This is a genomic window from Leptospira mayottensis 200901116 (genome assembly GCF_000306675.2).
Lineage (GTDB): Bacteria > Spirochaetota > Leptospiria > Leptospirales > Leptospiraceae > Leptospira > Leptospira mayottensis.
The window spans coordinates 2,012,501-2,070,000 of the sequence record NZ_CP024871.1 but is presented as its reverse complement, the minus strand read 5'-3'; the positions used below and the strand labels follow the sequence as shown (position 1 = coordinate 2,070,000).

Below are 57,500 nucleotides of genomic sequence, written 5' to 3'. Positions count from 1 at the left end.
AACTTTTTTCCAAAGAAAGAAAGATCGGATCCGTAATACTTTTGGAATTCGCATATTTTCTCGCGAACTTAAACGCTCCTTCTATGGCTTCGGTTCCGGAATTGGTTAAAAATACTTTTCCCGGAAAAGAGTTTAAGATTAAAAGTTCAGCGAGTTTTGCCGCTTCTTCGGAATAAAAAAGATTAGAGGTATGAAATAGTTTATCCGCTTGAGAACGAACAGCTTCAATGATATCCGGGTCCGCATGTCCTAGATTTGTGACGGCGACTCCGCAATGGAAATCAATGTATTGTTTATTATCAAAGTCGAATAGAAGCTCGTTGACCCCGTAACGAAACGCTACGTCGTATCTGGCGTAAGTGTTGAGTAAATAATGGTCCGCTAATTCCTTAGTATGTTGGAAAAGTTCTTTATGGATGTCTGTGTCGTTCATGAGAGTCCCGCCAGTTGTAAAAATATTTCTTCGGATGCTTTGATTTCGGAAATAAGGTCTTTCGTGAGGGTTGGAATTTCTTCTTTAGAATTAGGAGTTTTTGAACTCTGAAAAGAAGAATAGATCTTAATTTTCGGTTCCGTGCCCGAAGGACGGATCGTGAGTTTTGCATTTCCTTCCAAAATGACTTGGATTACATCCGAAGAAGGGCAACCCGAAAATGCGGATTTCGATGCATTTCCCTTCGGGGTCTGGGTCTTATAATCTAAAATCCCGATGATCTTTCTTTGGTGAATTTTTTTCCCTAACAGATCCGCAGTCCTAAGAGATTCCAAAGATTCACGGATTTTTTCCTTACCTGCACTTCCTTCCAATGTAAGTGACTTGAGACTTTCTTGAAAGAGACCGTATTTGAGATAAATCTCGTCCATGTAGTTTAAAAGATCTTTTTTTTCCGTGAGAATTTCCAAAAGCAACAGCGCGGAAGAAAGGGAATCTTTGTCCCTCACAAAAGAAACGGGAAGATAACCGAAGGATTCTTCTCCTCCAAATAAAAAGAAGTCGGTTTTACTCTTATCGATTTTTGCCATCACTTGCGCGATGAACTTAAATCCGGTGAGAACGTTTTTATACTTTACCTTGTTCTTTTTAGCGATGATTTCTTGAAGATCGGTGGTGACGATCGTTTTTACGAGAACTGCTTTTTTCTTTTTTTTGCTCGTTGTATAATTTTCACAGAGATAAGCCGCCATGATGGAACCAATCTGATTTCCGTTTAATAAAACATATTCTCCCTTGGCATTTTTGACTCCGATTCCGAGTCTGTCCGCGTCTGGGTCGGTTGCGATAAAAGCGTGAGCGTTTTTTTGGATCGCGAATTTTTTGGAAAGTTCCATAGCTTCCGGTTCTTCCGGATTCGGATATTTTACGGTGGGGAATTCTCCGTTTGGATCTTTTTGTTCTGGGACTAAGAAGACGTTTTTGTATCCAAATCCGTTTAAGAGGTCCTTCATACTTTTGGCGCCCGTTCCGTGTAACGGAGAATAGACGACTTTCATCGCGGCCCTGTCTTTTGGTTTTAGAGTAACGGAAAGAATTCCCGCTTTAGAAAGCTCTTTTTTGTAGGAGGAAAAACAATCCTTTCCGGCGGGTTTTACCATCTTTTTATAAATAGAATCTTTGGGAGAAAGAATAGATATGATACTCCAGTCCCGGATTGATTCTATTTTCGAAATGATTTTTTGATCATCCGGGGGTACGAGTTGTCCTCCGTCGGAAAGATACGCCTTAAAGCCGTTATATTCGGGAGGATTATGGGAAGCAGTGATGACGACTCCTCCCGTCGCTTTGTAGTAACGAATTGCATAAGAAAGAAGAGGTGTGGGGGTTACTTCTTGGAATAAAATCACTTTGACTCCGAGAGATGCCGCAATCCCTGCAGTAACTTCCGCAAATTCTTTGGATCTCCTTCTGGAATCGTAGGCGATTACAATGGAAGCCTTTTTATTTTTTTTGGATAGATAGCCTACGAATCCGAGCGCGGCGCGACTTACGGTAAATTCGTTCATTCTTCCGATTCCGTTGCCGAGTTTTCCTCGCATTCCACCGGTTCCGAATTCAAGGGGAACTGAAAAAGCTTCCACGTCAGGACCGGATTCTCCCTTGGAAAATTTTTCAAGTACTCGATTGGCCTCTTCACGAACCGCGCTTGGAAAAGGGGCTTGTGTCCAGGGATGGATAAGGGATTCGGGATGATGATTCATAGGATTCCGATTTAGTTTTTTAAGAGGATTAAATTCATAAAAATCGGCTTTCTTTTGAGGTTCAACCCTAATTTTGGCCGATTCCTAAAGTATGGAATCTTATGAATTTGGTCAGGGTGAAAACAGGGAATTTCTAAGGTTGAGTCGAGTCTTGAAGCTTGTGTCTTTCTCCTTTTTTTGTCTTTCGGGTGTGTCTTTTTTTTCCGCATTCATTTCAAGCGATACGGACAAACTCGTTTTGTTTCTTGTACCAGGAATTCTTTTTTTACTCACGGGGATTTGGAGTTACAGCGCGGCGATTTCCTTTAAAAGGATCACGGATACAAAAGGAGAGGACTTGGATTTTTTACGGATCGGTCTTCGTAGTTTACGAATTCATTTTTGGATTCAGATTTCCTTCGGATTTTTTGCAATTCTATTTCTCTTGGGAGGGGCAGTTCTTACTCTTGTCTCTTAATGGAACCCGGAGAATTCTGGATCGAAGAGAGACTTGAAAGATATAGAAAAATTTCTCCTTGCAATCTAGGGGAAAGCGGAATTCGAAATATCACGCTTGGTGAATTGTTTTCTCGTTTGAATCTTTCCACTGAGGTTTTGAATTCTATTTCTTTGGAGGACTCTCCCAATCGAGGTGATCTCGTCTTAAGAGAAGAAATTGCAAGACTTTATCCCGGTTTAAATGCAGATCGAGTATTAGTCACGACGGGAACTGGAGAAGCGCTTTACATTCTTTTTCACCTCCTTTGCAAGAAAGACTCCATTGTTTCTTATTTGGATCCTGCCTTTCAAGCGTTATACGAAATACCCAAGATGATCGGTTCTGTACTCGAACCGGTTTCCTTGTTACGGAATTTAGAGAAAAATTCGAATTTCTTTTTGCCGGAATATTCTGTGCGTGAATTGTTCGAAAGAGGAAAGGATCTCGTAATTTTCAATCATCCCCACAATCCTAGCGGATTATCCTTGGATAAAAGTTCAATTGAGGCTATTCAAGAAGCGGCTTTTCGGTATAAAGGTTGGATCTTGTTCGACGAACACTACCGCTTTTTGGACTTTCGAAACGATCTCAGTTGGACCGGCGCAGGACTTACAGAGCGTACGGTGAGTACCGGTTCGATTACAAAATGTTTCGGAGTGATGGGACTTCGAATCGGATGGATGACGGGCCCGAAAGAACTGATTGAAAGGGCCAGGTCGTTTAAAGATTACTTAACCCACACGGTTTCTCCGATTTCCGAATTTTTGACTCTTCGAATTCTGCAAAATCGAGAACGTTTAATAGCCCCAGTCAAAACGTCTATTTTAAATAACATTCAATTTTTTGAAAGTATTTGGAAAAAACTTCCCGGTTTGAAAAGTTTTATAAAACCTGGGGGAGGAGTCGTTTCTTTTGTGAAACTAAAAGAAGGAATTGATTCTTCTCGTTACGCAGATCTTTTGTTGGATCAATGCGGGGTTTTTGTACTTCCGGGACGCGATTTTGAATGTGAGGGCTGGATTCGTATCGGTTTTGGAGAAACAAACGAACGTTTTCAAGCCGGTGTAGAAAAATGGAAAAATTTGAGTTTATGATAAATCGAATATTTTCAAATAGGAATATATTTTTCTTTTATAAAACTTAAGTTTTATATTTAAAACGTATAACATTCGCGGTGTATGACTATCATATTTGTTGTAAAATTTATTGTCGTTTTAAAATTTGAAGCTTAAATCGATTCTTTTGTTGGAATTTTAAATTCCCAGAATAGACGTTGATATCGTTTTGGTGAATTGACAGGAAGCAAAAGTACATTTTTGGTCCATTTTATAAATTCCGGAATGATTTTGAATTTCATTATTTTTCGTGCAACGTGCGCTGATTCTGTTGGAACAGCTCCTATGTCGATGTTAAGTCGTTCATGATTTATATTTATATTTATATTTATATTTGGATTTGGAGGCCAAAACTCAACTCTAAAGTATGGAGGCTTGAAATTGTAGTTAAGAAACGTTTCAATATTAATTTCTGCAGAATCGTATGCAGAAATTAATTCGGAAGTTTTCAGAGGATGACTAAAACCTCTAGGAATTTTGTCTCTTTGAATTATTAAAAAATTTGGAATTGAATCCATGTTATATTTTTTTGCTCAATTTAGAGAATGTCAAACTTAGAATTTTTGAAGGATATTTCTATAAGCTGTTATGATGATTTTATTTTTACATATAGACTGCGGATATTTACAACATTGGACACAATACCTGATTTTTTATTTTAAGGTGAGCTAAAAAAATTAAAATTAATAAACTCTCGCAATTTTCTGGAATGTTAAAATAATTACAAATGTTTTTGTGCTGAGTGATTTTTAATAAAATTCTTATAAAAGGAATTCTAATTTGTTTAAAATTTCTGCAGAATCTTATTTTGGATTTTATAACTTCATTTTTTAAATGAAGTTTGATATACTAATACTTTCATTTAAAGTCCTTTTGAAAGTAATTAGAACCTATCTATATAATACTTTATCTTTGTATAAAATGCAGGTTTCAATTGTTCTAAGACATTTTTGAGATAACTTCTGGAAATGTATTAACTTCCGCAAATCAAGATATTACAATTAAATCTTTAAAATCCTTTCAAAACTCGATTTGCCAAAATAGTTGGATGATAAGTTAAGATTGCTCTTTGGAAAAATAGTCCGTTCAAAAATTGACTTTTTAAATTAAATTTTTTCCCACCTACTTGAATAAGTTCAGAATCGAAGGATTCTTGGATTTCTGTTTCGATTTTAAAGCGAATTTCCTTATTTAAAATTTTAAAAACTTGTTCTTTAGAAGAACTCTTCCATTGAAATTCACTTGGAAATAAATTTCTCTCTTTCAACCAAAGTGGAAGATTGATTTTTTCTAATTTAGAAGGAAGGAATGTGCCTAAATAACACAATTCAGGGTTTTCCAAATCTATGTTTTTATCTGAGGTTTCTCTTAAGTATCCCAGTGCGTAAAGATCGCAGAAAGCAAGTTCCGGAGAATAGGACTCCTCATAAAACTCTTGTTTGGAAAAAGATGCCGCTTTTGCCGCCACAAATCTGAGTTTGATTTTTTTGGAACCGCCGAACGGAATCCAGGAAATCGGAAGTAACGACTTCCATTCTTCCCAAGGAAACGTTTCCTCCCAATAAATTAAAGAATGTAGATATAAACGATATGGCTTTGGAGATGCTGCACTCAGTAAATCCGGAGAACTTTGTGATTGCTTCGAATCCGATTTTTTCTTGAGGGGAAAAAAATTCCAAGATTTCTCTTGGAAAGTATAAAGAGATTTTTTAAGAAGTTGCCATAGTCGGTATTTTATCTGTTTCGAAAAACTCGAATGAAGTTTCTGATTCATCTTGAGTTTTTTCTTTCCTCCCGCAAATGAACTGGCATCGATTTGTAATGTCGATGCGAATTCGGAAGGGATTCCATTTTCTAAAGGAAGATTAGTATCGTATAGAATATGATGAAATTGTCTCGGATCCACGATTTGTTCCTTGGTAAATTCTTCGTTTAAAATTGGTTGAAGTTTTCGTTCAATTTGGACCCTTTTACTTTGAAAAAAAGGAAGAACGTTGATATTCCAAATTCGATCCAACCGAAATTGAAAGTTTGTAAGAAAGATATTGAACATCGAGACAAGTTTGTTTGGCAGTCTTTTTAGGAGCGGTAAGATTCTCCACTGAAAAAAGAAAAAGTCATTTAAAATTCAGCAGAAATGCCAGAAAATCGGCAGAAAGGTTGACTAAGGAGAGGTATGGACCGATCCTGTCCTTACTATGGCCAGAAGATGTGAAGTAACCGGAAGAGGCACTGTCTCTGGGAACAATGTTTCCCATTCCCATATCAAAACAAGAAGAACCTGGAAGGTAAATCTGATCAAAAAAAGAATCTTTTTGGAAGATGAAAACCGCTGGGTTACGATCCGTCTTTCTACCAGAGCTCTTCGAACTCTGAGAAAAAAAGGAATTAAGGCCGCCATTAAAGATAACGGCGGATCCTTGGGTGTTCTTGCTCCGAAAAAGTACGCAGGAATCACAAAACAGGCTCCTAAAAAAGCCTGATCCTGCGTTTTTAAAGTGGTTTTCCCGGATTTTTTCTCTTTTAAGAAAAGAATTCGGGGAGGTACAAACCCCTCTTCATTTTAAGCATAATTACGAACTTGCCATTGCCGTCATTTTGAGTGCTCAATGCACGGACGAGCGAGTTAATCAAGTTACTCCCGCTCTTTTTAAAACCTTTCCCAGCCTGGAATCCTTTGCCAACGCGGATTTAAAAGATATTGAAGCTTTGATTTTTTCCACGGGATTTTATCATAATAAAGCGAAATCCATTCAGGGATTTGCTAAAAAATTGTTAAGCGACTTTGACGGTAAAATTCCGAAGACGATTGCGGAACTTACCACACTTCCCGGATTCGGTCGTAAAACCGCAAACGTGGTTTTGTCTGAGGTTCACGGACTTGTGGAAGGAATCGTAGTCGATACACATGTAAATCGAATTTCGAAGGTGCTCGGACTGACGACTAAAAACGATCCGATTCAGGTAGAGAAAGATCTTATGTCAATTCTTCCCAAAAAATATTGGAGAGATATTTCCTTGTATTTGATCTTTTTAGGAAGAAAAAGTTGTAAGGCACATCGCCGATTTTGTGGAGAATGTATCCTTAAAAAGGACTGTCCGTCATCTTCGGTTGTTCAAGGAGTTTAATTCTTATGGAAGTTTTTATAGATCAGAAGTTGGAAGGAATGGAACTTGCCACCCAACATATCGTAATGTCCAGGGATCTCAATCAACACGGATTTCTTTTTGGAGGTCAGATGCTTGCTTGGATCGACGAAGGTTGCGCCATGTATGTCATGGAGAAAATCCGCTATTCGAATATTGTTACCGTGAGTATGGCAGACGTTGTGTTTAAAAGTCCAGGTCTTTTGGGAGATATCATTCAGATCTTTTCTAAGATTGAAAGAGTGGGAAACAGTTCCGTCACGATTCGAAACACTTCCATCGGAAAAAGCCAGAGTAGAAAAGAACTCAAAGAGATCATCGATTGCAAGATTACTTATGTTTGTCTGGATGAAAATGGAAGACCATTTCCTTATTTCAAAGATCATTTTGAATTTCAGGATCTGAAATAATTTTCTTTATGGCTTCTCGTTTTCCCGTTTCGGTTGAAAAGGAATCTAAACTTTTGGAACTCATGGAGTCCCTGGAAGTAAAAGAAACCGAATTGGAGGAAAGTTTTACGAGGAGTGGGGGGAAGGGTGGACAAAATGTAAATAAGGTTTCCACTGCGGTTCATCTCAAGCATAAACCCACCGGAATCGAAGTCAAATGTTCTCTCTACAGAACCCAAGGTCTCAATCGTTATAAGGCAAGAACGATTCTCTGTGAAAAAATTCGGGAGTTAAATCGCAAAAATCAGGGCATCCTGAGTGATGATCTAAAGAAGTCGATTCGTAATAAACAAAAAGATAAAAAACGTAAGAAAGAAAAGTATTCCAGAAAGGATCAGAACTTTTCTTCCATTCTTTTGGAGCCGGATGAAAGTTTAGAAGTCGAATCTAAGGATTCCCATTACGGTGATACGTAAAAAATGAGTCCTAAAAAGAATCTTATATGCCTGAAATTTTAAATCATACTCTGATTCTGGAAAAAATCAAAAACTTAGGTGTTTCTCCGGGCTGTTATCTTTGGAAATCCAGAAAAGGAGAGGTTTTATACGTAGGTAAAGCTAAAAATTTGGACAAAAGAGTCCGCAATTATCTCAAAGAAAATCATCCCGATATAAAAACACGAGCGCTTCAAAAGGAAATCTTCGATCTTGATTGGATTGCAACCGGAACCGAAAAAGAGGCTCTGATTTTAGAGGCAACTCTCATCAAAAAACACAATCCTCGTTTTAATGTTCGCCTAAAAGACGATAAGAAATATCCGTACATCTGCGTTTCTCTTTCGGAGTCTTTTCCGATGGTTTATATCACAAGAAAACTCAAAGACAACGGAGACCGTTATTTCGGTCCTTATTCGGACGTAAAATCTACAAGAGAAACATTAGATATCATATTAAGAATTTTTCCAGTTCGTAAAACGAGACAGGTGCTTCCGTTGCCGAAACCCAGAAGACCCTGTTTAAACTTCGATATGGGGCGTTGTCTAGGCCCTTGCCAAGGAAATATTCTTGTAGAAGATTATAAAGTTATAATAGACCAAGTGATTCAGTTCTTAGAAGGTAAAAAAGAATCTCTCGTGGGGGATCTTAGTATCAAAATGAGTGCGTCGTCGGATCGGATGGATTTTGAAAAAGCAGCTCGTTATCGGGATATGCTCCAGCGAATTCAGAACTTCCGAGAGAAACAGACTGTGGTTAGTGCGGAAGGTGGGGACGAGGATGTGATCGGATTTGCCAGAAAGAAGGACGAAGGTCAGGTTATTCTTTTGGAAGTCCGAGGAGGAAGATTGGAAACCAAAAAATCTTTTCCGATTCAAGGAGTTTTGGATGCGAAAGATTCGGAAATTCTAGGAGCTTTTTTTAGAGACTATTATTTAAATGCGGTTCTGGTTCCACCTTTGATTTTTGTTCCTGCAGACATTCAGGAAGAAACAGCCGCGGTTATAGAAGTTCTTCAGGAAAAAACGGGATTCAGACCCAAACTCAAATTTCCTCGTGGTGGAGATAAACGTTCCCTTTTAAAAATTGCGGAGAAGAATGCGGAACTTGGATTGACCGAAAGACTACTTGCGACTCACTACAGGGATCAAACCGCTTCTTTGAAAGAAATCCAAGAGATGTTTTCTCTGGAACATCCTCCTCATATCATCGAATGCTATGATATCAGTCACTTTCAAGGTTCGGAGCCGGTTGCAAGTGGTGTAATGTTTGTGGAAGGAAAACCTTTCAAACAAGGATATAGAAAGTATAATATAAGAGGTTATAAGGGAATCAACGATCCAGGAATGATCCACGAAGTGATTTCGAGGCGTCTACAAAGAATTGCCAACGAGGAAAACGTCTTCCCGGATCTCATCGTGATCGACGGAGGACCGACCCAGTTGGCCAAGGCTTGCGAAGCCGCAGTGGAAGCAGGGGCGGAAAGAATTCCTATGGTCGGTCTTGCAAAGAAGAGGGAAGAGATCTATTTTCCAGGAGACAACGAACCTTTTATCTTTGATATGAATTCATCCGGAATGAAACTGCTTCGTCATCTTCGAGACGAGGCACATCGGTTCGGAGTTTCACATCATAGATCGCGTAGAAACAAAGAAACGATGCGTACTCTCATTCAAGATGTTCCGGATATCGGTTTCAAAAGAAGTAAACTCCTCCTCCGACACTTTTCGGGAGAAAAGAAAATTGAAGACGCAACCAAAGAGGAACTTCTTGCCGTTTCTGGAATCGGGGAAAATCTCGCCGAAAAAATTCTGAGACAACTTGGAAAAAAAGAATAAAAAATTCTAAAATTCAAAACGAGTCTATTGTTTTCAAAACCGTACCGGACGGAGGAAAACATGAAACTCAAATCCGTGTTTACAACGATTTTTCTTCTTTTCGGGCTCGACTCTTGTCGCGGAAAAGGGAACTCCGCTTTTCTTTTTCCAATTACAAATGCGGGAGAATTCAAACTTTTTTATGAACCGATAAACACCGTTGTTTCGGATATCCCGAAAGAAATCCTCGAAGAATGGAAGTATCCAGGTGTTAAAATTAAAACGGCTCCCGGAATTGTTTGTTTATTTAGCGGAACGGTTTCTGTATTCGGAATTTCGATTTGTTTTCCAGATCAAAATGGAGACATTGAATTAGAATTACAAAATATTCTAAAATTATGGAATACAAACTCGGATTCCAGGACGGAGGCGGAGTTTTTCGAATTTTCATCCAATGGACAGGCGAGTGTAAGGATCCAACAAGATCGAGATCTTCTTGAAGATATAAACGAAGATTGGTTGGTTCTTTCCGGTTCAAAGGAGCTGGATAGAATGCTCCAAAAGGAAAAATTTCCGGAATTAAATTGGGTCAGTGTTTTTTCTGAAAATCCGATTTTAAAACCGCATTCTACGAACGCGTTTGTCGGTTTTAGCGTTTTGGCTACAAAGGAAAAGATTCGGATCTTGTTTTCTTCCGAAGATTTTATTTCTTCTAGAAGTACGCTCGTTGTGGATATTCCGGGTGACGTTTCGATTCTCTCCGAGTTTCTTCTGGAAATTCAAAAACAAAATCTTCAAATTACGAGTTTATGCAAAACGGACCTTCCAGTTTTAAGCGAGATTTTCGGAGGAACGGAATCTCCCATCGGAAGATTTTTGGAATTCAACAATTCCCGGAAAGATCCGATTTGTTTTCAAGATCTGGAGTTGGAAACGAGTTCGGGAAAGTATTCACTTTTTGCCGGGCCGCAATTTTTGATTCCTGGGGAAGCAATTCTTAAAGTGGAAACGGGTAGTATTCTTCCCGGGGTCGAGTTTGCTTCTTTTCCTTGGTCGGATTTGAAGAAAAAGGGGGATTGGGTCTTAAAATCTAAGGATACGGAGAGTGTTTATAAAAATTCCGAAAAAACTTTTTTGGAGGGAGGAAAATATTATTCTTCTCATGAAAATTTCTATTCCATCTGTTCCAATTTTTTCCTCTCTAATGTCTTAGAAAGATTTTGTATGGATCCCGGCTTCGGAGTTTCGAAACAAAGTCGAGAATGGAATGATCCTCCTTTTTGTGATTCAAGTGCGTTTCAAATTGAAGAGGCGAATTTTACAGGATTGCATCTGGATGGAAAGGTGGATCAGAAGCAAAAGTTTATAGATTTAGAATATTCAGGAAATAGTATGTGTAATCCGAATTCCTTGTCTTTGGAAAGCGACGGAAGGGAGATTCCTGTTTGGCTGGAGTCGAGAGTTATACGACCGGGGGACATTCTCACATTAGGGAAATTGGATTTTTTGGAGAAAGATGTTTTTATTTCCTTGTCCGAGCTAAAAGATTTTGAATTCGGAAAATCCATTTTTTTAAAGGATCGAATCTCAAAAAAGAGCAGTATTCTCTCGAACGATTTTTCGGAAATCCCGGTTTTGACAAGAACGGACGGTTCCGTAGTTTCTCTTTTATGGAGGGAGAATGTTTGGATTCCACATCCTATATCTTCTTCGGATACCCTTTCAATTGAAATTCAAAACTCCCATTTCATGAGCCCGGGAAGAAAAACGAGTCTTACAGATTCTTATTGGAAAGCTTTTGCAGATGTCTCCGAAATTTCCTGGATGGGATCGTACGACGGAAACACATCCGTAAGTGCGGATCGTTTCATTGAGATCGATTCGGCTTTCCTAACGTCTAGGATTTTGGAAATTCTTTCGGGAAATAAAAGTTATCGGTTTATTTTACCTTTGAAGCCGGGAAAAAACGTGTTATCGATCGGCAAGTTGATCTGTTTTCCCGAAGTTGAAACTTGGATCGCTCCCGAATTAAGTTTAGGAAGTAAGGGAAAAATCAGACTTCTTTCCGTGAATGGAAATATAGAGAATGATTGGGTAAGTTGGGACTCTCTGGGGATCAATTCCACCTCCCAAAAGCTGAGGAAATCCGCGTCCAAAATCCGAACTTTGTCCGGCGCAAGCGTTTGGAAAAACAGCGCACTTTCAAACGTTTCTTCGAGGAAAACAAGTTGTATCGGAACGGAAGCAAGTCCGGAACTTGAAAATAGGAGTCTTCCATTTTTTCAAAAAGAATATTCGGAAACTCTAAATTCTATCTTAGATCCTTGGATCAGCTTTAATTTGGGCCTTAATAGTCCGAGTGACGGATCTATCCAGGTTTTTACGTTTCAATCCAACGGCTCTGTTAGATTATCGACGTCTCGATTCTTAAATTTATGGAGCGATCTTCGATCTGGAATTTTAGGATCCTTGAATATTCGAAAAGAGGTTCTTAACTATCTTGTACCTGTCGGAGGCGAAGAACTCGTCGGAATTCCTGGTTCTTCCGGGATTTTGATTTCGGCTGTATACCCGAATCCCACTGTATCTACGAATGAATGGTTGTCGATTTGCAATTGGGGTCTTGAGTCTGTGGACGTTCGCAGTTTGGAAATTCGGGATAGTTCCTCTTCCGATCGTCTGGTGGAATATTCCTTTCGTTTCGGAGTTAATCCTCCGCTTGGTTGGATAAATTATAATCCGACTTCATTCGGCTGGATTTTTGCGGATAGATTTTTAAATTCGGGAGAATGTGGTTACGTTCTTTCTCCCAATTTTAAGAGTGAATCTGTTCCCTTTCATTCCTCGACATTTCGAAAAGTTTTTACGATTGATAAGACGACTACGATCGGAAATGGAATCGGTAAAAACGAAGGTCTGGATCTTTTTCAGGAAATTCAAGGGAACCTTGTTCACATTCACAGCTACGGAAATCAATTTTCTCCATTTCCATTTTCCATCGATGCTGATACGGATGATTTGATCCTTCTCAAAGAAAGTCGTTCCGGCGACTCTTCCTCCGACTATGAAATCAAAAAGAAGGGGAATTTATGAAAAAGCTTTTCGTATATTCCTATTTTATAATATCTTTTCAGATTTCCGCGTCCGAGAAAAGTAAAGGTTGGACTCAGATTTCTTGGATGGGATGGGGATTGGCAGGAAATCAAAAGGCTTCCGATCTTTCTCAAGCGAAAGAGGATCGGATTTATAAGGAACTGCGGATCAATTCTTCTTTAATTCACGGTGGAATCGACCGAAGCCTGGAAATCTCTCGTGTAAATATAAAGTTACAGGCGGATCTAACCGCCTCTGGCGAGTCCCAACTAGCCTTCTTTGCGGGAAAAAATCTGTTTTTCGAATTTAGGAAAAAGAACGTTTCTCTCATCGTAGGTAGGATTCAAGAGGAGATGAAGGGATCTGCATTTACGGATTGGATAGATGGAACGGACGGGATTGTAATCAAAGCAAATTTTGGCGAATTGGGTCGTATTCGTTTCGATCTCTTTGATTTTTATTCCGGTTATTCCTTATTTGAAAAGAACGGACTTAGGAATACGATTCTAAATACAAAAAAGACTCAGTTTGATTCGGCCGGTGAGATTGAAATTAAGGATTCCATTTCAAACACATTCAAAAACCGTTATAGAGGAGGTGTGGGTTATCATTATGATTTGCCTTATTTGGAAACTGGGTTTCGTTTCCAATATTTCAATCTCCAAAATTGGGGAAGATATACGAATGATTTAATTTCGGAGACGGGAAACGTTTCCTCTGGCGATCGAGATTATCTTACACATTCCACGATAGAGCTGAATTTGAAATATTCTGGGTTTCATTGTTTTCTTTCCGGAATTTTGACGAGAGGGCAGGATAGAACCGGTTGGAATCGAATCCGACAAGCGAGTGCAATTCCAATTACGGGGGAGGCCGTTTTAATTTCCACCGGAGTCGCTTGGAATTTCTGGAAGTTTGATGTCTTCGGTTTTCTTCCCGATCGGGATAAAAGAAATGAGAACGGAGAAGTTTTGGAACTCGGTTTTATCGGAGTTGGCTCCTCGCCTTCTCCAGTGTTCAGCACGAATCAGAGTTTGGATTTTAAACCTTCCACTTGGATTACGGATCGAGGTTTAGAAAAACAATCCGGGATTCAAAGTGGAAAACTTCAATCCGCTTGGACAGGGCTCAATTTAGAATATCAAGAATCTCTTATCCGATTTCGTTTGTATATTGCTTCTTACTTTTTTCTTTCTGACACGAAAGGAAATGAAGGTGCACTTACGATGTCCAAGGACAGTTTTCGAAAGGATTTTCTCAGGGAGGCTTTGATTGAAACTCTGATTTATTTTCCTTCCGAAAATACGAAGTTTGATTTTTTGTACTTAAAAACTTCCTTGGGAGGTTCTTGGAGCGATCCGGAAAGTGCAAGAAAGGAAATATTCTTTCAAATCGTTTCAGGTGTCGTTTTATGAGAAAAATTTCGAACGCTTTCGTTTTAATTTTTCTTTATATCTGGTTTTTTCTTTTTTTGGCAACTTGTTCCAGTCGTCACGATTCAGATTTTTTTTGGCTGGAATGGGGAAGAACGCGTAATGTGGAAGCTCGTTTTTCGTATCCTGGACGTTACGTTCATACTTTTAAAAAGAGGAATGTACGGGATAAAATTTTACAATTGATCGAAAGCGCCGAGTTTGCGATCGATCTTTGGGTCTATTCTTTCGAAGATTCGGAAATTTTAGACACTTTGAAGAAAGCAAATGCAAGAGGAGTTAAGATTAGAATCGTGGCCGATCCGGAAAAGGAATATATGGACGAATTCAAAAGTCTCGGTATGTTTCGAAAATGGGAAAGATCAGGTTTACAACATTCTAAAATACTCATTGTAGATCGTAAAAAGATATTTCTGGGTTCCGGGAATTTCACTTGGTACGGTCTTGAGAATGATCTGAATGGTTACGTTTCTTTCGATCTATTTGATTCCGAAATAGAAGACTTTTATGCCTTTTTGGAGGAAGATTCAGGAATTACTTCGCTTAACATTCCGCCGTTCCAATTTTATATTTCTCCGGAAAAAGGAAGATCAATTCAAAATCTGGTCTTAAGGGAAGTTGATCGCGCGCAAAGAGACATTCGATATTTGATTTTCGATCATTTCGATTCCGTCCTGACATCTAGATTGACTTTGGCGGATCGTAGAGGGGTGAATGTCAAAGGTATTTACGATTCCCCCGTGGACGAAGAAGGCAAGTATCTCGCCGATGTATTTGAGAATCCCGGTTCCGAGATTGCGGGTGATGGAAATGAAGAGGTAATCGAATCGGGTTCCTTTGGTAAGGGCGGGCTTTTGCACCATAAAACGATGATCGTGGATGATAAGACTTTGATTTCCGGTTCGTATAATTTTTCGATCAGTGCCAGGGATAATAATCGAGAAATTCTTTTCAAAACCACTGACCCGTATTTGATCAATGCTTACCTAGAGGAGTGGGAACGAGTTCGCGTAAGTGCGATCGTTTATAGAGCAACTTCGTTTGGAACAGAAAATGGATCAAATGGTGTTTACTTCGGCTATTCCGAAAATTCAATTCCGATCGGAGTCGAACAAACCATTTGTAGAACCGATACAACCAAAGAAGAGTCTTTTTATTTAGAATCTGGAAAAACGTTTCTGATGTCAATTTTGGAATATAGTTTTCTTCCTACAGAATCTTGCAAAGAAGTTTCGGATTTTACGTCTTCCAGCAGCGGTTTTACTGGAAAAAGAACCAATCATCCGGTTAAGACAAAAAGTTTTAGGGAAAAAGGAATTCTACTGGCGAAACAGGGAAAGCCTTTTTTCGTATCGGTGGCGAACGATTTTCAAGCGGACTTCGAACATAAACCAGTATATTTATTTGTTCCTACGTTTTATTCCATTCAATCGGGGAGTTTGTTTTTTCCGCAAGACCTAATCGAATTTAAAAATCCAATTTCTATTTTCTTCTACCAAAAGGGCAACGGTCCGGTCACAATTCCTTGGAATACGTCGGGAAATACTTTTTACGTCGTTTCTCATTCGACTGAGGGAATGTTTTTTTTGGAATACGAATCTTCGTTTCTTGCTTTTTGTTTTCACGAATATTCAAAAAAAGGAATGGAGTATACGGAATTGATCCAGGAGATTCTTTCGTACCGAGAAGATGCTTTTTTGCCTGGTATAAGTTTTTCAGCGGAAAAGGTTTCAATCGACGCCAGAAAAAGATTTGGAACGTATTGTTATCGGTACTAACATATATTCATTTGAGATGATGGAAATCGAATGATAAAAGAATCGAGATTTGCTTAAATTGCAACAATTGAATCGGATTTTTCTTTGGATAATCTTAGAAAGAGTCCGCAGAGAATCCAAAATAAAATCACTACTTCATCGTCTTGAAAATAACACTGAAAAAGTCCGGAAAAGAAAAAACCAGATAAACCGAAAAAATACAAGGAATGTTCGTAGGGAAGTTTTGTAGTAATCAATCTGCGATATAACTCGGTTCCCAAGGAAAGAAAAAGAAAGATTCCCGGAAAACCGAAAACTGCAAAAAGATGAAAATAATCGTTATGGGCGTGTCCTCTCTGAGTCGTTTCGTAAAAATAGTAGAGTTCCCTATACCTCTCGGAGTGCTCTTTTCGTGATTTTTCGATTTCCCGATCGTAATTTCCTGGGCCAACTCCTGTGAAAAAGTTGTCCTTAATCAAAGGAAATGTGGAATCCCAGATAAAAGTTCTTCCAGAGTCTGTGTGTTTTTCTTTTCCAAAGAGAGGGTCTATAATTTTTTGGCCGGCTTGTGTAAACGAAAGTGCGATTCCTAAAACAAGTAGAAGTATGAGAGTTCCACTGGTGAAGAGCAAAATTTTTGCAGAGGGTAGTTCTTTACGAACGATTCCTAAAACAAGAAATGCGGTGATTGAGGAAAAAATCGCGCCTAACATAGAGGAACGGGCGTTGTTTAAAAAAACTACGTAAAGAAAAGTTAAGAGTATAATTCCTTGAATTCCGGCTCTTTTGAAATTCTGATCAAAAAAGGATCTCAAAAAAAGAAAAACGGGCACGGGAAAAAAAAACTGTAAAAGTCCCCCAAACGTTAGATGAGTGTTCATCAGACCGATTGGAAGGTAAAGAGACAATCCTCCAACATGACCCATGGGATGGGTGAACTTCCAGTTAGAAGATTCCCTATATAAGTCACTGACAAGTCGAGAGAGACGGATCGGAGAAAAACTAGAAACAAAGCCGGTTATGAGTAGAATCCAAAAGAGAGCGTTTAAGGATTTTAAGATTGCCGGAAATTCCTCCTTTTTTAGGTTCCAAGATAGAATTAATCCTATGAAAAGAAAAATGTCTTTGAGCTCTGCATTGAATGCGGTTTTAGAGTAAGTTCGAAAATTTTCCTCCCGGAAGGAATGAATGACAAAATCGCTTAGATACCAACCAAAAAATAAAATTCCAATGAGGATCACGGGTTCTTTCCAAAAACCAGAAGTTTTCGAAGAGAATAAAGATGTTAAGAATGCAAGAACTAAGAATCCTTGGCTAAGGGATACGGATAAACCGATTGTCACAATACTTGCACAAAATAAAAAAAGAGTGATTTTTCTAAGACGTTCGGGCATCTTCTCTAATCGATTGAAACCCAGGTTCTATAAAACCTGGGAATTGTAAATTCGATATTTTCTTTCAATTGTATTTGAAACATAAATCTGTGAATGAGGAGATCTTTGATGAGGGTTCTTTACTTTTCCGATACCTTCCTTCCTAAGGTAGACGGAGTTGCGATCTCCATGAAAAATTTCGCGGATCTTCTTGCAAAAAGAGGCCATACATTTACGATCTGCTGTCCGAAATATGGCGAGGAGGATTTCTATCACATAGGTGATTCTATACGAATTGAAAGATTCAGGAGCGGATATCTTCCGAGTTATCCTGATATTAAAGTTGTCCTTCCTTCTCCGACCAAAATCAAAAGAGTCATCAAAGAATTCGAACCTGACTTGGTTCATATTCACACTCCGGGCTTGTTAGGGCTTTATGGAATTAATGCGACTGAAAAATACGGAATCCCTACGATAGGAACTTATCATACATTGATGTCTGAGCAGGACATGTATCTCTCTTTTTACAGACTTCTCAAACTGGACAAACTCTTTTTGAAAGTGAGTAAATCCGACAAGAAATTGAAAATGAAGGATTTAAGTAAGATCGAAAAATTCGATAAATTCAACATTCGTAAAAAGGTCATTCTTAAAATTTCAAACAACATCTACGAACGTTGTGATCTTATCATTTCCCCATCTCATCTGATCGAAAAACAACTTCGTGAATTTGGATTAAAAACCAAAATTGCGGTCATATCGAATGGACTTGATCTTACGAGTTTTAAAGGAAGCATCAAACAATTAACTTCTGCTCCGAAACTTCTACATGTGGGGAGAATTTCCTATGAGAAGAATTGTGATGTGATATTGAATGCATTCAAGTTGATTCACGATGAAATTCCGGATTCCACTCTTACGATCATTGGGGATGGTCCGGCTCTTCCATCTTTGAAGGTTCAAGCTCAGAATTTAGGTGTGGGAGATGCTGTTACTTTTACCGGATTTATGAAGAGGGAACAGCTTCCGGAAGAATATCCGAAGTACGATTTGTTTCTGACCGCATCCACGATGGAAACCCAAGGGCTCGTGATTTTGGAATCCATTGCTTGTGGACTTCCCGCCGTTGGGGTGGATTCTTTTGCGATTCCGGAACTCATACACGACGGTAGAAACGGATATATCGCAAAACCTTTCGACATAAAAGGGATCGCTGAAAAAGCTGTGGCAATTTTGAAAGATCTTCCTCTTTACGAAAAGTTTTCGAAGGAATCCATTAAAATTTCCAAAGCACATGAAATGATGGCCTGTGTTGATAAAATGGAAGAGGTTTATCAAACGGTTGCGAGCGTTAAGAATAAGAAGAAAAGAAATACGTTGATCAATATGCTTTTTTCTCTCCCTGATCCGTTGGATCAGTTCTTAAGATATTTTGAATAGAACGACGTTTTTACATTGATTTTTTCGATTGAAATTGTTTCTCCAAATTGGTAGGGATAAAAATTTCTTACTATGTCCTTCTTCTAGCTGACTTCAAGTTCGATTGGTTTTAAAACAAATTCTGAATCATTCGGACTAATATTTAAGTCTGTCCTTAAAACTTTGGGATGTGGGAACTCCTATAAGAATAAGTTTTTATAGGGCTTTAAACTAAAACAGAGTGTTGATATTGTAAACCACCTGAATTCTTTTAATAACATCCTCTGGTTGAATCCATTCCATACAGGCGAAATCTTTGCGATAACAAGTGGTGTTTCCGTATATACTACAAGGTCTACAAGGTAAATTATCGATTTGTAATACTCCGGAATCTTCCTGGCCAAACGGAGCGAAGCCAGAATGCGGGTGGGTCGTTCCATAAATTCCGATCACCGGTCTTTTTAAAAGTGCGGCGATGTGTACGTTGGAAGAATCCATCCCGATCATAACGTCCATCCTTTCCATGATTCCGAGTTCGCCTCGAATCCCCAATTTACCGCCGGAAACGATTTTCAAAGATTCCTCGAAGCCGCGACTCCATTCCGAAAGAACTTTGGATTCTTCTTTAGAACCGAAGAGAAAAATTTTAACTTCCGGAAACTTTTCCAGAAGAAGTTGTAGTAGAGTTTTACTTTTTTCCCGGGGCCATTCTTTTAGAGCGTGTCCCGCAAATGGAGCGAAACCGATCCAAAGACTTTCCTTTTTTAGAATATTTTGGGATTCGAAAAACTCTTTTGCGAATATTTTGGATTCTGGATCCACGTTGATCCAAGGACCTTTTCTAACCGATGCCGGATAACCTGCGTTTTCAAAAACCTTGAGATAACGATCCACGGTATGAGGAAGCGGGGTGAGAATTTTTCTTTTTTGACGGATTTGTCTCTGCTTTTCTTTTCTTCCTTTCACGATTCGGAACACGCCAATTCCGCGAAAGTAAAAGAGAAGGCTAAGTAGTCTGGAACGAACGGAAGAATGAAGGTCAATCACTTTTTCGTAAGGACCGAGCTTATTGATTTCCTGAAAAAGTCGATAAAGTCCTACAATCCCCCGATATCGTTTTAGGTTAAAGCCGACTACGTTGACATTCGGAATATTATAAAAAAAAGGAGCGTAGTTTCCTCTAGTCACGATCGTAAGTTGGATATTTGTATATTTTGCCGCGATTGCTATGATTGCAGGAGCCATAAGGGCAACGTCGCCCATGGCTGAAAATCTCATGACCAATAAATTCATGATCTTTTAGAATAAAGAGAAGGGTTCAGATTTTGATCGTTGTACATCTTCATCTGACGATATACTTTATAGAATTTATTTCCATTTTTAAGATCTTCCAAAAGTTCATTCAGACATTGGGAGAGATCCATTCTTTGTTCTAGGAGCACGTCGAGCTTACGTTTGCAAGTGTAGATGTGATTTTCATCCGCGTCTTTTCTCTGAGTTTGTTCTTCCATATGATAGATTTTGAGTTCTAAAATACTCATCCGATCGATAAGCCAGGCTGGGGTTTCGGAATTCATCCTTGCTCCCGGTTTTTTAGGAACGTTTTGGAATTCGGAGGAAATACGATCGTCCAGAATTTCAACGAGATCGGTACGCTCTTGGTTTAGTTTGTCGATTTGTCTTTTGAAATTGACCAGCTCCTTGTCCGGTAGATCCGGCCTGCGGATTTCGTCTTCTACGTGCCATTGAATCGTATCGATTTGGTTTTTACTATAAAGGATTGACTCGATGCTGTTGGGCGGAAATGGATTTTGGGAAGCCGCTTCCTTTTTATGCCAGTCTAACACGGATTGTCGAAAAACGGATACAACAGAGTTCGCTTTCAAAGTCATTGTGCATAACATTGTGCGATGAGCCAGAAAATCAAGAGAAAAGCATTGAAAGAGGTGCGAGAGGTATTGAGAAATTCTTTACTTTCTCGTCTTATTAAAATAGAGTTCATCTGCGTTTTATGGCACGAAAAATTCATCCTGAAATTTTAAAGTTTCTTTCTGGAATATCTTTATTTCAAAAATTATCTCCGGCTGTTCTAACTCGTATTTATCAAAATATTGAGGAACGGAACGTATACAATCACGATGTGATTTACTATCGAGGGGATATTTCGGATAAGCTTTTTATAGTTCGACATGGCGAAGTGATGCTTACTTTCGGAGAATCCGGAAAGTCGGTCAAATATCTCGGTGAGGCGGAATTTTTTGCTGAGAATAGTCTTATGACCCGAACACAACACGCCGGTTCTGCGATTGCCGTGATGGACACTTTACTCTATGTTCTCGACGGACATTTTTTTCTCAAACTTGCAGAGAAAGAACCGATTCTTTCAAGCAATCTAATACGGTTGATGAGCAATCGATTCAGGGAGCATCTCGAACCGGAAAGTGCAATGACTTCTCTTCCCAGAAGGATGATTTGTCATGTCCCTCTGGAAGAGGTTCAAGGTTACAAGGAAAAATTGGACGCTATCGTAAAGATAGGAGGTTATTCCCATGAAGGAAAGATGACTCTGGTTCCAATGGAATCTTTCGAGAAGGTCAGTATTCAAGATGCAATTCGGAAGTTATCCCTACTAAGAAACCAGTTTCCGGTTATTCATTTGTATTTTCAACAGGCAGGTTTGAAACCGGAACTAGATAAACTTCTTTTACAAGCAGATCAAGTTGTTTTCTGGGAGGATAATCCGGAACGAAATCAAAAGAAAAAAACGGAAATCATCACTTACTTTCGTTCTCGAATCCGTAATTTTGCCGGAAGAACAATTCGTTACGTAGACTCGGTCAATTCGATACGTCCTGAAGATAGCGTAAAACACCAAAAAATTTTTCATAAAGAAGAAACATTTTCCAGATACCTCGTATCCAGGACGAGAGGCCTGGCTTTGGGAGGAGGGGGAGCGCGGGCGCTTGCACACGTCGGGCTTTTGAAAGTATTAGAAAAAGAGAATATAAAGGTGGACGTGGTTTCGGGAGCCTCGTTCGGAGCGGTGATCGCAGCCTTGTATGCGCGCGGCGAAAACACGGATACGATCTACAAAATGATCTATAAATTTTTCGGAGGATTGGATAAACCTTTCGATCCCACCGTTCCTCTCGTTTCCTTTTTTAAAGGTAAAAAAATGAATCGAATGTTGAAGGATGCATTCGGTTCTGCGCTCATCGAAGACCTAAAAATTCCTTTTGTAACCTCGGCGGTGGATCTTCATAGTGGAGAGGAATACGTGATGGACCGTGGACCGGTTTGGGAAGCTTTGGCGGCGGCGATGAGCCTTCCGGGAATGTTTCCTCCTATATTTCACGGTGATCATTTATTGGTGGACGGAGGCGTAATCAATAACGTTCCTGAAAATTTAATCCGACAAAGAGGTGCCGACATTATTTTGTCCGCTAACGTTTCCCCACTCAGAGACGAAGCCATCGTAAGACTTCTGGAAGACAGAAGGATCACGGGTAAGTCCTTTTTTAAAAACCTCTGGGAAGATTTAAAGTATCCTCCGATTCTTAAAATTATGGGAAGAGCGATCACTTTGGAAGGAAGAGAAATTACGAAACTTAGGAAGGACAAGATGGATCTATTCATCAATCTTCATATAGAGGAATTTTCCTTTTTCGATTTCAATAAGTTTGGGGAGATCATTCGAAAGGGAGAAGAAGAGGCGGAAAGTCACCTCGAAGAAATTTACGATCTCTTTTATCCGGGAAAAAGATTCTCAAAGAAGAAACGATAGAAGAAATTCCTGAAGTTTTGCAGATTCTTTTTTGTAGTTGGATTTCCATTCTTCGCTTCCAAGAGGTCCGACTGTGTTTGTAAGTGCAAAGAATGAATAGAAAGGAATTCGAAAGTCGTGACAAACTTTAGCGAGTCCGAAGCATTCCATGTTCTCAAATCCTATATCGTGTTCTCTTAGATATTCCAAAACTTTTCCGGAAACGTTTTCGATTGTGATCGAACCGCTTGCGTTCGTTTTTGAGATCAGAATTTCTTCCTTGGACGTAAATTCGAAAGGATAAGGGAACTCATACGAATCCGGAATGATTTCCGGGATTCGAATCCTTCGTTCGATTTTTCCCAACTCTTGATTTTCGATTTGAAACGAAAATCCGAATCGATCCTTCCAAAAACTCGGATGTAGCCAAGGATAAACTCCGGCAGAACCGATAAACAAAACCTGGGTAGGAAGAGTCAGATTTTTATTTTGATGTTCCAGCAGAAATTTTTGAAGGCGCAGCCCCGCTTCTAAATTTCCAACTCCGCAGAGAAGAATAGGATATTTTCCAGAAATTGAGATCTGATCCAATTCTTCGGCAATAGCGGAACAGATGAGCGTTTTTGAAGGTTCAATCCTCATCGTTTTCATACAAAGATTGAATCACGTCGTGATATAAAGCAAAAATGACGTTACGTTTGAGTTTCATTGTCTCAGTCATTTCTTTTCCTTTTTCAAATTCTTTTGGAAGGATATAAATATGGGCGATCTTTTCGAAAGATTTAAATCCGGCTTTTGTGGAGATTTTATCTTTTACAATGTTTTTAAAAAATGAACTTACTTCTTTGGAAGAATTCCATTCCGTTGGATCTTTTGGAAGTTTTTTTTCTTTCGATTGAAATTCCTCGTAGACACGGTCGAAAAAGGGAACGATTAAAACCCCGAGATTCTTTTTATCCTGTCCCACGACGATCACTTGGCTGATGAATTCTGACTCTGTGAGTTTTGCTTCGATCGGGGCTGGCTCTAAATTCTCCCCTCCGGAAAGGACGATCGTGTCTTTCGCTCTTCCGGCGAATTTTAATTCTCCGGTATGAGTCCAAGTAAGAATATCTCCGGAATCGAGCCATCCGTCTTGTAAGGCTTTGGCGGTTTTTTCGGGTTCCTTATAATAACCGACAGTTACGTGCGGCCCCTTATGCCAAGCGATCCCTTTTTCGCCGGGAGCCGTTACAATTCTACCATCTTCTCCTACAAGTTTGATCGCAGTCCCGGGTAACGGAGCGCCGATTGCTCCGTTTTTTGGAAGGGGAAATTCTCCGATTGCTCCGATTCCTGTCGTTTCCGTCATTCCGTAAGTTTCGATGATTGGGATTCCTGCACTTCGAAAGAAAAATTGAATATGCGGGGGCATAGCTCCTGCACCGCATAATGCGAAACGGATTCTTCCTCCGAATAAATCTTTTACCCTTTGTAAAATCTTGTAGGAAAGAATTTTAATCGGATAGAGAAAAAGAAGAAACGCGCTCGCTACAAAGCGATCAATCGTTTTTTGCCTTGGGTTTTCGATTTCGATGGTTGTATAGAAATCTCGAATTGTATCCTGAAGACTCGTTGTGATCTCCGCCATTCTTACTGCAACATGAAATAACTTTTGTTTGAGCGGGGGAGCCTTTCGAACCGTGTCGTGGATTCTTTTATAAAGTCCTTCCCAAAGTCTCGGAACTGAAACGAGTACGGTGGGCTTTACCTTTTGCATATCCGCAGGAATTGTAGGAATGGAAGAACATGCCATAGAAGCTCCCCAGGCTATAAGGGTTGTTTCTAAAAGTCTTTCGGCAATATGCCACGGCGGAAGAAAGATAATGGTTCTATCGTTACAAGAACACGGAACGAATTCTTGAAGTTGATGAATCCCCCAGGTAAAACTTCTGTGGTTCAACATCACACCTTTCGGTGCACCTGTCGTTCCAGAAGTATATATGATGGTCGCGAGATCTTTACCGATTAAAATTTCACCTCTTTGAGAGTAGAGTTTATCTCCTTTTTTAATTCGGGATCTCTCTCCTTCTAAAAGTGCATCTTCTAAAAAGAAAAATTTTACACCGGGAAGTGCAGTGCGAGCGTTTTCCAGATCCTTCCATTTTGTGTGGGGATCTATGAGAAGAATCGTTTTTACATTTGCGAGACTAGATTTATCTTCCAGTAACTTTTTTAGTATTTTCTCATTCTCTAAAAAGAGGAGTTTGGCTTCGGAATGTTCTAAAATATATTTCAGATCGTCTAACGTGGCGTCGCAACCACGAGGGACATCCACACATCCGATCGTGACCAAGGAGAGGGAACAAAGAGACCATTCGTATCTATTATCGCAAATGAGTCCCGCTGTGTTTCCTTTTTGCATTCCAAGATCGATCAGGAACACAGAAAGATTCTTGAGATTCTCATACCAGTCTTGATAAGAGATTCCGCGAAAGTCGCCGTCTTCTTGCCGAACCCAATACATAGGACGATCCGCATAAACGGAAGCTACGTCCCTGAGTAGATGGTAAAGACTTACTTTTTCCATAAAAATCAGGGGAATAATCCCAAAATCTCCTTTGTTCCGGTCATGAGATTGATGTTTTGTAGGGCTTGTCCTGCGGCACCTTTTACGAGGTTGTCCAAAGCGGAAACAACAACTAATGTATTTCCTCTTTTTCTTACCGAAATATCCAAAAAGTTCGTATGTTGAACTCTTTTCAGTTCGATCTCTTCCGGAGTTTTTAAGATTCTAAGGAAAGGTTCGTTTTTACAAGAGTTTTGTAGAACGGAAATCGGGTCAGCAGAAGGTTCGGTATCAAACTCTAATACAATCGTCGAAAGAATTCCTCTATAAACCGGTAATAAATGGGGAGTGAAAACGACTTCCGGTTCGGGAAGTTTCGAATGAGCGTAAACGTATTCTTTAATTTCTGGTTCGTGTTGATGGGAAAGAATCTTATAAGCTCGAAAGTTTTCGTACACTCCTGTATAAGAGTAACCTGCGTCTTCGGTTCTTCCACCTGCGCCGGAGACCCCTGATTTGGAATCGGCTATGATCCGAGGTCTTAGATTTTTTCTGAGCTCGTTTAATAAAAATACCGGAAGAATTACGGAAGTGGAAAAACAACCCGGGTTGGAAACAAAATCTGCGTTTTTCAATTTGTCCCTAAAAATCTCAGGAATTCCGAAAACAGCCTTATCCACATAGGAGAATTGAGTATGTTTTAATTGATAAGCTTTTTCAAATATTTCTTGATTGTGAAGTCTATAAACTCCGGAAAGGTCGATTACTTTGTGGCCGAAGTCCAAAAATTTAGGAGCCGACTCGATTGATACATTGTTAGGCACAGCTAGAACGACTAATGATTTTTTGGGAACTGTGGCCTCATGTTTGCGGAAGGTAAGATTTTTGGGAAAAGGAATTTCGGGAAAAACTTCGGCAAGTGTTTTGCCTGCAAGTTTATCACTCGTGATATGAACGACTTCGTGTTCCTTTTGGCGGGAAAGAAGCAAAAGTAGCTCCTTTCCGGTTAAACCGCCTGCTCCTAAAATGCTAATCTCTGCCATGATCTTTGTTGTCTTTTTTTACCCTCTTATAGAAAGATTTTAATTTCTGGAAAATACTGTAATTAAAAAAAAACGCCGAACGATTTCTCATCCGGCGGTCAAGGGTTCCTAAAAAGAAAGCCATTTATTTTAGCCAACTGCCTGTTCTAATTTTTCCTCTTTGCGTGGCTTTTTGTTTTCCTGAGCCTGTAAAGGCAGACTATTTAAATCTCTGATCATATTTTCAATGGTTAAAGCAATTTCAGGATTGTTTTTCAGGTATTCCTTGGCGGCTTCTTTTCCTTGTCCGATTTTTTCTGTGTTATAGGAATACCAAGCCCCAGCTTTGTGAATGATATCATGCTTTACACCAAGGTCAACCAGAGAACCCTCTCTACTGATGCCCGCGTTGAAGATTATATCAAATTCCGCCTGTTTAAATGGAGGGGCACACTTATTTTTGACTACTTTGACCCGGACTCTGTTCCCGACGGATTCTTCTTTTTCCTTGATCGTTTCGATTTTTCGAATATCCAAACGAATCGAACAATAAAATTTCAGAGCGTTTCCGCCTGTGGTCGTTTCCGGAGAACCGAACATGACTCCTATTTTCATCCGAATTTGGTTAATAAATATGACCACGGTTTTAGATTTCGCGATCGTTCCTGTGAGTTTTCTAAGAGCCTGGGACATGAGTCTTGCCTGTAAGCCCATGTGCGAATCTCCCATATCCCCTTCAATTTCGGCTTTCGGGACAAGCGCTGCTACGGAGTCGATTACAATCAAATCGATTGCATTGCTTCGCACTAAGGATTCGCAGATTTCCAGGGCTTCTTCTCCATTATCCGGTTGAGAAACCAAAAGCTCATCGATATTGACTCCGAGTTTTTTTGCGTAGGAGGGATCCAGCGCATGTTCCGCATCGATGAACGCTGCAACCCCGCCTCTCTTTTGAGCTTCCGCAATTGCTGAAAGAGTAATAGTCGTTTTTCCGGAAGATTCAGGTCCGTAGATTTCCACAATTCTTCCAATTGGATAACCTCCGATTCCAAGCGCGATGTCCAAATCCAAAGAACCGGAAGGAATTACCTGAACGGTTTGTTTGGAAGTATCCGAACCCAATTTCATAATTGCACCTTTTCCAAATTGTTTTTCAATTTGGTTCATCGCTTGTTCGATCGCTAACTTTTTGGAATCGTCTACATTTTGAGCTTCTTCTTTACTTTTCTTCATAATACCTTCTCCCATGTTTTTTGCCTCCTCCCTTAATACGGTTTTTAGAGGAAACAAACCGTCAAAACAACGGTTATCTTTTTTAAGTATGGCTTCTGATCCGGACAAAAAGATGTCCTTTGGGTTCAAAAAACGAGCTTGTTTCGATTTTTTTCACAAGCTCAGGTTTATGTCACCCGGTTTTCTGAAAGCTAATGTAAAATATATATAATTATTTGTATAGCAAAAATTTGAGTATTATTGAGAAAGAATCGATTTTTTTTCCTGGTCCAAGTTTTTTTTGGTTTGGATTGCTTTTCTGAGTGTTTCCCTATTGCGAATCCAAAAATTTCGAAAGAAAAAAATAGTAAGGATGAAAGCAGAGACCAAAAGAAGAAAATTGATTCCAAGACGAATCCAAAAGGAAATTCCCGACTGGGAGGGAAAGAAAAATAACGTGCCGTCAACCAATCGAATCTTCTCACAACCCTGACAATTTGTATTTCGAGTTTTGAAGAAGGAGTTTAATTCTCCTAAAGATTTTTCAGTTTTGATTTTCCATTCGGAAGATTCTTGAGAATAGAGAAGAGTTTCATCTTCCGAGAAATAATAAAATGCACATGTTAAACCGGTTTTTAGGAATTCCACAGATGTAATTCCAGTTTGTCTTCCGAGATAAAAATCAACGTAATAGTCTTTAATCGTAAAACTACGAATTTGGGAAAGATTTGGAAATTCTGCTCCGTAAGAAACCTGATAAAACAGAGTGGACTTTTGATTTCTAATTCGTATCCCGCCTAGATTCGGGATTTTTTTGAATTCGGTTTTGAGCTTTTCCTTAGTAGGGAAAGAAGGATTTTTCAATTGAATAGAAAGAACTTTTTTTAAATATGTTTCTAGCCTAGATTCTTCCTCTTTTTTCCAAACTGGAATCCATTCAATGAGCCAAGATTTTTCCACGGCTGCCGGATCTCCTAACAGCGCTGTGATTCCGTTTTTGATACGAAACGTTTCTGCGACTACTGATTGGTTCCAAAATAACAGGAAAGTGAATGCAAAAAAAAAACGTCTCATAGGAACCTCTGAATGATATTATAATACATTCAATTCTTGTCTAAAATTTGGGAATTCAATGTTTATCCTAAAACTTAAAGAACTGAAATGAAGATGAATCAATGATCGCAGTAAAATCGATTTGTGTGAGTTTATTTTTCTGAGATTTAAGGTTTCATTTCAAGTACTTTTCAATCAGTTGGTTTGTGGGAAGAATGAAAAGGAAAATTTGTTGCTTCTATGAATATATGAGCTTAAGCTGTTCTGATCTTTTTTATACCCAATACGATTTGGTACTTCCGTAGTTCGTTAAAACTGGTAACTGAAGGCCGATGTACTTTTGTCTTTTAAATTTTGTTTATTGTGTATTTCCTTTTTTTAGCTCAAAAAAGTCATATGTTTCAAGTCTTTCTCTACTAAAGATACCTTGCATCTAACATTTGCCTGGTGGCTTATACGCTAAAATCTATCTATCGATCATTTTCTCCTATACAAGAGGAGAATCTTGGAAATTATTATAGAATGTCCGAATGCCCGCTTTGTAAGTTTTATCGGTCCGACGATCTTTCGGAAGTTCTTATGAGATTCGGAGAATTTTCGGTGCGTCACTGCGAGGAAGAAAAAAAACTCAACGGCTATCTTTATATAGAGCCCCATTCTCATTGGACTTCATATCAGGAGTGGACTAAGGATTCTTTTTCCGATTTCGGAAAAGCCTTAGAGTTTGCGACAAAATGGATCTATAAAAACCATTCTCCGATTAAAATTTATACTGTGACGGTTTCAGAGATGGTTCCTCATATGCACTTTCATTTGATTCCAAGGTATTCTGACGATTTAAAAGGAATTGATTATATACGACTTGCATTGCAGGGGAAATTACCGGAACAAAATTATATTCGAAATTTATAATGGATTTCATTTCAAGGATTTGAGGAAAGTATATGAACGTTTTGAAATATAAAAGTATTTTACTTTTGTTTTCCGTTTCCTTTTTATTGGGTGGTTGTATCTATAGAGATATACGTGTTCCAGGGCTAAGCACCAACTTCACTCAATACGTTTTAAACTCGGACGATTTTCAAATTTTAGGAACCGTAGAAACCGAAGGAATTTATACTTCCTGGTTCATGTTCTGGGTGACGGGTGAAACTGGTTACAGAGAATTGTTGGATAAGTCCAAGGCACTCGGAGGGGATGAAATCATCAATTATCGTTTTGAAGTGGAAGAAACGAGTATTCTTCTGGTCGTCTGGAATCGAATCAAGTGGAAAGCAACCGCACATGCGATCAGATACAGAGAAAAAATCAAAAAGCCTTGATCAAAAAAGAACTACGGACTCCAAATTTCTTAGGAGTCTAAAAGGATAGGATGCAGACAAACAAAGCCCAACTCATCTTGGAAGCTGGACTTTCCAGGAAAGCCGATTTCGTAGAAATATTCGAGGAAGAGACAAGATCTTCTTCCGTAAGTTTAAGAGATCAAAAAATAGAACAAAGTTTTGCGGGAATCGATTACGGAATCGGAATCCGACTTATCTATGGAACCGACGTTCTCTACGCACATACCAACAACGAAGACTCGGAACATTTGATTTCTCTCATAGATCTTTTAGCGGATTCCAGAGGAACCGCAAGAGAAAAAAGACAAACGCTCGTATTGAAAGGTAATTTAAAATCCCCTTCGTTTCCGGCAAACGTAAGGGATCCTCGCAAAGTTTCTCCTCATGAAAAATTAGAAATTTTATTTCGTGCGGACCAAAACGCTCGGAGCATTTCTTCGAATATAGTTCAAGTCAGCGTTTCCGCGTTTGATTCCGTTTCCAGAATCGGAATCTACAATTCCGAAGGATTGTTTCTTGAAGATTTGAGGGTAAGAAGTCGCTTTAGCATCAACGTCGCCGCGGAAAAAGAAGGAGAAAGATTCGTTGCTTCCGAAAATCCAGGAGCTAAAAAGGGTTTTGAATTTTTCAATGAACTTCCCGTAGAACAACTTTCCAAAACTGCGGCTGAAAGAGCTCTTTTGATGTTGTCTGCTGGATACATTCAAGGAAAGAAAATGCCTGTTGTGATGGGGAACGGTTTTGGTGGAGTCATTTTTCACGAGGCCTGCGGACATCCGTTGGAAACAGAAGCGATCCGTAAAAAATCCTCTCCTTTTGTGGATAAGCTCGGGGAAAAAATTGCGCAGTCCTGTTTGACCGCTATTGATGACGGAACGATTCCTGATTCTTGGGGAAGTATCTCTGTGGATGACGAAGGCTCGGCTCCTCAGAAAACCGTTTTGATAGAGAACGGAATTTTAAAAAGTTATCTCGCTGATCGAATCGGAGCGGAAGAAGTAGGAGTTCCCAAAACCGGAAGCGCTCGAAGAGAAAGTTACATGTATGCTCCCGTTTCTAGAATGAGAAACACATACATCGCTGCAGGAAAGGACTCCTTTGATTCCATGTTGTCCGGAATCGAATATGGACTTTTTGCTAAAAAGATGGGAGGCGGTTCGGTCAATCCGTCTACGGGAGAATTTAATTTTTCCGTGGAAGAAGGATACGTTATCCGAAACGGAAAGATCGCAGAACCGGTTAGAGGCGCAACGCTTATCGGCAAAGGAGACGAGATCCTCCCTAAGATCAGTATGGTAGGCAACGACTTGGAACTCGCGGCTGGAATGTGCGGTGCGGCTTCGGGATCGGTTCCGGTCACAGTGGGACAACCTTCCTTGAAAGTGGACGAGATTCTCGTGGGAGGTCGTTCATGAATTTGGATAGTTCCGTTGAATATGTGTTAGACGTTTGTAAAAAGAAAAAGTTGGATCAATACGATCTCGTTGGCTCCGAGTCCAAAGAGGTGGGAATCGAACTTTTTCGAAAAAGAGTGAGTAATACCGAACTTTCCAATTCCAGAGGGATTGGAATCCGTCTCATCCAATCGGGAAAACCGGGTTATTCTTACAGTGAAAAATTATCCGAAGAAGCGTTGTTTCAGATGGTGGAAGATGCACTTGCGCAGGCTAAAATTTCGGATCCGCTTGATATTGACCTTCCTGGACCGTCTGATCTTCCCAAAATCAACATCCGTTCTTACGAGGAATCTTTAGAATCTCTCGGTTTTGAATGGTTGAAATCCACAGGTGAGAAGTTGGATGATCTTGCTTGGTCGGTCGGGGGTAAAATCGAGAATGTTCCATATTCTTACGCAGGTAAAACTTGGAGCCGATTCATATTAGCAAATTCGAATGGACTTTATCATGGTGAAAAATCGAACCTTATTTCGGCGGGAGTTGCGTTGGTCGCAACCGACGGAAAAACCAAAAAAATGGGGGGCTATACACGTTCTGGTTTGGATTTAGATTGTATTAGCCCTGAGTTGATCGTGTCCACGGCGGCGGAACGTTCTTTGGCTCTTTTGGGAGCAAAACCTGTAAAAAGTGGTTTGTACAATATCGTTCTTTCTAATCGAATCAGTCCTCAGATTTTTGGAATGTTTTCTTCTCCGTTTTCTGCGGATAGTGTACAAAAAGGTTTGTCTAGACTGGAAGGCAAAATCGGTTCACAAATCGCATCACAAAATTGGAACTTGTTTTGCGATCCGCACATTTCGGATTATCCAGGTTCGAGACTTCTTGATGCGGAGGGGGTTTTAACGAGTAAAAAGGCAGTGATCGAAAATGGAATTCTGCAAACTTATCTCTATAATCTAGAATCTGCTAAAAAGGAGGGAGTCGTTCCCACCGGAAATGCGGTTCGTTCGTATGGTGGTAGGGTCGGCACTTCGTTTAATAATTACGTTGTACCCAAGGGAGATAAAACTCTCGAAGAATTATTGGGTAGTTTTCCGGAATGTATTTACGTTTTAAAACTCGAAGGAGGTTCAGGATGTAGCGCGGTTTCCGGAGAAATCTCGATCGGTGTACAAGGGATCTATTATAAAAATGGAATCCCCGTTCATCCGGTGGATAGCATAACGATGAATCTGAATTTTTTTGATCTTCTTTTTAGAATCGAGGGAATCTCGAACGAGTACAATGATTCCTATTCTTCTATCAAGGTTCCGGATATTCTCATTAGGGAAGCAAGCATCGCGGGTTGAGTTAGAGTTTTCGCTTGATTGTCTTTTTGAATTTGGGCTTTTTGTTCGAAACAGACTTTTCTATTTCGGGAGAAACCTTTTGAACTTTTGGATTCACCTTTTACAAACCCAATTTCTTTTTTTACGAATTGGAAGCGTTCGTGGAAAAAATTTCTTTCGTATTGTTGTAGTTGCGATTCAATTTTTAATTAAAATCTATTTTCTAAATTTCTATTCTAAGACGACCCAAATCCGAAAACTCAATTTCGAACGTTTTAAGGTTAAAAAACGGAAATGGTTCTATTTCCGAAACTTAGTACAAAACATTTTGAACTCTCTCTATTCTTTCTTATGGGAGATTTTATCTCCTATAATTGGCCGGGATTTGTGTCAAATGCAACGATCCTTAAAGACGAATATCTTTGTATTTTTTTGGGGAATTACTTTTCTCTTTTTTTGGTCCTCCAGTTTAAACGCTCAAGTAAAGATCGAATTTAGTCCAATCGGAGAAGTCAAAAAACCTTCCCAAGTAAGGGCTCGTTTTTCCGAATCAATGATTCCTTTGGGAAATCCAAAATTTTCTTTAAACCCGTTCGAGGTTCGTTGTCCTTTACAAGGTGTACAACGTTGGGTAGATGATAAAAATTGGGTTTTTGAATTTACCGAACTTCTACCCGGTGGAGTGGAATGTACTTTTGAAACGAAGAAGCTGAAGTCGGTCACAGGAAATTCCTTGGATGAGGGAGAAAAATTTTCCTTTAATACGGGAGGTCCCGAAATGGATTCTTCCTCTCCTTATGAAGGAGGAATTATCGACGAGGATCAGGTTTTTATTTTGGATTTGGATTCCGAGCCGGATTTTTCTTCTGCAAGTGATCATATTTATTTCGTGATCGAGGGACTCAAGGATAAGGTCGGTTTTAGTCGAATCAAAGGTTCTATCGAAAGTGAAATTTTGAAAGCAAATTACAGGGAAGGAAAAACCGAAAAAACGATTCTTATCAAACCAGATCAGAAATTTCCAAGCGGAAAAAAAATTCATCTCATTTTGGAACAAGGGTTGAAATCAAAATCGGGAATCCCGAGAAGCTCTACAAGAAAAATTGAATATACTGTAAGACAACCTTTCCGAGCGGAATTCAACTGTGATCGAGTCAATGCAAGGGCCGCTTGTATTCCCTCTTTGCCGTTGAGGTTGAATTTTAATTCTCCCGTATCTGTAGAAATTCTTCAAAAGATTCAGCTTCAAACAAGCGATGGGAAAAAGATTCCCCCCAAGGTCTCCTCCGAGAATGGAAATTATGACTATGGAATCAGTTTTCCAGTTCCTCTTGCTCCAAAGTCCAAATTTCAAATTATCCTTCCATCCGGCATAAAAGACGACGCGGGACGACTTCTTGCCAATCAATCTTCGTTTCCTCTTATGGTTTCCACGGACGATTATCCTCCTCTTTTGAAATTCTCTTCCAAGTTCGGAATTTTAGAAAGATTTCCGGAGGCGATTCTCCCCGTTACAATTCGAAATCTGGAAGCGGAGAATCCAGTACGTCTCTATCAGGTGAAAACGAGTCCTGACACGGAGGGTGTTATCAAAGAACAATTCGATAAATTGAAAGAAAAGGGAAAAGAAATTTTCAACTGGGCCACTGGAAAAGAGGATCACCCAAAACAATTTACTGGAAAAGAATTGATTCTTGGGTCGGGACAGATTGCAGAAATCGTTCAATTTCTCAAAACGATTGAAAATTTGGAACACCGTCGTTCTATCTTTGATTCTTCTCAAAATCCATCTTTCACGAACGAGATCAAACTCCAGAGCAAACAGGGAGTTCGTCGTTTTGAGGTCGTGGGAATTCCCTTGAAAAAACCAGGTTTCCATGTGGTCGAAATGAAATCGGACATATTAGGAAATTCTTTATTAGGAATCAATCAACCGTTTTATGTTCGTACAGCTGCTCTGGTGACCAACCTTTCCCTTCATTTTAAGTGGGGGAAAGAATCCTCTCTTGTTTGGGTGACAAAGTTGAATGATGCTAAGCCGGTACCAGGTGCCGACATTCAGATCTTCAATTGTAAGAACGAAAAAATTTTTGTAGGTAAAACGGGACCTGGGGGAACTCTTCTCGTAAAAGGAATTCCACCTCGAAATAAAGTTCCGCATTGTTCTTGGAAATCGTACGAAAATGGTCTGCTTTTAACCGCGACTTTCGAAGACGATTTTACTTTTACTCATACTCGTTGGCAGAATGGAATTGAGAATTGGAGATTCAATCTTCCGGGAGATTCTGGAGACAACAACATTTTATTTCACCCGATTTTGGATAGAACCTTGTTTCGCGCCGGAGAAACCGTTTCCATTAAACTTATTTCAAGAACTAAAAGACAATTCGGCTTCGAGGTTCCAGCACGAAACGAATATCCGGCGTTTGCGAAAATTGTTCATTCCGGTAGCGATAAAGAATATTCCATTTCCTTAAAATGGAACCAAGAAGGAACGAGTTCTCTTCAATTCAAAATACCAAAAGAAGCCAATTTGGGGATATATCGGATTTTATTAAGCGAATTTGGGAATAGTGATTCGGTTTCCATCGGAGAATTCAGGGTGGAAGAATTTAGAATTCCGCTTATGAAAGCGGATTTTCAAGTTTCCGGTCCAAATGTCGGTCCTTCTAAGTTAGAACTTTCCGGTAGCGTTCGTTACCTTTCAGGCGGAGGAGCCGGTAAACTCCCTGTTCTTTTGAGAACCCGGGTTACGGTCGGGGGTGGAGTATATTTTCCCGATTATTCCGATTTTTCATTTAGCAACGGTTTGGTGGACCGTAAATCAGAAGAAAATGAAGAACCGATTTCGGTAACTGGTTTTACAAAAACGCAACTCACGTTAGACGCAAAAGGTTTTTTCGAAACGACAGTGAGGTCGATTCCAAAATCCGATACGATTCAAAAGCTCGAAGCGGAACTCGAATACAAGGATCCGAATGGAGAGATTCAAAGCGCATTCAGATCTTTTCCGATTTATCCTTCTGAATATCATATCGGAATCGCTCCTGAAAGTTGGGTCGCGGTTCGAGACTCGGTTCGGTTTAAGGTTGCGGTTCTTGATTTAAAAGGGACGCCGATAGAAGGAAAGAAGATAAATGTAGTCGCATTTACGAAAAAATATTATTCCAATCGAAAACGCTTAGTCGGCGGCTTCTATAGTTACGAACATAAATACGAAGTAAACGAAGTGGGGAAATTCTGTTCCGGTAAAACGAATGCGAAAGGGATTTTATTTTGTAGCGGTCCTGTAAATGCGACCGGAGAAGTCTATTTCGAAGCTTCCCTTTCTGGAGAAGATGTAAAAGCGAATTCTTCCGTTTGGATCAGTAGTGAGGAGGATTTTTGGTTTGCGGCGAGCGATCATGATCGTATGGATCTTCTCCCCGAGAAAAAGGAATACCAGGCGGGTGAGAAAGCCAGATTTCAAGTGAGAATGCCGTTTCGAGAGGCAACCGCTCTTATCACCGTGGAAAGGGAGGGAATTCTCAGTTCGTATATCAAAACTCTCAGCGGTAAAGAACCGATCGTTGAAATCCCTGTTGAAAGTTCGTTTGCTCCGAATGTGTTCGTTTCTGTTTTGGCGGTTCGGGGAAGAGTGGATAGTCCGAAGGAAACTGCGTTTGTCGATTTAGCAAAACCTTCTTTTCGATTGGGAGTAGCTCAAATTCGAGTCGGTTGGAAACCTTTTGAGATTCCTGTCCGTGTGGAAACGGATAAGGCCGTTTATAAGGCGAGACAAAAAGTAAAAGTAAAAGTTCAGATCGACCATCCTTCCGTACAGGTAAAAAAAGATTCAAAAATCACATTAGTCGCTGTCGATCAGGGTCTTTTGGAATTAAAATCCAACGATACTTGGGATTTACTTCGAGCCATGATGTACCAGCGAGGAAACTCGGTGGAAACTTCCACCGCTCAACTTCAGGTAGTGGGTAGAAGACATTTCGGATTAAAAAGTCAGCCGTCGGGAGGAGGCGGAGGCGGAGCGACAACCAGAGAGTTGTTTGATACTCTTCTTTATTGGAAACCGGATTTGAAACCGGACGGGAATGGATTTTTAGAAGTGGAAATTCCTCTGAACGATTCGTTGACTTCTTTTAAGGTCGTCGCGATCGTTCACTCTGGAAAAGATAAGTTTGGTTCCGGTTCGACTCAGATTCAAACCACAAAGGATGTTCTTATTTATCCTTCGGTCGCTCCATTTGTTAGGGAAAAAGATAATGTACTGAGTGGAATTTCTCTCAAAAATACGACGGAAAAAACTTTAGAACTTGAAATCAATCCAAAAACTTTACCCGATCTTAAATTAGAAATTAAGAATATTCAATTAAAGCCGGGGGAATCTGCAAACGTTCATTGGAATCTTTCAATTCCTACAAGAAAAGACGAAATTGTCTATGAATTCCAAACCAAGGAAGTGGGAAACGGACCTTTTACGGATACGCTTCGTTTTCGTCAGAGGGTAGGAGAGTCGGTTCCCGTTCGAATTTTGCAATCCACTTTTCGGCGTTTGGAAGACGGAACACTCAGTCTTCCGATTCAGGAGAATCAGGAGGCGATTTCGGGAAGCGGAGAACTTGAGATCAGTTTAAAATCCTCTCTCACCGGCGGAGCGATTCTTTCTTCCAGAGAATATATGAATCGTTATCCATATTCTTGCTTGGAGCAAAAACTTTCCAAAGCCGTTTCGATCGGATCTCAGAATGATTGGGATCGGATTATGAATCAATTGAACGTTTATCTGGACGGGGATGGGCTATTAAAATTCTTTCCGATGTCTTGGTATGGAAGCGAAATTTTAACGAGTTATGTGTTGGTTCTTGCCTCCGAATCCGGTTATAAAATTCCGGATTCAATTCGAGAAACTCTTTTGGAGGCTCTGAATCGATATACTAAAGGTCTGATTTATAGGAACGGTTATATCTCAAATACGGATTTTCTTTTAAAAAAAATTATCGTCCTAGATGCAATATCCCGTTTTCAGCCGGTCGGAGACGATGTAATTCGATCCGTTCAGACAGATCTTAAAATTCTTCCTACTGATATTCTGATCAGTTTGAGAAACATATATTCGAAATCCGGAATATATAAAGACCAGATTTCTCGATTAGATGCTCTCTTGAAATCTAGATTCAGAATCCAAGGAACCTCCTATAATTTTGTAGACGAATCTAGTCTTTGGTGGCTTTTGTCTTCCAACGATTCGACCGTGATGAAAACGATCCTTTCCGTCGCAAAAGATCCAAGTTGGAAAGAGGACCTTCCTCGATTGATCCGCGGAGCGATTGCAAGGCAATCCAAGGGACACTGGGATATCACACCTGCAAATGCTCTCGGAGTTCTTGCGTTTCAAATATATTCGAAACAGTTTGAAAGGGATTCCGTCGAAGGAAACACTACAATCACTTTGGAAAACAATTCAAACACTTTGGAGTGGAAGAATAAAAAAGATCCCCCCACGGTTTTGATTCCAATGCCGAAAAATACACAAAACCTAAAATTCGTTCAAAACGGAAACGGAAAACCATATGTCGTAATCCATACAAAAGCCGCCTTACCTTTGAAAGAAAAATTGGAAAGCGGGATGAGAATGGAAAAGGAAATGTTGGATGAATCCGGAAATAAGAAGTTGTCGTTTCGAGAAGGAGATTTGGTACGTGTTCGTCTGAAAATTTATACCGAGTCTGATTTATCTTGGATTGCCGTCAAAGATCCAATTCCGGCGGGGGCTAACATTTTAGGCACAGGACTCGGGAACGATTCAAGAATCAGTGCCGAATTTGCAAGGGACGATAACGGATGGTCATCTCCTACTTTTGTGGAAAGAAAATGGGAAGGTTATACGGCGTATTTTGAATATTTGCCTGCGGGTTCTGTGACTCTTGAATACATATATCGAATCAATCATACTGGAAAATTTGTCTTACCTCCTACTAGGACCGAAGCGATGTATCTTCCAGATCAGTTTGCGGAAATTCTGAACCTGGATCAAATCGTGACGAAGGAATAAATTCCTCATGTATAAGAAGAATATATCGGTATTTTTGTTTATTGGTATATTCTTTTATTCAAATGTAATTTCTTCCGAAGAAATTCCCTCCTACAGGGAAATTCGAGACTCGTACCGTCCTTCCGACGGGACAATTTTGGATCTTCACGGAAGATTTTTGCAGACGATCCGGTTTAACGTTCGGGAAAGAAAATTATCCTGGACAGAAGAGGGAGAAATTCCGGAAACCTTATTGCTAGCCTTATTTATGCAGGAGGACAAACGGTTCTTTGAACATTCTGGAGTGGATCCACTTGCGATTTTAGGTGCAATGAAGGATAGAGTCTTAGGAAATTCAAAGAGAGGGGCGAGTACACTTTCCATGCAACTCGCTGGAATTTTTCTCGGTACCAAACCGGGGCGTAGAAACATTTTCGATAAATGGGAACAGATGAGATTCGCTCAAAAGATAGAACAGACCTGGAGCAAGAACGAAATTCTCATGGGCTATCTCAATCTAATTCAGTTTCGAGGAGAGCACAAGGGACTCAGAGCGGCGAGCCGAGGGCTTTTTCAAAAGGAGCCTTCTGCTTTGAGTGACGCAGAGTCTGTTCTCCTTGTTGCGATGCTTCCGTTTCCGGGAGCAAGTTCTTCCGCTTTAGTCAAACGAAGTTGTGTCCTTGCAAAAAAAATTCAAAGGGAGGAACTTTGTGATTTTTTTGAAAGTGTGGTCGATCGGATGACCACAAAGATAAACAGTTTGCCTGCCATTGAAGGAATTGCGTTTCATGCGGCTCAAAAAATTTTTAGAGAGAATCCGGAATTTCTTTCCAGAGACGGGAAAGTCAAAACGACCTTGGACTTTGATCTTCAATGGAAGGTTACCGAACTTGCAAAAAACATTATAGACGGGTTGAAAAAACAAAACGTAGCTGAAGCCGGAATTCTAGTCTTAGACAACTTATCCGGTGCCATTTTGGTTTACGTCGGAAATCTTCCAGATAGTTCTTCTTTTTATGTGGACTCTATTCCGTCCAAAAGACAGGCAGGTTCCACGTTGAAGCCGTTTTTATACGGACTTGCATTTGAAAAGGAAGTGTTAAAGCCGAATTCCATTTTGGAAGATATTCCTGCTGAATGGAACGCGGTTTCCGGAATTTACAAACCATCGAATTACAGCGACACGTATCATGGAAACGTGCAGGCGAAATATGCGCTTGCCTCTTCCTTGAATATTCCTGCGGTCCACGTTTTAGATCTTGTAAGTGTTCCTAGTTTTGTTCAGAGATTGAAGGACCTTGGTTTGAGCGGATTGAAGCGGGCGGATTTTTATGGATCTTCACTGGCTCTTGGAAGCGCGGACGTTACACTTTTTGAATTGACCAACGCTTATAGAACTCTTGCAAACGGAGGGATGGGTTCTAAGCCTACCTTTTTTCCATACGAAGCAAAACAAACACTTGAGGAAAATTTCCGAGAAGGAAATCTTTGGAATAGAATTTATACGAAACAAGCTACTGAAACGTTAGACGAAATTTTATCCAATCGGGAATACCGTTTTCTTTCCTTCGGTCTCAACAATCATCTTAGCACTCGGTTTTTTACGGCGGTAAAAACGGGAACTTCCCAGGACATGAGAGACAATTGGTGTGTGGGGTATTCGAAAAATTATACGGTTGGTGTTTGGGTCGGCAATTTGGATGGAAGCCCTATGTGGGACGTGAGTGGAGTTACGGGGGCGGCTCCGATTTGGAATGCGGTGATGAATCTACTTCAGGAAAGAGAAAAACAACCGAGTACATCCTTTGAGGCCTTTCGTGATTCGCACGTACGTCAGCTTGTGGAATCATCTTCTATTCCTAAGATTTTGATTCCTGGAAACGAAACAATTTACGCGTTGGATCCAGATATCCCTGAAGGAAGACAGAAACTCTATTTTTCTGCGTCTGCGTTTATGTCCGGATTTCGATGGGTCTTGGATGGGAAAAGAATTCAGGAAGCCAAACAAAAGGATGTATTTTGGAAACCCGAGCGCGGATTTCATATTCTTTCCTTGCAAGATAAGGATGGAAAGATCATTGATAGTGTCGTTTTCGAAGTTAGATAGAAAAAAGGTTTTTCTCTTGCAGGGAACCGCCTTCACGTTAGAATCAATTCCAGACTTCTCATGAAACTATCCACTGAAACCTATCTATTATCTCCCGCATTGGAAGAAGCGATCCTTCTCGCCGAAGTAACCTCTCGTCCTTTACTTTTAAAGGGAGAGCCCGGAACCGGCAAATCTCTTTTAGCCGAATATCTCGCGGATCAAAGAAAACTTTTTTTATATACCTGGCATATCAAATCTATCACCCAGGCGAAAGAGGGTTTGTATTTTTATGACGCGGTTTCTCGATTGAATGATTCTCGTTTTTCAGAGGACTCCGAAAAAGTAAAGAATATAGAAAATTATATTCGACTTGGTGCGCTTGGAGAAGCGTTTAGTCTGGATAAAAAATCGATCGTTCTCATCGACGAAATAGATAAGGCCGATATTGAATTTCCGAACGATCTACTTTTAGAGCTGGATCGAATGGAATTTTTCATTCCCGAAATTTCGAAACGTATTCAAGCAAAACATCGCCCTTTGACTATTATCACTTCAAATAACGAAAAGGAACTACCTGCGGCTTTTTTAAGAAGATGTATTTTTCATTATATAGAATTTCCGGATCCAGAATTTATGAAAAAGATCATTCTTTCTCATTATCCGGGGGTAGGCCATACGTTGCTCATCAAAGCTCTTGAGATGTTTTACCTCATTCGGAGAATGGACGATTTGAAAAAGAAACCGGGGACAAGTGAACTTTTGGATTGGATTCAGATTTTAGTACACCAAGGAGCGGTATTAAAAGACGAGGTTCGAATTCCGTTTCTCGGCGCGCTTATAAAAAACGAAGAGGATCTGAGGTTATTCAGAAATTAAAATGTTTATCCCATTTTTTTATAGGCTTAGGGCGGAAGGGATACCGGTTACGACGGGAGAATTTTTGGATTTTTTGAAAGTTGTAGATCATTATACAACTTATCAGAAGGTATGGATTGATTTGAACGAACTCTATCGCTTTTCCAGAGCTTGTATGGTAAAGGACATCAAGCATTTCGATTCCTTCGATCTCGTTTTTTCCGAAATTTTCGGGGAAAAGGGTGCACTCAAACCTGAGCTGAAACAAGATTTATTGGATTGGTTGAATCAGATATTTGATAATCCGAATAAACTTCCTCCTTCCCTGATTCCGCCGGATCAACTTTTGGAAGAATTTAAAAAACGTCTCGAAGAGCAAAGGGGAGAACATCACGGGGGAAGTAAGTGGGTTGGAACCGGAGGATCGTCACCTTTTGGACACGGAGGAAAAAATCCGGAAGGGGTCAGGGTGGGCGGGGAGGCGGGAAATCGTTCCGCGGTTTTTCAAGCATTAGAAAGACGTTATAAAGAATATAGGACAGACGAACAACTCGATGTACGTCAGATCAAAACCGCTCTCAAAAAACTGAGAAACTTAAGAAAAGAGGGCATATCCGAGTTCCATCTTCCGAAAACGATTGATTCCACTTGTAGAAACGCAGGTGACATTCAGATCGAGTTCGAGCGTTCCAGAAAGAACGGACTCAAGGTTCTTTTGCTGATGGATACGGGAGGAAGTATGACTTCACATGCGGAAAGGGTCAATAAGCTCTTTTCAGCAAGTCATCAGATAAATCATTTCAAGGAATTTCATTATTATTATTTTCACAATATCATCTACGATGCAGTTTATCCAAAGGCGAATATGAGAACCCCAATTTCTCTGCAGAGAATTTTTCAAAAGCACAGTGATGACACGAAGTTGATTCTTATCGGTGACGCATACATGGCTCCTTATGAGTTGCTTGATCCCACATACGGTTTTTATCATAGTCGATTCCGGATGGATTTTCGGCTTCCCGAAAATCCGGAATCGGGCTTGGATTCCTTAAAACGAATTCGAAAACATTTTCGGAATTCGATATGGTTGAATCCTGAACCGATCAAATACTGGGACGCACCTACGATACGAGAAATCGGAAATCAAGTGCCAATGTACTTTTTGTCCTTGGATGGATTGGAGAAAGGAATTAAAAAACTTCTCAATTCGTTCTAAAAACTTGTCCTGAAATCTGAAGAGTAATTATGGTTGTTAAACTATTATTATGAAGATGTATAAAAATAATATCGAAAACCAAAGATGGATTTTTGCGCAAATGCGAGGGGCACCACAATTTACATTTTTTCCGGGTAATTTATTTAGGTGTGAATTCCTACATTTTAGAGAGGCAGTTTATTTTATACGTTTCTGTTGTAATAAAAAAGCTTGGTAGTTCCCGCAGATTCCGTTTCTTTGGAAGAGTTTATAGACTTTTGAACTGTTTTTTATCGTTAAACCAGGCGGGGTCTAAGATTTTACGACAAGTTTAAGTTGAATTCAAAAATTTTGCCTTAACAAATCAACAGATAGATCCAATTCGGTGTTATGGAATAGTGGGAGTTCCCACATTCCGAGAGGTAGGTTAGAAAAGTTCGAATTTATGAGCGGACTCCGTTCGTAATTTCAAAAGAAAATAAAGGGTTTGAATGTGGGGAACTTCTAAACCTCTATTTTCTCCGATTCGAATTGCGTTTCCAAGAATTGCTTCCAGTTCCAAAACTCTTCCAGCCTCGAAATCCAAAAGCATACTTGTCTTATATGGCTTCATCATTTCGGTCATTTGGAGAAAGGCTTCTATTTGAATATCGGGAATTTCCGCTCCGTCGAGTTTGGAAAGTTTTTGAACTTCTTTCATGATTTCAATTACGAGTTTACGGCCAAACGTTTGAGCCAATATTTCAGAAGTATTTTTTCCACCCGAAAGAACACTGATCGGATTAAAGGGAGCGTTCCACATCAGTTTTTTCCAACGAGCTTGTCGGATCATTTCCGTACTTTGAGTCGGAACTCCGGCCTTATTAAAAAGCTCTACGATTTGACTGCAAATGGAAGAAGGATTCCGATTCCAAGATCCGATCGTCAATTCTCCGTAGTCCAGATGAAGAATTTTGCCATTGTTGATACGATTGGCACAGACAAAAGCAAGTCCGCTTAAAATTTCATTGTCCGGATAAAGAGAGGAAATCGGTTCTTCGATTCCGATTCCGTTTTGTAAAAGTAGGATCGGTAGATTATTTGGAATATGTTTTCCTAAGATCGCTTCAAGACGAATTTCCGGAAGACATTTTAAACAATTGAGAATGAGATCGTATTCCTTTAAATCATCAGGAACGGATTCTAAAATTCGATCCGCTCTGTATCGGAAATTTCCCCAAAGAGAACTTTCTATTTCGAAGCCGTTTTTTTCCAATTCGGAAGAATTTCTTCGAACCCAGAAATCGATCCTACAACCGACTTGTTTGAGTTTACCGGCGTAAAGTCCGGCAATGGCTCCTGTCCCTAAAACTAAAATTCGAAACAATCTATCCAGCCTACGAGAACTTTCTTTCTATTTTCTTTAAGATTTCCGTGATCGCTTGGACGTAACCGTCGTAAACTCCGCGGTCGTATTCTCCGAGAGAATGATAATTCAGGCTTTGCATTTCTTTTAGGTGGTTCTTTAATTCCTCGTACACGTAGTTCTTACGTATATAAAGAGTTTCAAATACTTTAGGATGCATCATTCACCTCTTTTTTAGAATATAAGGAAATTAGAGAATTCAATGTAAAATCATCGTTCGGTAGAATTCGGATTTTAGCCACGCATTCGCCCGTTTATAATCCGAAAATTTTTTTTCGAATATTTTGAATTCCTTACCGTGGATAACGTTTCTTCCCTTTTTTCGGGCGACCGGAAAGTGAACGTGCAGCAACTCGTGGAACACGATGTATTCTAAAACGAAATTTGGAATAGACTCAAGGGATAAAATCGGGTTAATTACGATCATTTTATGTGTTGGATCATAGTGGCCGAGTCTTGTGGTCGACTTAGATTTTCCCCAAAAAATTTCGAGATCGGAAAGATCGATCTTCAAATAGGATTCGTTGACGTTTTCCAGGATCAATCTAAGTTTTTGATTTTGAATAGTGGAGTGTTCGATTCTCTTTTTATTTTTGTTCGTACGATTTTTTTGTGTCGTGTGACTTTCGTAAAATTTTCGAATCGTGGATTCTAATTCATCGGGGATCGGTTGTTTTAGTAACTTATATAGAAGAAGGTCAATTACGGCTTCCAAATTTCCAGGTTCCGACTTCAAATAAAGCGAATGAATTTTAAATTCAAGTTTTCCGGACGAAATGCGGATGGAACTTCCTAGATTAGAGTAGGGAAAAAATTTAGCTTCGATTTTTTTTCCTACTAAAATTTTTCCTTTGGGAATTTTATAAAATGCGAATATTCTTTTTTCCAGCAGATTCAGTGCAGTGGATTTTATCGATTCCTCGTCTAGTTTTTCGAAAACGGAAGACATGAATTTTAATTCCCGAAGTAGTCTTGTATTCTGGAAAAAGAGTCGTTTGCGGTTTTAGAGGACGAGACGTTAGTCGAAAAGAAAGATTGTGGTGTGGATTTTCCTGGTATAAGTTTTAATTCGTAGACTTTTTCTGGAGATTGAATCTCGCTTAAAAAACGGGATAGTTTTGTATAATATGGCCCGGATCTAGAATGAGCCAGAGAGGGTCTTGTAAAATATAACTCTTTTCTGGCTCTTGTAATCGCCACATAAAAAAGCCTTCTTTCTTCTTCGGTGTCGGTGTTCTTGCTTGAAGGGAAAACTCCTTCGGTTGCATTTAAAATGAAAACGAGATCGAACTCCAATCCCTTTGCGGAATGTACAGTAGATAAATGAAGTAGATCGGTTTCGGTATTATCCGGTTTGATTTTATCCAGACTTAGGGACCCGTGATCCATCGTAAGGTCTGATAAAAAATCCCCGAGCGAAGTATATTTCAAAGAAAATCCTAGAACAGAATCTAAATCTTCAGATCTTCGCTTGGAATCGTCGTAATTCTTTTCTAAAAGAACTCGATAATAATCGATAAAATCCGAAGTGATCTTTTTTACCTCCGAATTGGTTTCCCTGTGTTTTTGATAGAGATGATAAAGTGGAGAAATATATTTGTCGATTGCGATTCCGTTTTCTTCTAAAAGAACTTCGAAAGAACCGGAAGATTTTCGGATTTTATCTAAAATACCGTTAGCTTTAGAATTTCCAATTCCGGGAATCAGTTTTAAAATTCGAATCCAAGAGACAGAATCCAAGGGGTTGACGAGCAGCTTTAAAAAGGAAAGCAGGTCTTTGATGTGAGCTGTTTCTATAAACTTTCTTCCCCCGAATTTTACGAATGGAACATCCCTTTTTGAGAGAACAAGTTCGAGTTGATTCGAGTTCCATCCGGCGCGAAAAAGGACACACATTTTTTTAAAGGGAATACCTTCTTCTTTTTTTTGCAAAAGAATTTCTGTGATTCCTTCAGCTTCCTCCAATTCGTCTTCGAATTGCAGAACGTTCGGAGTCGATCCATTTTCGTTATCTGTAAAAAGGTACTTATCGTATTTTTCGGAAAAGTTTTGAAGGACTGCGTTCGCTAGGTTTAAGATCGCAGTTGTGCTTCTATAATTTTTTTCCAAAAAAATCGTTTTTGTATTCGGAAATATTTTAGGAAAATCTAAAATACCGCGTACGGAAGCTCCACGAAATGTGTAAATGCATTGAGCGTCATCTCCGACTACCATCAAATTGGAATGTTCCGAAGCTAAAAGACAAGCGATATGTGCTTGGACCTTATTCGTATCTTGAAATTCATCCACCATGATGAATCTGTATTTTTCGGAAAGTGCGTTTCTGACTCCCGGATGATTGGTAAGAAGATCTCTAGTAAAATAGAGTAGATCGTCGTAATCCAAAAGAGAGCGTTCTGTTTTATATGATTTATAGTCTTCGAAAATTTGGGAGATGTCTTTTGTTCTTTGTAAAAACAAAGGATAATCTTTTTCTAATACAGATTGGAGAGTTCTTCCCGTGTTTTGAATTTCACCGTAAATGGAAATCAAGGTTTCATTGGAAGGAAAGCGGGATTTGGTTTTGCCAAAATCTTTTTCGTTTCTTAAAAATTGAAACACGTCTAAGGTATCGGAGTCGTCCAAAATCGTGAAACCGGAGGATATTCCGAGAACCGGGGCAAATCTTCGTAGGACTCCGCTACAAAAAGAATGAAAAGTTCCGCCTTGAACCTCGGCACACCTTTTGTCTCCAATAGAAGATGCTCTGAGAAGCATTTCTCTGGCGGCCTTGCGAGTAAATGTCAAAAGTAGAATGGATGAGGTGGAAACGCCCGAAGAAACTAGCTGCGCCAATCGACTGACGATGGTTTTCGTTTTGCCGGTTCCGGCACCTGCTAAAACAAGTACCGGTCCCTCCTGGGTAAGGACTGCTTCCAATTGAGCGGCATTCAATTCTTCTTTCCAGGACATGTCGGTAACGACTCTCAATGGTGGTGGTGGTGACCACCTTCTCCGTGAACGTGTCCATGTGAGATTTCTTCTTCGGTAGCTTCACGAATTCCAGTCAATTCTACGTCAAAAACTAGATTTATTCCTGCAAGAGGATGATTTCCATCTACGATAACTGATTCTTCCTGAAGTTCGGTGATTGTAAAAACCTTATCCGGCTCATCGGTTTGAAACATCATTCCTATTTGTAAATCTTCGTTGGGTGGAAACTGGGATCTAGGGACGTCAAAAACAAGATCGGGATCTTTTATACCATAAGCATTCTCCGCGGAAACGTTGATCTTTTTCTTTTCGCCGGTTTCCATTTTTTTCATCTCTTCTTCTAAACCGGAGATGATATGCCCGACTCCTTCCAGATAAGAAAGCGGAGCTTTACCTTCGGAAGAATCGATTAAGTTGCCTTCGGTATCGTGAAGGGTGTAATGGAAAGTAATCACTCTAGTTTTCATAGATGCTCCAAGTGGGGGATAAAATAAAAATTCTGGTAGGAATCAGTTAGAGAAAAATACCGGAATATAGACCATTTTCAGAGTAAATTGAGCACTGTTTAACTCAATCAGAATTTTATTTTGGAGTCGCCGTGAAAATTAGATTCATTTGCTCTCGTTCTCTGAGAAAGGTTTCGATTCGATTGGATAAAAAGAACCAAGAATCTTGAATGAAAATTTCATAAAACCTGGCAGAAAATGGAAGATAACCGTTTTCTGCAAGTATTGAATCTCCAGTGTGATCTAAAAGTAGGTTATAAGAAATGATTAAAACATTTTTTTCAAAACCATAGGCCAAAGCGGTTTCTAAAACTTTCTGGGGCTCGTAAATTAGAATTTTTCTTTTGAACCCGTTTTTTGTTACAAATAGAAATGGTTGATTTGACTTCGAGGAGCTAATTGCGCCCGAATATATTTTCATACATTCTCTTTATCCTAAAAGCTAAAAATTCCGGGATGGAATCCAAACTCTCTCCTTTTACAGAAAAAGATTGGATTCTATCCCAGCAAACGAGCTGGCATTAAGAGATATCCGGAAGAGCGGAATAATTGATTTTCCGGAATTATTCTTTCCTGCAAAGCTGCCCGAATCTTCGTTAAAGAATGGATTAATTGTGTCTTTTTGATTTATTTTGAAATAAATTCAACAAAATTTTCTTATAATTTTACTAATATTTAATTTTTTTTTAATTTGGGTCTATTTTTGAGTTTTGTATACTTTCAACTTGTAAACAGTATAGATCTCTTTTTAGGAAGAATTTTTAGGTGTTTGAATTTCAAGTCCATCGGTTCTCAAAGCAATTTTTTCAGAAAAGAAACGAACAAGTCTTAAGTTCTCGGATTTCTTCGCCAAAAGCAAAACGAGCCTTGATAACTTCAAATCTCCAGGGTTTTGGATCGAAGCCCTTGCGTATTGAAAACAGGCTTTTTGAAATTCTCCCTTTTGAAGGTATTTGTTCCCTTCTTGGACCAATGTTTTGCATTCGGAAAGACTTTTGTTGAAAACTGTTTCAAAACCGGTTTGAATTCTTAAAAAGCTCAAGTCGTCTGAAAGAACACCTTTTTCAGTAATTTTAAACTCCAGATCTTTGGGTTCTGGTATGGAATATCGGATCAACTCGAAAAATAGATCCGGGACCGAAGATTTTAGTTTTCGAGAAGAACACAATGGATCTTGCATGTATAAATCTTCTCTACCATCTGAACCGTAAAGAATTGTGTCCTCCGGCAAAAGTTTGTAGTATTCGACTTTTACCTTCTCATTCGAATCAGGAAAGCCGATCTTTCGCAGGATGGCCCTTTCGAAAACATAGCTTGTTTTCCCGTTTCGAGAGAGAACGATCGGAGGATGTTCACAATTGATAAAGAATAAATCTCCGGTTTCAATTTGGTATAAGGAAAGAATTCCGGAAACGAGCATACTTCCATCAAAAGATTCGAAAACAGCTTGAAGGTTGGAGTGAAGAAGAAAAAGCCAATTCTCCGGATTTCTAAATTCATAGTCCTGAGTTTGTAAAAAACTTTTTACGATGGAACAGAAAATTAACGCCCCACTTGCGCCTTGAAGCGATTTTCCCATCGCATCAGCGTTGATCAAGACTTGATACGGAACACCCGATATGAGGACCTGCTCGTTTAACACAATATCCCCGCCAATTTCGTAAGTCCGATTCTTAAATTGAAAATTCTTAAACTGTTTTCTATGGACATCGATCCGCGCAAGATCTGTTTTGAGACTTTTGGATAGAAAGGGTTGAAATAGAAGAGTAATTAAAAAGTAGTCTCCATCTTGTTGTTCTTTAAGATTTCGAATTTCTTCCAGACTTGAAGAAAGCTCTTGGGTCCTATTTCGAATCGCAGTTTCCAAAACCCGATTCCAAGACCTTAATTTTTCTTTCATTTTTACGAATTTATTCGCGAGAATCAAAGTTAAAAAAAATAAAAACCCAGAAACCCCCAATCCGGAAAGACGAGCAATTTCGAACATTCCCCTTTGGGAAAATGCGTCGATTCCTACACAGATCAATAAAAATAGAACTCCAAAAAGAATCATTTTGGATTCGAAATTTTTTTTCAGACCGAGAATTTTAAAACTAAGATAAACGAACCCAATCCAAGAAACCTGAAGAACATATCGATTGATCGTATCTAAATGTGAGACGGTTTGTGCAAACAGGATCCAGATGAATATCACTAAGGTTACGATTTCCAAAAGAGTATGAAATTTGGTACGCACCTTTTTAAAAAGAGAATTTAGAAATCTGCAAAAAAGTGGAAATAGGAACGTAAGAAGAGAATATTCGATTTTCTTTAAATAGAGGACTTTCCATCCGGCGAGGTATTTTAAATCCGAAAGGAAAATCTGAAATAGGGCAAATAAAATCAGAAACAATCCAAAATAAAAGTTTTCTTCTCTCTTTTTTTCTCTCAAGGAAAGAAATAAAAAAAATCCGCCGATTAACAAAAAGGAACCGGATATCAAAAGTCCGCCGATTTCGCGAAGATAAAATCTTTTCCAGATTACTCCGGAGGGACCGATTTCAATCGGTCCTGAAAGAATTCCGTATTCATAGTCGAAATAAGGTCGAACGAAAACGAGTATTTCATTTTTTTGTAGGATTCTTTTTTCTGAAATTGAATAGATTCTGGTTCGATCGTAACCTTGAGGTTTTGAATTTTGATAATCCGCAAACAATTCTTCTGAAAGTTCTTGTCCGTTCCATCGGACTTGTACATGATCCGAAATTTTTCCTAAGGAAATAGAAAGCGGGAAATAGATGGAAGTCTTCAGTTCAAAACGCTTTCGAAGTACAATCGGATCTGTCGAAAAGTTTACGAAATTTTTTAGATTGGATGGAACGGGAACGGTTTTCCAAAGATCCAAATTGAATTCGTTTTTAAATAGACTTTGAGCAGAGCCAGTATATACTTCCCAGGAACCGGAAAGATCTTGAAAATCTTTCTCGTGATTTACAGATTGCAAATCGGAATAACACTTGATGAGAGTTGAGATGGAAAGGACAAAGATAAGCTTGTAAAACAAAGGATTCTCCTCCTACTCGTACGGTTTTTGTACCGTCTGAGAGGAGAAGTGAATGAAATGAAAAAAGTCGGAAATCGATAATTTTAATTTACTCCGATTCCGATCGCTGCCTCAAATCCTTCTAACATCGCGCGTTTGGCATCGATTCCGGAGGCATCCTTTGCACCTCCGATCAGGTAAGACGGAATTTCCGGGAATTTCGCCTTGAATTCTTCGTAAAGGGAAACCTCGCTGAGTTGTCCTGCACAAAGAATGATAGAATCGCATTCGATTGTGATCGGTCCGTCTTTTTTGGTTTCAACGACCAGTCCTTGATCCGTGACTTCTTTATAATTGAGAGAAGTGTAAAATCCGACATCTTTCGATTCCAGTTCTTGAAGTAAAGCCCAGGCGGTTGTCGCTCCAAGACCGGATCCGATTTTTCCGGATCTTCGAAAAATGGAAACCTTACGATTCGGTTTTTCTTTTTGGATTTGTGCATTCGTATAAGATTTCACATTGTAGCGATGGAAGTAGGAATCAATCGTAGGGGAATCTTCTTCCGTAAGCTTATGAGCTACGTCACAACCAATTCCTCCTCCTCCGATAATTGCCACCTGATTTCCCGGCCTGAATTTTCCGGAAAGATAATCTGCGTAAGAAGCCGTTTTCTTTTTTTCCATTCCCGGAAGGGAAAATTCTCTTGGTTTGACCCCAGTCGCAAAAATAACGGCATCTGGTCTGAGTTCTATAATGCTGTCTAACGTGGCATGATGATCGAAGTGAATTTCCACTCCTAAATTTTTAAGTTCGTTCTTGAAATAACGAATCGTTTCAAAAAATTCCGATTTCCCCGGAATTTGCGCGGCAAGGTTAAGTTGCCCTCCGATCTTATCGGTTGCTTCTAGCACGGTTACTTTATGGCCCCGGATCGCACTGATTCTTGCTGATTCAAGTCCTCCAGGTCCGGAACCGACTACTACCACGTGTTTTTTGTCTGCTGCTTTCAATTTACCAATTTCAAGTTCCCTATTGGCGGAAGGATTGACCAAACAGGAGACCAATTGTTCTTTGAATGTATGGTCTAAGCAAGCCTGGTTGCAGGCGATGCAGGTATTGATCCTTTCTTCTTGATCTGCTCGGATCTTGTTTACAATATCAGGATCTGCTAAAAAAGGTCTCGCCATGCTTAATATATCAGCTTCGTGGTTTTTTAGAATCCGAGTCATAACTTCCGGCATGTTGACTCGGTTAGATGCGATGATCGGAATATCCTTGATTTTTTCTTTGATTTTTCCGGAAATTTTTGCCCAGGCACCTCTGGGGACGAGCATGGAAATTGTAGGGATTCTGGATTCGTGCCAACCGATTCCTATGTTGAGTGCATCGGCGCCTGTCGCTTTTAGCTTTTCAGCAAGAATGATCACTTCTTCAAAAGTCGGATTGCCTGGGATCAAATCAATTCCAGACATACGATAAATTACCGGAAAATCTTTTCCCACCTTTTTACGTACGTTTTTCATAACTTCGATCGCAAAGTTCATTCTTTTTTCGGGACTTCCGCCAAAGAAATCCTCTCTATGATTTGTAACGGGAGAAAAAAACTGGTTTATTAAGTAACCTTCGCTTCCCATCACTTCTACGGCACCGAAGCCCACTTCTTTCGCTTTAAGTGCAGAGTCTCCGAAATCTTCTACGGTTTTCCAGGCTTCTTCTTCAGAAAGGGCTTTTGGAATAAAGCGGTTAATAGGAGCTCTTAATGCAGAAGGAGCGACTAGGTCTCTATGATATGAGTATCTTCCTGCGTGAAAGAGTTGAGCACAAAAAATTCCTTTTGGTTTGAGTGTGTTTGCTACGACGGATAATTCCTTGCAGTCTTCTTCCTTCTGAAAATTAAAGAAAACATTGGCCCCCCTTCCTGCGTGGTTGACGGCGATTCCTCCTGTCGTGATAAAACAAGCGCCTCCGTCAAAACGTCTACCGTAGAATGCGATCATTCTTTCCACAGGCATTGGCATTCCTTCCAATCCTAAATGCATTGAGCCCATAATGACTCTGTTCGGAAGAGTGATCGAACCGATTCGGATCGGTTGGAAAATTTCTGAATATTTCATAACAAACCTTTTTTGGGAAAATCTTTCCTTTCTATCTTGAAAACGGATTAAAAAACGGGCAAGAGAATTATGTTGAATCTTTAAAAATCGTTTTCGATTTTTATACAGATACATCGCTACATTTTACGCCTATTTTATTTGATACCAAATAACTTGACTGAACCTTGTTCGCGAGATGCATTTTTTCCGGATTAGGAAATTGGAATTGCACCGATCAAAGCGGGAAAATCGGAAATAAGGTGCCATTTATTTTATCGAAAGTATCCGATAATTTTTCGAGAATTACGATTCGTTCAGCTGCATTAAAAGTTAGATTTCTGTTTTTACGTTAAGATTCGTTTTATGCAGGACAACTTCCTACATGGTAACTTCCCGATTTTTTTGCCGCATTGACCGTGAAATCTAAGCGAGTTCAAATAGATTTTGTATATTATAAATATTGAATTTTTTAACAATCTTGATTTTGAGGTTGATTATTTCGTATTAATTATGTGTTTTTAAGGTGAAGATTTTATTCATTGTTTCTTTGAGCCTTTCGATTTGTATTTCTTTTGTTGTGTTCGTTTTGGGTTCTGAAAAATTTATAGAGAGGGATGAGAAAAATTTATTTAGAGCATGTCTTAAAAACTTCGGAATATAGGAGCCTTTGACGGGAACGTAACAATTATAAAATATACCCGAAAGCTCGTAAACTGCCAAAGGACGTAATTTGTGGTAATTTCTATATTTTATTACGAACTTACTGAATCATTGTAACTGATTTATTTTAAGGTTTTTAAGATATGCTTTTAATGTTCTGATTAAATCTATAGGTATGTGGGATACTTAAGTAATTTATTATAGAATATTTTTTGTTGAAATATTATAAATATTCAAAGTATGTAACTTGTTATCGTTTCGTTTATAGTCTATAATTTATTATAATTCTAATTATAGAGAGGTTATGCATGATTCAAACCGACTTGCATATAAAACAGGATTTTCTAACTCCAAATCCACATAGCAGACCGGGGGATAAAATAAAAGAAGTGAAAGGGATAGTGTTGCATTGGACGGCTTTACCGAAAGCTACGGCTCAGAACATTCGCGATTATTTTGAAAGTTTGAAAGCTCCGGAAGGTCGTTTTGCAAGTGCACATTTTGCAGTAGGACTCGTTGGGGAAATTGTACAGTGTATTCCTTTGGATGAAATCGCATATCATTGCGGTAGTAAAACTTACACTCCTGAAAAAGAAAAACGTTTAGGTCCGGATAGTCCTAATTTTTATACGATCGGAATTGAGCAGTGCGTTCAGGATATGATGGGAAAGTTTACTGAAAAAACTCTAGATAGCGCGGCTAGACTTACCGCTCAGCTATGCTTTAAATACAACTTAGACGCAAACGACCTATGGACCCATCAAGGTATAGTCGGATGGAAGGATTGTCCTCGTTGGTATAACACTCACCCGCAGGACTGGATTGGTTTTAAAAAGAGAGTGGACGATTTATTAAAAAAACAACGTGGGAATTAGAATACAATAATTCGCGCGGGTAAGTTTTTGTCACATAGTCACGATTAAATAGATCACTTTGTTTTAGATTTCAAAAGTTTTGAATATTCTAAAAAAAATTAAAACCGATTCAGTGCGGAAATATAAGCTCTGGAACAGGCTTCGACAATGTCCGTGGAACTTCCTTTGCCGACGACACGATCTCCTTTGTATTGCAAAGTCACGGAAGCTTCCGCCATTGCGTCTTGTCCTTCAGTAACGGGAGAAATAACGAGTCTGGAAACTTCCGGATCCATTCCGGTCGTTTTCTGGATTGCTTTATAGATCGCGTCTACCGGACCGTCTCCCGTAGAGGATTCTTCTCTGACATGTCCGTCGATCAAAATTCTCACACCTGCGGTTGGAGTACTTTTGGTTCCCGTGGAAACAGTAAAACCTTCCAATTGAAAACGGTCGCCCGTCGACTTTCTGGTTTCTTCGGAAAAAAGAGCGCGAATGTCTTCGTCATAGATTTCCTTTTTTCTGTCCGCAATTTCCAAAAACCTTTGGTAAGCGGCTTCTAATTCTTCCGCTTGAGGAGAAAAGCCAAGTTTTACGATTCGGTCCTTGAATCCTGCACGACCACTATGTCTTCCAAGAACCATTCTATTGGAAGAAAGTCCGACAGTTTCAGGTTTCATAATCTCGTAGGTCTCTCTGTGTTTGATAACTCCATCTTGATGAATCCCAGATTCGTGTGCGAAAGCGTTTGCTCCTACGATTGCTTTGTTCGGTTGCACTAGCATTCCCGTAATCGTTTTTACAAGATAGGAAGCCCGTGCGATTTCTTCTGTTTTGGTCCGAGTCTGAATTCCGAACGTATCTTTTCTAGTCCGCATTGCCATAACCACTTCTTCCATGGCGGTGTTACCAGCTCTTTCTCCGATACCGTTGATCGTACATTCTATTTGGCGAGCACCATTTTGAACTGCTGCCAAAGAGTTTGCGGTGGCAAGCCCTAAATCGTTGTGGCAATGTGCGGAAAAAATCGCTTTTTCAGCCCCTCTCACGTTCGTGAGCAAGAATTTAAAAAGACCGCCATATTCGGCCGGGGTAGTATAACCGACGGTATCCGGAATATTGATCGTAGTTGCACCAGCGGCGATTACTGCTTCGCAGAGTTCTCTTAAAAATTCTGGTTCACTTCTGGTTGCGTCTTCGGGGGAAAATTCCACGTCGTCTACAAGTTGTTTACAGAGAGTCACGGCCTCTATTGCCATTTTTAAAACTTCTTTGGGTTCTTTTCCAAGTTTGTGTTTCATATGGATCGGAGAGGAAGCAACGAACGTATGAATTCTTCTTTTTTTTGCAGGTTGTAGGGCTTTAAATGCGGCTTCAATGTCGGCTTTCATGGCTCTGGCAAGAGCAGCGATGATCGGTCCTTCCGTTTCTCTTGCGATTCTTTCCACGGCCTGAAATTGAACGGGAGAAGAAATTGGAAATCCGGCTTCTATAATGTCCACTTTCATTGTTGCGAGTTGGGCGGCGATTTCCAATTTTTCGTTTTCCGTCATCGCGGCTCCGGGACATTGTTCTCCGTCCCGAAGAGTGGTATCAAATATGCGAACGTAGTCTTCCTGGTCTGCTGCCATATGATTCTCACAAAAAATTCTTCTTCCAGTTTTTTGGGTTTTACTCTTTAGACAACCAATTAAACGGATAGAAAGTCGCATTCTTTTAAAATGAAAATAATGAATTTGAAAATTGCGAAGGATGATCGTCTTTCTTAAAAAAATGATTCGATTTTACGCGTCTAACTTTCAATCCACGGATTGCTCCGTATCCGCAAATCTTTACTCCGAGCTTTTCGGTTTAAGAATAATAGTCAGTTCCGAAACACACTCGGAACTTCTCTGGTCGGACGAAAAAGGAATTTTAATTTTCAGTAAAGAATCTGAAAATTGTCCGGTCAGTCCTGGAACATTAACGTTTCAAATAGGGAAGGTAGAGTGGGAGAATTTAAAGGTTCTTTTGCTTTCCAGAGGATTTACGATCGAGATTCAGGACTCAAAGTATGTTTCTGTTTTAGATCCTTGGAAAAATCGGCTTTGGTTTTATGATTTTTAAGAAACCGTCGAGATGGGTTCCATAGACAATTGCAGATGAAACTATTTCAAAAATACTTTGTTTTTGCTTAAAACGCCGATTCCAATCATTCTAAGATATTTTTGAGATAGTGTATAAAGCAAAAATAAAATTCTTTTTCGACATTACTTAACGGAGTTCGATATAAGAAAGTTTGGGCAAATCCAGCCTTTGCTTGCAAAGGTTGGACCTCAATGCTGCTCACCATGGATCGCAACATAATAATCACTTTCGTATTTATTACACCGAGACTCACATTACTTAATCTTCAAACTTAAGTCATACACCAATCGGTAACTTTTGTCTGCAAGAGATGAGAGTTCTTTACAATTTTCTACGTCCCACTTCATCGTAACGATTATCTTTTTATCTATAAGAGAAAGCTGATAGAAAGGGTTACAATTTTCCCGATTTGCTGTTTTGGTTTTCTTATAAAAATTCCAATCCGATTCGGGAAGAACTCGATTCTGAAGATATCCTTGAAGCTCATCTCTAAAAACCGATTCATAATTGGGAAATTGTTCGTTTAAAATCTCTTTTTGAATTTTGAAAAAACGCGGCTTGCTAAGAGTGGGAAACAAAGAATCATCCCATTCTTTTCTTCCGAAGTATTGAAACTCTTTATCTTCAAAAAGTTTTTCAAAATTAATTCCCATCATCTTTGCATATTTTTGATTTCGTAACCAATATTTAAAAAATTCGTCCAAAGAAACCAAAGGAACTTGTTCCAAATGATGTCCGTTTTTTATCGATTCAAAAGTTATCGTGTTTTGTTTTGTTTTGTCATACAATAGAATAAGGTTCCCATTATTAAAATCAGAATGAATCGTTCTTTAATTCTCATAGCTATAAATTATAACTCTTCCCTTTTTGTACGGATTTGAATGTCACTTGGAATTTAAAGTAAAATAGAATTGTTGAAATAAACGTACCCATACATCCTTTACACTTCGTACTCAATACAAGCTTTACAAAAAGGAACTTAAATATGTAACTCACGTTCGATGAATTGGCATAGGATTCTTATATTGCAACAATTCTAATGTAGAAACCCTATTACTATGTTTAACGGTGAAAAGCAATTTTAAAACGTAAAACTTTCAAGAAGATGGATTTCTTTAGGTATATATAATAAAATAATTTCAATGTGAGTGGGAATGCCCACGATCATGGATCCCGTGAGAAACGGAAAGATTCGCAATCCGATCCGTTAAATCCTCTGTCTCGCACTGAACAGTGACAAAATCGATCCCGAATTCCGATTTTAAAATTTGATTGGATTGAAAGACAATCCGGTTTGCGTTCTTCAAGTCTTCAAC

45 protein-coding genes and 1 pseudogene (2 of these 46 running past the window's edge) are annotated in these 57,500 nt (G+C 39.4%); 23 read left to right on the top strand and 23 right to left on the bottom strand.

What is annotated here, in order from left to right; all coding sequences use genetic code 11:
* Together LEP1GSC190_RS09265 and LEP1GSC190_RS09260 are read right to left on the bottom strand one after the other, a co-directional pair.
* On the bottom strand, positions 1-433 hold the start of the coding sequence (locus tag LEP1GSC190_RS09265; protein ID WP_004279707.1) for an aspartate aminotransferase family protein. The gene continues 788 nt to the left of window position 1, outside the view; the window shows 433 of its 1,221 coding nt (coding positions 1-433); the start codon lies at positions 431-433; its stop codon lies beyond the left edge, outside the window.
* Positions 430-2,196 (bottom strand): phospho-sugar mutase, encoded by a 1,767-nt coding sequence (locus LEP1GSC190_RS09260; RefSeq protein WP_002763920.1) that lies wholly within the window; start codon positions 2,194-2,196, stop codon positions 430-432. Before LEP1GSC190_RS09260 ends, LEP1GSC190_RS09265 begins: the two co-directional genes overlap by 4 nt.
* 190 nt (positions 2,197-2,386) lie before the next feature.
* Here LEP1GSC190_RS09260 and LEP1GSC190_RS09255 point away from each other — a divergent pair, with 190 nt between their 5' ends.
* Positions 2,387-2,653 (top strand): hypothetical protein, encoded by a 267-nt coding sequence (locus LEP1GSC190_RS09255; RefSeq protein ID WP_338034124.1) that lies wholly within the window; start codon positions 2,387-2,389, stop codon positions 2,651-2,653.
* Positions 2,653-3,768, top strand: coding sequence for a pyridoxal phosphate-dependent aminotransferase (locus LEP1GSC190_RS09250; protein WP_004279350.1), 1,116 nt, complete (start codon positions 2,653-2,655; stop codon positions 3,766-3,768). Before LEP1GSC190_RS09255 ends, LEP1GSC190_RS09250 begins: the two co-directional genes overlap by 1 nt.
* 134 nt (positions 3,769-3,902) lie before the next feature.
* Here LEP1GSC190_RS09250 and LEP1GSC190_RS09245 read toward each other — a convergent pair whose 3' ends face one another.
* Together LEP1GSC190_RS09245 and LEP1GSC190_RS09240 are read right to left on the bottom strand one after the other, a co-directional pair.
* Positions 3,903-4,307, bottom strand: a complete 405-nt coding sequence (locus LEP1GSC190_RS09245) for a hypothetical protein (RefSeq protein ID WP_036035208.1) — start codon at positions 4,305-4,307, stop codon at positions 3,903-3,905.
* A 491-nt stretch (positions 4,308-4,798) separates the two neighbouring features.
* Entirely contained in the window at positions 4,799-5,842 is a 1,044-nt protein-coding gene (locus tag LEP1GSC190_RS09240; RefSeq protein WP_004279512.1) for a hypothetical protein, read from the bottom strand.
* A 145-nt stretch (positions 5,843-5,987) separates the two neighbouring features.
* Between LEP1GSC190_RS09240 and rpmB the strand changes: the two genes are divergently transcribed.
* Genes rpmB through LEP1GSC190_RS09200 form a run of 8 tightly spaced genes read left to right on the top strand, consistent with a single transcriptional unit; the run spans position 5,988 to position 15,940 of the window.
* Positions 5,988-6,272: a 50S ribosomal protein L28 gene (gene rpmB, locus LEP1GSC190_RS09235; RefSeq protein WP_000113840.1), complete on the top strand. Its 285-nt coding sequence runs from the start codon at positions 5,988-5,990 to the stop codon at positions 6,270-6,272.
* The gene (gene nth / locus LEP1GSC190_RS09230) at positions 6,220-6,918 is read left to right on the top strand and encodes an endonuclease III (protein WP_036035212.1); all 699 of its coding nucleotides are present in this window, start codon (positions 6,220-6,222) and stop codon (positions 6,916-6,918) included. Before rpmB ends, nth begins: the two co-directional genes overlap by 53 nt.
* Positions 6,919-6,923: 5 nt before the next feature.
* Positions 6,924-7,346, top strand: coding sequence for an acyl-CoA thioesterase (locus LEP1GSC190_RS09225; protein WP_002761359.1), 423 nt, complete (start codon positions 6,924-6,926; stop codon positions 7,344-7,346).
* Between the two features lie 8 nt (positions 7,347-7,354).
* Positions 7,355-7,801 carry a peptide chain release factor family protein gene (locus LEP1GSC190_RS09220; protein ID WP_002761267.1) on the top strand — a complete coding sequence of 149 codons (447 nt, stop codon included), beginning with the start codon at positions 7,355-7,357 and terminating at the stop codon, positions 7,799-7,801.
* A 26-nt stretch (positions 7,802-7,827) separates the two neighbouring features.
* Positions 7,828-9,657: an excinuclease ABC subunit UvrC gene (gene uvrC / locus LEP1GSC190_RS09215; protein WP_002761253.1), complete on the top strand. Its 1,830-nt coding sequence runs from the start codon at positions 7,828-7,830 to the stop codon at positions 9,655-9,657.
* A gap of 60 nt (positions 9,658-9,717) precedes the next feature.
* On the top strand, positions 9,718-12,729 hold the full coding sequence (locus tag LEP1GSC190_RS09210; protein WP_036047592.1) for an LIC11755 family lipoprotein: 3,012 nt from the start codon (positions 9,718-9,720) through the stop codon (positions 12,727-12,729).
* Entirely contained in the window at positions 12,726-14,144 is a 1,419-nt protein-coding gene (locus LEP1GSC190_RS09205; protein ID WP_002761357.1) for an LA_2168 family protein, read from the top strand. Before LEP1GSC190_RS09210 ends, LEP1GSC190_RS09205 begins: the two co-directional genes overlap by 4 nt.
* Positions 14,141-15,940, top strand: a complete 1,800-nt coding sequence (locus LEP1GSC190_RS09200; RefSeq protein WP_002761269.1) for a phospholipase D-like domain-containing protein — start codon at positions 14,141-14,143, stop codon at positions 15,938-15,940. Before LEP1GSC190_RS09205 ends, LEP1GSC190_RS09200 begins: the two co-directional genes overlap by 4 nt.
* Positions 15,941-15,993: 53 nt before the next feature.
* On the opposite strand, the gene LEP1GSC190_RS09195 is transcribed toward LEP1GSC190_RS09200, so the two are convergent.
* A complete protein-coding gene (locus tag LEP1GSC190_RS09195) occupies positions 15,994-17,256 on the bottom strand; it encodes an O-antigen ligase family protein (protein ID WP_338034140.1) in 1,263 nt (420 codons plus the stop codon).
* Here LEP1GSC190_RS09195 and LEP1GSC190_RS20760 point away from each other — a divergent pair.
* Together LEP1GSC190_RS20760 and LEP1GSC190_RS09190 are read left to right on the top strand one after the other, a co-directional pair.
* Entirely contained in the window at positions 17,156-17,362 is a 207-nt protein-coding gene (locus LEP1GSC190_RS20760) for a hypothetical protein (protein ID WP_338034139.1), read from the top strand. The two genes, LEP1GSC190_RS09195 and LEP1GSC190_RS20760, sit on opposite strands and share 101 nt — an antisense overlap.
* Positions 17,363-17,421: 59 nt before the next feature.
* On the top strand, positions 17,422-18,732 hold the full coding sequence (locus LEP1GSC190_RS09190) for a glycosyltransferase (protein WP_002745689.1): 1,311 nt from the start codon (positions 17,422-17,424) through the stop codon (positions 18,730-18,732).
* Between the two features lie 210 nt (positions 18,733-18,942).
* Here LEP1GSC190_RS09190 and LEP1GSC190_RS09185 read toward each other — a convergent pair whose 3' ends face one another.
* Positions 18,943-20,004, bottom strand: coding sequence for a glycosyltransferase family 9 protein (locus tag LEP1GSC190_RS09185; protein WP_086004781.1), 1,062 nt, complete (start codon positions 20,002-20,004; stop codon positions 18,943-18,945).
* The gene (locus tag LEP1GSC190_RS09180; protein WP_002761251.1) at positions 20,001-20,603 is read right to left on the bottom strand and encodes a DUF4254 domain-containing protein; all 603 of its coding nucleotides are present in this window, start codon (positions 20,601-20,603) and stop codon (positions 20,001-20,003) included. The genes LEP1GSC190_RS09185 and LEP1GSC190_RS09180 overlap by 4 nt, the downstream gene beginning before the upstream one ends.
* 119 nt (positions 20,604-20,722) lie before the next feature.
* Between LEP1GSC190_RS09180 and LEP1GSC190_RS09175 the strand changes: the two genes are divergently transcribed.
* Positions 20,723-22,495: a patatin-like phospholipase family protein gene (locus LEP1GSC190_RS09175; RefSeq protein WP_002761325.1), complete on the top strand. Its 1,773-nt coding sequence runs from the start codon at positions 20,723-20,725 to the stop codon at positions 22,493-22,495.
* On the opposite strand, the gene LEP1GSC190_RS09170 is transcribed toward LEP1GSC190_RS09175, so the two are convergent.
* The 5 genes from LEP1GSC190_RS09170 to LEP1GSC190_RS09150 form a co-directional block, all read right to left on the bottom strand.
* A complete protein-coding gene (locus tag LEP1GSC190_RS09170; RefSeq protein ID WP_004279560.1) occupies positions 22,478-23,116 on the bottom strand; it encodes a phosphorylase in 639 nt (212 codons plus the stop codon). The two genes, LEP1GSC190_RS09175 and LEP1GSC190_RS09170, sit on opposite strands and share 18 nt — an antisense overlap.
* Positions 23,106-25,043 (bottom strand): long-chain fatty acid--CoA ligase, encoded by a 1,938-nt coding sequence (locus LEP1GSC190_RS09165; protein WP_004279651.1) that lies wholly within the window; start codon positions 25,041-25,043, stop codon positions 23,106-23,108. Before LEP1GSC190_RS09165 ends, LEP1GSC190_RS09170 begins: the two co-directional genes overlap by 11 nt.
* Before the next feature lie 5 nt (positions 25,044-25,048).
* On the bottom strand, positions 25,049-26,065 hold the full coding sequence (gene argC, locus LEP1GSC190_RS09160; RefSeq protein WP_002761303.1) for an N-acetyl-gamma-glutamyl-phosphate reductase: 1,017 nt from the start codon (positions 26,063-26,065) through the stop codon (positions 25,049-25,051).
* 129 nt (positions 26,066-26,194) lie between these two features.
* A complete protein-coding gene (gene recA / locus LEP1GSC190_RS09155; RefSeq protein ID WP_036035240.1) occupies positions 26,195-27,292 on the bottom strand; it encodes a recombinase RecA in 1,098 nt (365 codons plus the stop codon).
* A gap of 222 nt (positions 27,293-27,514) precedes the next feature.
* On the bottom strand, positions 27,515-28,330 hold the full coding sequence (locus tag LEP1GSC190_RS09150) for a hypothetical protein (RefSeq protein WP_002761277.1): 816 nt from the start codon (positions 28,328-28,330) through the stop codon (positions 27,515-27,517).
* 501 nt (positions 28,331-28,831) lie between these two features.
* On the opposite strand from LEP1GSC190_RS09150, the gene LEP1GSC190_RS09145 reads away from it, so the two are divergent.
* From LEP1GSC190_RS09145 to LEP1GSC190_RS09110, 8 genes are all read left to right on the top strand, one after another.
* Positions 28,832-29,221 carry an HIT family protein gene (locus LEP1GSC190_RS09145; protein WP_004279539.1) on the top strand — a complete coding sequence of 130 codons (390 nt, stop codon included), beginning with the start codon at positions 28,832-28,834 and terminating at the stop codon, positions 29,219-29,221.
* 32 nt (positions 29,222-29,253) lie between these two features.
* Entirely contained in the window at positions 29,254-29,631 is a 378-nt protein-coding gene (locus tag LEP1GSC190_RS09140) for an LIC11742 family lipoprotein (protein ID WP_002761244.1), read from the top strand.
* Between the two features lie 50 nt (positions 29,632-29,681).
* Positions 29,682-31,067 carry a TldD/PmbA family protein gene (locus LEP1GSC190_RS09135; protein ID WP_004279634.1) on the top strand — a complete coding sequence of 462 codons (1,386 nt, stop codon included), beginning with the start codon at positions 29,682-29,684 and terminating at the stop codon, positions 31,065-31,067.
* Positions 31,064-32,398: a TldD/PmbA family protein gene (locus LEP1GSC190_RS09130; RefSeq protein WP_002761249.1), complete on the top strand. Its 1,335-nt coding sequence runs from the start codon at positions 31,064-31,066 to the stop codon at positions 32,396-32,398. Before LEP1GSC190_RS09135 ends, LEP1GSC190_RS09130 begins: the two co-directional genes overlap by 4 nt.
* Positions 32,399-32,477: 79 nt before the next feature.
* Positions 32,478-38,426, top strand: coding sequence for an alpha-2-macroglobulin family protein (locus tag LEP1GSC190_RS09125; protein WP_004279692.1), 5,949 nt, complete (start codon positions 32,478-32,480; stop codon positions 38,424-38,426).
* Positions 38,427-38,433: 7 nt separating this feature from the next.
* Positions 38,434-40,512, top strand: coding sequence for a penicillin-binding protein 1C (gene pbpC / locus LEP1GSC190_RS09120; protein WP_004279338.1), 2,079 nt, complete (start codon positions 38,434-38,436; stop codon positions 40,510-40,512).
* Positions 40,513-40,572: 60 nt separating this feature from the next.
* A complete protein-coding gene (locus tag LEP1GSC190_RS09115; protein ID WP_002761305.1) occupies positions 40,573-41,370 on the top strand; it encodes an AAA family ATPase in 798 nt (265 codons plus the stop codon).
* Between the two features lies 1 nt (position 41,371).
* Positions 41,372-42,565: a hypothetical protein gene (locus tag LEP1GSC190_RS09110; RefSeq protein WP_002761241.1), complete on the top strand. Its 1,194-nt coding sequence runs from the start codon at positions 41,372-41,374 to the stop codon at positions 42,563-42,565.
* A 406-nt stretch (positions 42,566-42,971) separates the two neighbouring features.
* On the opposite strand, the gene LEP1GSC190_RS09105 is transcribed toward LEP1GSC190_RS09110, so the two are convergent.
* The 8 genes and pseudogenes from LEP1GSC190_RS09105 to LEP1GSC190_RS09070 all read right to left on the bottom strand — a co-directional run bounded on the left by LEP1GSC190_RS09105 (position 42,972) and on the right by LEP1GSC190_RS09070 (position 52,498).
* A complete protein-coding gene (locus LEP1GSC190_RS09105; RefSeq protein ID WP_004279702.1) occupies positions 42,972-43,910 on the bottom strand; it encodes a ketopantoate reductase family protein in 939 nt (312 codons plus the stop codon).
* A gap of 10 nt (positions 43,911-43,920) precedes the next feature.
* Positions 43,921-44,109, bottom strand: a complete 189-nt coding sequence (locus LEP1GSC190_RS09100; RefSeq protein WP_002761330.1) for a hypothetical protein — start codon at positions 44,107-44,109, stop codon at positions 43,921-43,923.
* A gap of 39 nt (positions 44,110-44,148) precedes the next feature.
* Positions 44,149-44,898: a SprT family zinc-dependent metalloprotease gene (locus LEP1GSC190_RS09095; protein ID WP_004279688.1), complete on the bottom strand. Its 750-nt coding sequence runs from the start codon at positions 44,896-44,898 to the stop codon at positions 44,149-44,151.
* 5 nt (positions 44,899-44,903) lie between these two features.
* Positions 44,904-46,901, bottom strand: a complete 1,998-nt coding sequence (locus tag LEP1GSC190_RS09090) for an ATP-dependent helicase (protein ID WP_002761287.1) — start codon at positions 46,899-46,901, stop codon at positions 44,904-44,906.
* Between the two features lie 14 nt (positions 46,902-46,915).
* The gene (locus LEP1GSC190_RS09085) at positions 46,916-47,389 is read right to left on the bottom strand and encodes an FKBP-type peptidyl-prolyl cis-trans isomerase (protein WP_002745687.1); all 474 of its coding nucleotides are present in this window, start codon (positions 47,387-47,389) and stop codon (positions 46,916-46,918) included.
* Between the two features lie 107 nt (positions 47,390-47,496).
* A pseudogene (locus LEP1GSC190_RS09080) lies at positions 47,497-47,849 on the bottom strand (LIC14007 family protein).
* A gap of 327 nt (positions 47,850-48,176) precedes the next feature.
* On the bottom strand, positions 48,177-50,471 hold the full coding sequence (locus LEP1GSC190_RS09075; protein WP_004279336.1) for a SpoIIE family protein phosphatase: 2,295 nt from the start codon (positions 50,469-50,471) through the stop codon (positions 48,177-48,179).
* An 83-nt stretch (positions 50,472-50,554) separates the two neighbouring features.
* On the bottom strand, positions 50,555-52,498 hold the full coding sequence (locus LEP1GSC190_RS09070) for an oxidoreductase (RefSeq protein WP_338034138.1): 1,944 nt from the start codon (positions 52,496-52,498) through the stop codon (positions 50,555-50,557).
* 1,013 nt (positions 52,499-53,511) lie between these two features.
* Between LEP1GSC190_RS09070 and LEP1GSC190_RS09065 the strand changes: the two genes are divergently transcribed.
* A complete protein-coding gene (locus LEP1GSC190_RS09065; RefSeq protein ID WP_002761279.1) occupies positions 53,512-54,078 on the top strand; it encodes a peptidoglycan recognition protein family protein in 567 nt (188 codons plus the stop codon).
* Between the two features lie 98 nt (positions 54,079-54,176).
* Here the strand turns inward: LEP1GSC190_RS09065 and LEP1GSC190_RS09060 are convergent, their stop codons facing one another.
* Entirely contained in the window at positions 54,177-55,769 is a 1,593-nt protein-coding gene (locus LEP1GSC190_RS09060) for a 2-isopropylmalate synthase (protein ID WP_002761283.1), read from the bottom strand.
* Between the two features lie 61 nt (positions 55,770-55,830).
* Here LEP1GSC190_RS09060 and LEP1GSC190_RS09055 point away from each other — a divergent pair, with 61 nt between their 5' ends.
* A complete protein-coding gene (locus tag LEP1GSC190_RS09055) occupies positions 55,831-56,163 on the top strand; it encodes a hypothetical protein (protein ID WP_173380560.1) in 333 nt (110 codons plus the stop codon).
* A 275-nt stretch (positions 56,164-56,438) separates the two neighbouring features.
* Here the strand turns inward: LEP1GSC190_RS09055 and LEP1GSC190_RS09050 are convergent, their stop codons facing one another.
* Positions 56,439-56,972 (bottom strand): hypothetical protein, encoded by a 534-nt coding sequence (locus LEP1GSC190_RS09050; protein ID WP_004279607.1) that lies wholly within the window; start codon positions 56,970-56,972, stop codon positions 56,439-56,441.
* Positions 56,973-57,323: 351 nt separating this feature from the next.
* A protein-coding gene (locus tag LEP1GSC190_RS09045; RefSeq protein ID WP_004279646.1) for a cation diffusion facilitator family transporter crosses the window boundary here: on the bottom strand, positions 57,324-57,500 show its 3' end. The gene runs 774 nt beyond the window's last position; 177 of the gene's 951 nt are visible here — the last part of the coding sequence; the start codon falls outside the window, past its right edge — the gene reads right to left on this strand; the stop codon is at positions 57,324-57,326.

Excerpts from the sequence above, each read along its gene's own strand:
- LEP1GSC190_RS09260 (WP_002763920.1), bottom strand. The coding sequence starts at position 2,196 with ATGAATCATCATCCCGAATCCCTTATCCATCCCTGGACACAAGCCCCT.
- LEP1GSC190_RS09250 (WP_004279350.1), top strand. The coding sequence starts at position 2,653 with ATGGAACCCGGAGAATTCTGGATCGAAGAGAGACTTGAAAGATATAGA.
- LEP1GSC190_RS09245 (WP_036035208.1), bottom strand. The coding sequence starts at position 4,307 with ATGGATTCAATTCCAAATTTTTTAATAATTCAAAGAGACAAAATTCCT.
- LEP1GSC190_RS09240 (WP_004279512.1), bottom strand. The coding sequence starts at position 5,842 with ATGTTCAATATCTTTCTTACAAACTTTCAATTTCGGTTGGATCGAATT.
- rpmB (WP_000113840.1), top strand. The coding sequence starts at position 5,988 with ATGGCCAGAAGATGTGAAGTAACCGGAAGAGGCACTGTCTCTGGGAAC.
- LEP1GSC190_RS09225 (WP_002761359.1), top strand. The coding sequence starts at position 6,924 with ATGGAAGTTTTTATAGATCAGAAGTTGGAAGGAATGGAACTTGCCACC.
- LEP1GSC190_RS09220 (WP_002761267.1), top strand. The coding sequence starts at position 7,355 with ATGGCTTCTCGTTTTCCCGTTTCGGTTGAAAAGGAATCTAAACTTTTG.
- uvrC (WP_002761253.1), top strand. The coding sequence starts at position 7,828 with ATGCCTGAAATTTTAAATCATACTCTGATTCTGGAAAAAATCAAAAAC.
- LEP1GSC190_RS09210 (WP_036047592.1), top strand. The coding sequence starts at position 9,718 with ATGAAACTCAAATCCGTGTTTACAACGATTTTTCTTCTTTTCGGGCTC.
- LEP1GSC190_RS09205 (WP_002761357.1), top strand. The coding sequence starts at position 12,726 with ATGAAAAAGCTTTTCGTATATTCCTATTTTATAATATCTTTTCAGATT.
- LEP1GSC190_RS09200 (WP_002761269.1), top strand. The coding sequence starts at position 14,141 with ATGAGAAAAATTTCGAACGCTTTCGTTTTAATTTTTCTTTATATCTGG.
- LEP1GSC190_RS09190 (WP_002745689.1), top strand. The coding sequence starts at position 17,422 with ATGAGGGTTCTTTACTTTTCCGATACCTTCCTTCCTAAGGTAGACGGA.
- LEP1GSC190_RS09185 (WP_086004781.1), bottom strand. The coding sequence starts at position 20,004 with ATGAATTTATTGGTCATGAGATTTTCAGCCATGGGCGACGTTGCCCTT.
- LEP1GSC190_RS09180 (WP_002761251.1), bottom strand. The coding sequence starts at position 20,603 with ATGACTTTGAAAGCGAACTCTGTTGTATCCGTTTTTCGACAATCCGTG.
- LEP1GSC190_RS09175 (WP_002761325.1), top strand. The coding sequence starts at position 20,723 with ATGGCACGAAAAATTCATCCTGAAATTTTAAAGTTTCTTTCTGGAATA.
- LEP1GSC190_RS09170 (WP_004279560.1), bottom strand. The coding sequence starts at position 23,116 with ATGAGGATTGAACCTTCAAAAACGCTCATCTGTTCCGCTATTGCCGAA.
- LEP1GSC190_RS09165 (WP_004279651.1), bottom strand. The coding sequence starts at position 25,043 with ATGGAAAAAGTAAGTCTTTACCATCTACTCAGGGACGTAGCTTCCGTT.
- argC (WP_002761303.1), bottom strand. The coding sequence starts at position 26,065 with ATGGCAGAGATTAGCATTTTAGGAGCAGGCGGTTTAACCGGAAAGGAG.
- recA (WP_036035240.1), bottom strand. The coding sequence starts at position 27,292 with ATGGGAGAAGGTATTATGAAGAAAAGTAAAGAAGAAGCTCAAAATGTA.
- LEP1GSC190_RS09150 (WP_002761277.1), bottom strand. The coding sequence starts at position 28,330 with ATGAGACGTTTTTTTTTTGCATTCACTTTCCTGTTATTTTGGAACCAA.
- LEP1GSC190_RS09145 (WP_004279539.1), top strand. The coding sequence starts at position 28,832 with ATGTCCGAATGCCCGCTTTGTAAGTTTTATCGGTCCGACGATCTTTCG.
- LEP1GSC190_RS09140 (WP_002761244.1), top strand. The coding sequence starts at position 29,254 with ATGAACGTTTTGAAATATAAAAGTATTTTACTTTTGTTTTCCGTTTCC.
- LEP1GSC190_RS09135 (WP_004279634.1), top strand. The coding sequence starts at position 29,682 with ATGCAGACAAACAAAGCCCAACTCATCTTGGAAGCTGGACTTTCCAGG.
- LEP1GSC190_RS09130 (WP_002761249.1), top strand. The coding sequence starts at position 31,064 with ATGAATTTGGATAGTTCCGTTGAATATGTGTTAGACGTTTGTAAAAAG.
- pbpC (WP_004279338.1), top strand. The coding sequence starts at position 38,434 with ATGTATAAGAAGAATATATCGGTATTTTTGTTTATTGGTATATTCTTT.
- LEP1GSC190_RS09115 (WP_002761305.1), top strand. The coding sequence starts at position 40,573 with ATGAAACTATCCACTGAAACCTATCTATTATCTCCCGCATTGGAAGAA.
- LEP1GSC190_RS09110 (WP_002761241.1), top strand. The coding sequence starts at position 41,372 with ATGTTTATCCCATTTTTTTATAGGCTTAGGGCGGAAGGGATACCGGTT.
- LEP1GSC190_RS09100 (WP_002761330.1), bottom strand. The coding sequence starts at position 44,109 with ATGCATCCTAAAGTATTTGAAACTCTTTATATACGTAAGAACTACGTG.
- LEP1GSC190_RS09095 (WP_004279688.1), bottom strand. The coding sequence starts at position 44,898 with ATGTCTTCCGTTTTCGAAAAACTAGACGAGGAATCGATAAAATCCACT.
- LEP1GSC190_RS09090 (WP_002761287.1), bottom strand. The coding sequence starts at position 46,901 with ATGTCCTGGAAAGAAGAATTGAATGCCGCTCAATTGGAAGCAGTCCTT.
- LEP1GSC190_RS09085 (WP_002745687.1), bottom strand. The coding sequence starts at position 47,389 with ATGAAAACTAGAGTGATTACTTTCCATTACACCCTTCACGATACCGAA.
- LEP1GSC190_RS09070 (WP_338034138.1), bottom strand. The coding sequence starts at position 52,498 with ATGGGCTCAATGCATTTAGGATTGGAAGGAATGCCAATGCCTGTGGAA.
- LEP1GSC190_RS09065 (WP_002761279.1), top strand. The coding sequence starts at position 53,512 with ATGATTCAAACCGACTTGCATATAAAACAGGATTTTCTAACTCCAAAT.
- LEP1GSC190_RS09060 (WP_002761283.1), bottom strand. The coding sequence starts at position 55,769 with ATGCGACTTTCTATCCGTTTAATTGGTTGTCTAAAGAGTAAAACCCAA.
- LEP1GSC190_RS09055 (WP_173380560.1), top strand. The coding sequence starts at position 55,831 with ATGATTCGATTTTACGCGTCTAACTTTCAATCCACGGATTGCTCCGTA.